This is a genomic window from Luteibacter sp. P1_D3 (genome assembly GCF_056406135.1).
In genome coordinates, this window is the sequence record NZ_JBFUAT010000021.1 from 1 (window position 1) to 57671 (window position 57671).

At 65.8% G+C, this 57671-nt stretch carries 53 protein-coding genes (1 of these 53 running past the window's edge); 33 read left to right on the forward strand and 20 right to left on the reverse strand.

Annotated features, from left to right (window positions below):
- Both AC1DYM_RS14015 and AC1DYM_RS14020 read right to left on the reverse strand, forming a co-directional pair.
- Positions 1 to 181, reverse strand: a 181-nt coding sequence (locus AC1DYM_RS14015) for a hypothetical protein (protein WP_477339286.1), incomplete at its 3' end; no start/stop codon positions are given.
- A gap of 23 nt (positions 182 to 204) precedes the next feature.
- The gene (locus tag AC1DYM_RS14020; RefSeq protein ID WP_477339403.1) at positions 205 to 2829 is read right to left on the reverse strand and encodes a TonB-dependent receptor; all 2625 of its coding nucleotides are present in this window, start codon (positions 2827 to 2829) and stop codon (positions 205 to 207) included.
- A 596-nt stretch (positions 2830 to 3425) separates the two neighbouring features.
- On the opposite strand from AC1DYM_RS14020, the gene AC1DYM_RS14025 reads away from it, so the two are divergent.
- Complete coding sequence (locus AC1DYM_RS14025) at positions 3426 to 5264, forward strand: DUF3300 domain-containing protein (protein ID WP_477339288.1); 1839 nt, start codon at positions 3426 to 3428, stop codon at positions 5262 to 5264.
- Between the two features lie 165 nt (positions 5265 to 5429).
- Here AC1DYM_RS14025 and zwf read toward each other — a convergent pair whose 3' ends face one another.
- The 4 genes from zwf to recQ form a co-directional block, all read right to left on the reverse strand.
- Entirely contained in the window at positions 5430 to 7298 is a 1869-nt protein-coding gene (gene zwf, locus AC1DYM_RS14030; RefSeq protein ID WP_477339290.1) for a glucose-6-phosphate dehydrogenase, read from the reverse strand.
- On the reverse strand, positions 7295 to 9121 hold the full coding sequence (locus AC1DYM_RS14035) for a glycoside hydrolase family 15 protein (protein ID WP_477339292.1): 1827 nt from the start codon (positions 9119 to 9121) through the stop codon (positions 7295 to 7297). The genes zwf and AC1DYM_RS14035 overlap by 4 nt, the downstream gene beginning before the upstream one ends.
- A 65-nt stretch (positions 9122 to 9186) precedes the next feature.
- On the reverse strand, positions 9187 to 10851 hold the full coding sequence (locus tag AC1DYM_RS14040; RefSeq protein ID WP_477339294.1) for a cation:proton antiporter domain-containing protein: 1665 nt from the start codon (positions 10849 to 10851) through the stop codon (positions 9187 to 9189).
- 66 nt (positions 10852 to 10917) lie between these two features.
- Complete coding sequence (recQ, locus tag AC1DYM_RS14045; protein ID WP_046966981.1) at positions 10918 to 12735, reverse strand: DNA helicase RecQ; 1818 nt, start codon at positions 12733 to 12735, stop codon at positions 10918 to 10920.
- A 178-nt stretch (positions 12736 to 12913) separates the two neighbouring features.
- Between recQ and AC1DYM_RS14050 the strand changes: the two genes are divergently transcribed.
- Positions 12914 to 13204 carry a hypothetical protein gene (locus AC1DYM_RS14050; protein WP_477339296.1) on the forward strand — a complete coding sequence of 97 codons (291 nt, stop codon included), beginning with the start codon at positions 12914 to 12916 and terminating at the stop codon, positions 13202 to 13204.
- Positions 13205 to 13231: 27 nt separating this feature from the next.
- Here AC1DYM_RS14050 and AC1DYM_RS14055 read toward each other — a convergent pair whose 3' ends face one another.
- Positions 13232 to 13591: an MGMT family protein gene (locus tag AC1DYM_RS14055; RefSeq protein WP_477339298.1), complete on the reverse strand. Its 360-nt coding sequence runs from the start codon at positions 13589 to 13591 to the stop codon at positions 13232 to 13234.
- Positions 13592 to 13666: 75 nt separating this feature from the next.
- Here AC1DYM_RS14055 and AC1DYM_RS14060 point away from each other — a divergent pair, with 75 nt between their 5' ends.
- Positions 13667 to 14071 carry a hypothetical protein gene (locus tag AC1DYM_RS14060; RefSeq protein ID WP_046966983.1) on the forward strand — a complete coding sequence of 135 codons (405 nt, stop codon included), beginning with the start codon at positions 13667 to 13669 and terminating at the stop codon, positions 14069 to 14071.
- Between the two features lies 1 nt (position 14072).
- Here the strand turns inward: AC1DYM_RS14060 and AC1DYM_RS14065 are convergent, their stop codons facing one another.
- Positions 14073 to 15197 (reverse strand): inorganic phosphate transporter, encoded by a 1125-nt coding sequence (locus AC1DYM_RS14065; protein ID WP_477339300.1) that lies wholly within the window; start codon positions 15195 to 15197, stop codon positions 14073 to 14075.
- A 13-nt stretch (positions 15198 to 15210) separates the two neighbouring features.
- A complete protein-coding gene (locus AC1DYM_RS14070) occupies positions 15211 to 15840 on the reverse strand; it encodes a DUF47 domain-containing protein (protein WP_477339302.1) in 630 nt (209 codons plus the stop codon).
- Positions 15841 to 16017: 177 nt separating this feature from the next.
- On the opposite strand from AC1DYM_RS14070, the gene AC1DYM_RS14075 reads away from it, so the two are divergent.
- Both AC1DYM_RS14075 and AC1DYM_RS14080 read left to right on the forward strand, forming a co-directional pair.
- Positions 16018 to 17343: a hemolysin family protein gene (locus AC1DYM_RS14075; protein ID WP_477339304.1), complete on the forward strand. Its 1326-nt coding sequence runs from the start codon at positions 16018 to 16020 to the stop codon at positions 17341 to 17343.
- Between the two features lie 36 nt (positions 17344 to 17379).
- Entirely contained in the window at positions 17380 to 17991 is a 612-nt protein-coding gene (locus AC1DYM_RS14080) for an exopolysaccharide biosynthesis protein (protein ID WP_477339306.1), read from the forward strand.
- A 25-nt stretch (positions 17992 to 18016) separates the two neighbouring features.
- On the opposite strand, the gene AC1DYM_RS14085 is transcribed toward AC1DYM_RS14080, so the two are convergent.
- Positions 18017 to 18790, reverse strand: coding sequence for an RNA methyltransferase (locus tag AC1DYM_RS14085; RefSeq protein WP_477339308.1), 774 nt, complete (start codon positions 18788 to 18790; stop codon positions 18017 to 18019).
- 134 nt (positions 18791 to 18924) lie between these two features.
- On the opposite strand from AC1DYM_RS14085, the gene AC1DYM_RS14090 reads away from it, so the two are divergent.
- Positions 18925 to 19728, forward strand: a complete 804-nt coding sequence (locus AC1DYM_RS14090; protein ID WP_477339310.1) for an inositol monophosphatase family protein — start codon at positions 18925 to 18927, stop codon at positions 19726 to 19728.
- A 266-nt stretch (positions 19729 to 19994) separates the two neighbouring features.
- Positions 19995 to 21032 (forward strand): metallophosphoesterase, encoded by a 1038-nt coding sequence (locus AC1DYM_RS14095; protein WP_477339312.1) that lies wholly within the window; start codon positions 19995 to 19997, stop codon positions 21030 to 21032.
- 5 nt (positions 21033 to 21037) lie between these two features.
- Here the strand turns inward: AC1DYM_RS14095 and hda are convergent, their stop codons facing one another.
- The 3 genes from hda to AC1DYM_RS14110 are packed head-to-tail and all read right to left on the reverse strand — an operon-like array spanning position 21038 to position 23913.
- Entirely contained in the window at positions 21038 to 21727 is a 690-nt protein-coding gene (hda, locus tag AC1DYM_RS14100; protein ID WP_477339314.1) for a DnaA regulatory inactivator Hda, read from the reverse strand.
- Positions 21724 to 22881: an AI-2E family transporter gene (locus tag AC1DYM_RS14105; RefSeq protein WP_477339316.1), complete on the reverse strand. Its 1158-nt coding sequence runs from the start codon at positions 22879 to 22881 to the stop codon at positions 21724 to 21726. Before AC1DYM_RS14105 ends, hda begins: the two co-directional genes overlap by 4 nt.
- A gap of 45 nt (positions 22882 to 22926) precedes the next feature.
- A complete protein-coding gene (locus AC1DYM_RS14110; RefSeq protein WP_477339318.1) occupies positions 22927 to 23913 on the reverse strand; it encodes a DUF2066 domain-containing protein in 987 nt (328 codons plus the stop codon).
- Positions 23914 to 24017: 104 nt separating this feature from the next.
- Here AC1DYM_RS14110 and purM point away from each other — a divergent pair, with 104 nt between their 5' ends.
- The 3 genes from purM (at position 24018) to AC1DYM_RS14125 (ending at position 26571) form a co-directional block, all read left to right on the forward strand.
- Positions 24018 to 25088: a phosphoribosylformylglycinamidine cyclo-ligase gene (gene purM / locus AC1DYM_RS14115; protein ID WP_477339320.1), complete on the forward strand. Its 1071-nt coding sequence runs from the start codon at positions 24018 to 24020 to the stop codon at positions 25086 to 25088.
- Between the two features lie 9 nt (positions 25089 to 25097).
- A complete protein-coding gene (gene purN, locus AC1DYM_RS14120) occupies positions 25098 to 25739 on the forward strand; it encodes a phosphoribosylglycinamide formyltransferase (RefSeq protein WP_477339322.1) in 642 nt (213 codons plus the stop codon).
- Positions 25740 to 25869: 130 nt separating this feature from the next.
- Positions 25870 to 26571: a DUF3108 domain-containing protein gene (locus tag AC1DYM_RS14125; protein WP_477339324.1), complete on the forward strand. Its 702-nt coding sequence runs from the start codon at positions 25870 to 25872 to the stop codon at positions 26569 to 26571.
- A 153-nt stretch (positions 26572 to 26724) separates the two neighbouring features.
- Here the strand turns inward: AC1DYM_RS14125 and murA are convergent, their stop codons facing one another.
- Positions 26725 to 27984, reverse strand: coding sequence for a UDP-N-acetylglucosamine 1-carboxyvinyltransferase (gene murA, locus AC1DYM_RS14130; RefSeq protein WP_046966996.1), 1260 nt, complete (start codon positions 27982 to 27984; stop codon positions 26725 to 26727).
- 50 nt (positions 27985 to 28034) lie between these two features.
- Positions 28035 to 28274, reverse strand: a complete 240-nt coding sequence (locus tag AC1DYM_RS14135; protein ID WP_477339327.1) for a BolA family protein — start codon at positions 28272 to 28274, stop codon at positions 28035 to 28037.
- Between the two features lie 170 nt (positions 28275 to 28444).
- Between AC1DYM_RS14135 and AC1DYM_RS14140 the strand changes: the two genes are divergently transcribed.
- From AC1DYM_RS14140 to AC1DYM_RS14200, 13 genes are all read left to right on the forward strand, one after another.
- Positions 28445 to 29458, forward strand: a complete 1014-nt coding sequence (locus AC1DYM_RS14140; protein WP_477339329.1) for a KpsF/GutQ family sugar-phosphate isomerase — start codon at positions 28445 to 28447, stop codon at positions 29456 to 29458.
- 20 nt (positions 29459 to 29478) lie between these two features.
- Positions 29479 to 30027, forward strand: a complete 549-nt coding sequence (locus AC1DYM_RS14145; protein ID WP_477339331.1) for a KdsC family phosphatase — start codon at positions 29479 to 29481, stop codon at positions 30025 to 30027.
- Positions 30028 to 30032: 5 nt separating this feature from the next.
- The gene (gene lptC, locus AC1DYM_RS14150) at positions 30033 to 30623 is read left to right on the forward strand and encodes an LPS export ABC transporter periplasmic protein LptC (RefSeq protein WP_477339405.1); all 591 of its coding nucleotides are present in this window, start codon (positions 30033 to 30035) and stop codon (positions 30621 to 30623) included.
- On the forward strand, positions 30586 to 31233 hold the full coding sequence (gene lptA / locus AC1DYM_RS14155; protein ID WP_477339333.1) for a lipopolysaccharide transport periplasmic protein LptA: 648 nt from the start codon (positions 30586 to 30588) through the stop codon (positions 31231 to 31233). The genes lptC and lptA overlap by 38 nt, the downstream gene beginning before the upstream one ends.
- Before the next feature lie 4 nt (positions 31234 to 31237).
- On the forward strand, positions 31238 to 31957 hold the full coding sequence (lptB, locus tag AC1DYM_RS14160) for an LPS export ABC transporter ATP-binding protein (protein WP_477339335.1): 720 nt from the start codon (positions 31238 to 31240) through the stop codon (positions 31955 to 31957).
- Positions 31958 to 32056: 99 nt separating this feature from the next.
- On the forward strand, positions 32057 to 33538 hold the full coding sequence (locus AC1DYM_RS14165; RefSeq protein WP_477339337.1) for an RNA polymerase factor sigma-54: 1482 nt from the start codon (positions 32057 to 32059) through the stop codon (positions 33536 to 33538).
- A 117-nt stretch (positions 33539 to 33655) separates the two neighbouring features.
- Positions 33656 to 34006: a ribosome hibernation-promoting factor, HPF/YfiA family gene (hpf, locus tag AC1DYM_RS14170; RefSeq protein WP_477339339.1), complete on the forward strand. Its 351-nt coding sequence runs from the start codon at positions 33656 to 33658 to the stop codon at positions 34004 to 34006.
- Between the two features lie 77 nt (positions 34007 to 34083).
- Positions 34084 to 35034, forward strand: a complete 951-nt coding sequence (gene hprK, locus AC1DYM_RS14175; RefSeq protein WP_477339341.1) for an HPr(Ser) kinase/phosphatase — start codon at positions 34084 to 34086, stop codon at positions 35032 to 35034.
- A 20-nt stretch (positions 35035 to 35054) separates the two neighbouring features.
- Positions 35055 to 35936: an RNase adapter RapZ gene (rapZ, locus tag AC1DYM_RS14180; RefSeq protein ID WP_477339407.1), complete on the forward strand. Its 882-nt coding sequence runs from the start codon at positions 35055 to 35057 to the stop codon at positions 35934 to 35936.
- A 39-nt stretch (positions 35937 to 35975) separates the two neighbouring features.
- Positions 35976 to 36368: a PTS sugar transporter subunit IIA gene (locus AC1DYM_RS14185; RefSeq protein ID WP_046967004.1), complete on the forward strand. Its 393-nt coding sequence runs from the start codon at positions 35976 to 35978 to the stop codon at positions 36366 to 36368.
- Complete coding sequence (locus AC1DYM_RS14190) at positions 36361 to 36630, forward strand: HPr family phosphocarrier protein (RefSeq protein WP_477339343.1); 270 nt, start codon at positions 36361 to 36363, stop codon at positions 36628 to 36630. Before AC1DYM_RS14185 ends, AC1DYM_RS14190 begins: the two co-directional genes overlap by 8 nt.
- Before the next feature lie 3 nt (positions 36631 to 36633).
- Positions 36634 to 38382, forward strand: a complete 1749-nt coding sequence (gene ptsP / locus AC1DYM_RS14195; RefSeq protein WP_477339345.1) for a phosphoenolpyruvate--protein phosphotransferase — start codon at positions 36634 to 36636, stop codon at positions 38380 to 38382.
- 157 nt (positions 38383 to 38539) lie between these two features.
- The gene (locus AC1DYM_RS14200) at positions 38540 to 40168 is read left to right on the forward strand and encodes a hypothetical protein (protein WP_477339347.1); all 1629 of its coding nucleotides are present in this window, start codon (positions 38540 to 38542) and stop codon (positions 40166 to 40168) included.
- Positions 40169 to 40242: 74 nt separating this feature from the next.
- On the opposite strand, the gene AC1DYM_RS14205 is transcribed toward AC1DYM_RS14200, so the two are convergent.
- The gene (locus AC1DYM_RS14205; RefSeq protein WP_477339349.1) at positions 40243 to 42714 is read right to left on the reverse strand and encodes an acyl-CoA dehydrogenase; all 2472 of its coding nucleotides are present in this window, start codon (positions 42712 to 42714) and stop codon (positions 40243 to 40245) included.
- Positions 42715 to 42719: 5 nt separating this feature from the next.
- The gene (locus AC1DYM_RS14210) at positions 42720 to 43604 is read right to left on the reverse strand and encodes an alpha/beta hydrolase (RefSeq protein WP_477339351.1); all 885 of its coding nucleotides are present in this window, start codon (positions 43602 to 43604) and stop codon (positions 42720 to 42722) included.
- 140 nt (positions 43605 to 43744) lie between these two features.
- Between AC1DYM_RS14210 and AC1DYM_RS14215 the strand changes: the two genes are divergently transcribed.
- The 5 genes from AC1DYM_RS14215 to AC1DYM_RS14235 all read left to right on the forward strand — a co-directional run bounded on the left by AC1DYM_RS14215 (position 43745) and on the right by AC1DYM_RS14235 (position 48320).
- Positions 43745 to 44335, forward strand: a complete 591-nt coding sequence (locus AC1DYM_RS14215) for a TetR/AcrR family transcriptional regulator (RefSeq protein WP_477339409.1) — start codon at positions 43745 to 43747, stop codon at positions 44333 to 44335.
- A 96-nt stretch (positions 44336 to 44431) separates the two neighbouring features.
- On the forward strand, positions 44432 to 46222 hold the full coding sequence (locus AC1DYM_RS14220) for a phosphoenolpyruvate carboxykinase (GTP) (protein ID WP_477339353.1): 1791 nt from the start codon (positions 44432 to 44434) through the stop codon (positions 46220 to 46222).
- Between the two features lie 187 nt (positions 46223 to 46409).
- Positions 46410 to 46964, forward strand: a complete 555-nt coding sequence (locus tag AC1DYM_RS14225) for an RNA polymerase sigma factor (RefSeq protein ID WP_477339411.1) — start codon at positions 46410 to 46412, stop codon at positions 46962 to 46964.
- Positions 46961 to 47386 (forward strand): hypothetical protein, encoded by a 426-nt coding sequence (locus AC1DYM_RS14230; protein ID WP_477339355.1) that lies wholly within the window; start codon positions 46961 to 46963, stop codon positions 47384 to 47386. The genes AC1DYM_RS14225 and AC1DYM_RS14230 overlap by 4 nt, the downstream gene beginning before the upstream one ends.
- A 25-nt stretch (positions 47387 to 47411) precedes the next feature.
- Positions 47412 to 48320 carry a DUF4097 family beta strand repeat-containing protein gene (locus tag AC1DYM_RS14235; RefSeq protein WP_477339357.1) on the forward strand — a complete coding sequence of 303 codons (909 nt, stop codon included), beginning with the start codon at positions 47412 to 47414 and terminating at the stop codon, positions 48318 to 48320.
- Between the two features lie 61 nt (positions 48321 to 48381).
- On the opposite strand, the gene AC1DYM_RS14240 is transcribed toward AC1DYM_RS14235, so the two are convergent.
- Positions 48382 to 49338, reverse strand: a complete 957-nt coding sequence (locus AC1DYM_RS14240; RefSeq protein ID WP_477339359.1) for a hypothetical protein — start codon at positions 49336 to 49338, stop codon at positions 48382 to 48384.
- 259 nt (positions 49339 to 49597) lie between these two features.
- Here AC1DYM_RS14240 and AC1DYM_RS14245 point away from each other — a divergent pair, with 259 nt between their 5' ends.
- Complete coding sequence (locus AC1DYM_RS14245; RefSeq protein WP_477339361.1) at positions 49598 to 52498, forward strand: bifunctional diguanylate cyclase/phosphodiesterase; 2901 nt, start codon at positions 49598 to 49600, stop codon at positions 52496 to 52498.
- Between the two features lie 168 nt (positions 52499 to 52666).
- On the opposite strand, the gene hslO is transcribed toward AC1DYM_RS14245, so the two are convergent.
- A complete protein-coding gene (gene hslO / locus AC1DYM_RS14250) occupies positions 52667 to 53584 on the reverse strand; it encodes an Hsp33 family molecular chaperone HslO (RefSeq protein ID WP_477339363.1) in 918 nt (305 codons plus the stop codon).
- Between the two features lie 106 nt (positions 53585 to 53690).
- Here hslO and mtgA point away from each other — a divergent pair, with 106 nt between their 5' ends.
- From mtgA to AC1DYM_RS14265, 3 genes are all read left to right on the forward strand, one after another.
- A complete protein-coding gene (gene mtgA, locus AC1DYM_RS14255; protein ID WP_477339365.1) occupies positions 53691 to 54431 on the forward strand; it encodes a monofunctional biosynthetic peptidoglycan transglycosylase in 741 nt (246 codons plus the stop codon).
- Positions 54432 to 54440: 9 nt separating this feature from the next.
- The gene (locus AC1DYM_RS14260; RefSeq protein WP_477339367.1) at positions 54441 to 55385 is read left to right on the forward strand and encodes a glycosyltransferase family 2 protein; all 945 of its coding nucleotides are present in this window, start codon (positions 54441 to 54443) and stop codon (positions 55383 to 55385) included.
- An 81-nt stretch (positions 55386 to 55466) separates the two neighbouring features.
- A complete protein-coding gene (locus AC1DYM_RS14265) occupies positions 55467 to 55895 on the forward strand; it encodes a CBS domain-containing protein (protein WP_046967017.1) in 429 nt (142 codons plus the stop codon).
- Here the strand turns inward: AC1DYM_RS14265 and AC1DYM_RS14270 are convergent.
- A complete protein-coding gene (locus tag AC1DYM_RS14270) occupies positions 55892 to 57139 on the reverse strand; it encodes an NTP/NDP exchange transporter (RefSeq protein WP_477339369.1) in 1248 nt (415 codons plus the stop codon). The genes AC1DYM_RS14265 and AC1DYM_RS14270 overlap by 4 nt on opposite strands.
- Before the next feature lie 307 nt (positions 57140 to 57446).
- Here AC1DYM_RS14270 and AC1DYM_RS14275 point away from each other — a divergent pair, with 307 nt between their 5' ends.
- Positions 57447 to 57671 carry the 5' end (the start) of a serine hydrolase domain-containing protein gene (locus AC1DYM_RS14275; protein ID WP_477339371.1) on the forward strand. Its footprint extends 1119 nt past the window's final position, so the window shows 225 of its 1344 coding nt (coding positions 1–225); the start codon lies at positions 57447 to 57449; its stop codon lies beyond the right edge, outside the window.

A 57671-nucleotide genomic window follows, 5' to 3' on the forward strand; every position in this document is an offset into this window, starting at 1 on the left:
GTCCCAGCGCCAGCAGGTCCGTCTGGACGGCACCCGGCACGATGGCCGGCTGCCAGTCCGTCGGGGCCTTTTGCGCGATCGCTGGCGCCGCCCCGGGAGCGAGGCGGAACTGCCAGCCGGTGGAGAGGTCCCTCTCCACCGGCGTGGCTGCCGTGGCGGCGCCGGCAACGAGCCAGGCCACCACCGCCAGCGACGCGCGGCGCATCACAGCTTGAAGCCCAGCGTCAGCGTGTACGTACGGCCGTTCTTGTAAGCATTGAGCGGCTCGGCGGGCGTGTTGTTGTACACGTAGTACGTTTCGTCGAGCAGGTTGGTGCCGTCGAGCGAGATACGCATGTGGTCGTTTACCTGATAGCCGATCGACGCATCCAGTTCACGGAAGATACCGGTGATCTGCGCCGACTCCAACTGGGCGATCTGCGTGAAGTACGCCGAGCGCCAGCTGTAGGTGATCCGCGCATCCCAGGGACCCTTCTCGTAGTACGGGCTGAGGTTGAACGCGTTCTTCGAGTTGTACGGCAGCGGGAAGTCGTTGCTCGTGCTGGCGTCGGAGTACGTGTAATTGGCCAGCATGCCGAAGCCGTACTTGAACACCTGCTGGTAGGTCAGCGAGATGCCCTTGACCTTGGCCACGCCGGCATTCACCGGCACTTCCATGTCGTACACGTCGTCACGCAGGTTGGTCAGGTTGTAATGCGTCTGCTTGACGTTGGTGTTGAGGATGTAACCGGAGATGCGACGGAAGAAAAACTCCGCGGACAGCACGCTGTTCTCCGAGAAGTACCACTCGGCCGAGGCGTCGTAGTTGGTCGACTTGTACGGCTTGAGGTCGGTGTTGCCACCCGAGCCGGTCAGCGTACGGTCGTCCAGCGCGATGTACGGGGTCATCTCCTGGTAGCGCGGGCGGGCCATCGTCTGTGCCGCGGCGAAACGCAGGGTCACGTCTTCGATCGGGTCATAGGCGATGTTGAACGACGGCAGCCAGTCGTGATACGCGCTGCGCTTGTTCACCGGGGCGTACTGATCCGGGCCGATGCTGTTGTAACCGTTGACTGTGTCACGCGTGCGGTAGTAGCGCACGCCGAGGTTGCCGCGGTAGGAATCGCCCGAGAAGTCGCCCTGGATGTAGAAGGCGCGGTTCTGCTCGGCGATGCTGTAGGTGGCCTTCGGATCGAGCGGAACGCTGGTGACGAGGCTGTTGACGTAGTCCTTCAGGCCACCCGCGCTGATCGTGCTCCAGTTGGCCATGCTGCTCGTGCCGTCGAGGCCACCGAGGTAGCCGCTCGGCGTGCCGCCACCCAGGACATCGGACAGCGAGACACCGCTGCCATCCGGCGACGGAATGCGTGCCGCATAGGCGTCCTGGCCGTTGAGGTGGTTGGTCGCCTTGATGCCGACCTCGATCTGGTTCAGCGGACCCCACGACACGTCGTGGCGGAAGTCGGTCTGGAAGTAGCGCTCACGATCGTAGCTCGGTGCGTAGCTGAAACCCGCACCGTGGGCGAGCATTGCCCCCGGATTGTCCGGGCTGTTGAAATTGATCTGCGGGTGCTGGCCGTCGAGGTTCCAGTTGTAGCCACCGAAGCCCTGGAACTGGGCGTTCCAGATGCCTTCCGAACCACCCGTCGAACCGGTGTAGCCGACCTGGCTCGTCGCCGACCAGCCGTCACCGTACCAATCGGCGCGCAGTTGCGCGGTGCCGGTGTTGACCTTGGACTCGCGCTCGTAACCGTCGAGGTAGGTCGACGCGCCCGGGCCGTAGGAGCCGCTGGTGGCGACGCCGTTCTGGAAACCGAGGGCCGTGGCCTGCGGCGCGCTACCCGACCAGTCACCGTAATGGCTCTGGTTGAAGTTATCGAACTTCTCGGTGACGTACAGGCCTGTGAAGTTCAACTCGAACGCGTCGTTCGGCTTCCACTGCAGGTCGGTCGACACGCCGTCACGCTTGCGCTGCTGCTGGAACCACGCGGTGTTGATCGCGGTCGGGTAGACACCCTTGGTGCCCGGCGCGACGACGTTGGGATTGAACTGGTGGTTCGGATCCGTATCGGTCGGATCGTTGGCACGCTGGTAACCGAAGACCTCGGTACCCTGGCGATCGATGATGCGGTCCGAATGCATGACCGAGCCGAGCACGCCGAAGGTGGAGTCGTTGTTCTTCCAGCTGTACAGCATGGAGGCGTTCGGCTTGCCGGTGTCGGCGCGATCGTTATAGCCGTAGCTGACGTTGCCGGTGAGCGTGTTCGCCTTGAGGTCGAGCGGCTTGCGGGTGTTGACGATGACGGTGCCGCCGATGCTGCCCTCGTCGATGTTCGCCTGCGGGGTCTTGTAGACCTGGGCGTTACCGATGATTTCCGAGGTGAGCAGGCTGTAATCGAACGAGCGGCTGTCCGGGTTGTTCGGGTCCGACGTCCAGTTGGTCGACGCCAGGGTCTGGCMGTTCAGGAGCAGGCGGTTGAGCGCCGGGTCGGTACCCAGGATGCTGACCTTGTCGCCTTCGCCGAAGTTGCGGTCGACGCTGATACCCGGCAGGTGCGAGAGCGATTCGGCCACGTTGCGATCCGGGAACTTGCCCACGTCTTCGGCCGAGATGGCTTCGACAATGGAGTCGGAGTTGCGCTTGAGGTCGAGCGATTTCTGCAGGCTGGCGCGGATACCGGTGACGGTCACGCCCTCGAGGTTGGCCGCGTTCTGCGCGTTGGCATCCGTCGCCGGTGCCGGTGCCGGTGCGGGCTCAGCCTTCTTGGCGGTCGTGGCGGGCGGGGGCGTCGCGCCGGCGTCCTGCGCCATGGCGGTACCCGTGGCGAACAGCCCGGCCATGATGGCCATGGAAAGGGCGCTGATCCGGTAATTCACTGCTATCTCCTGGGGATGAGAATGTTTTTTCGGGACGAACGACACCGCGCAAGCTTTCGCCTGCGTTCGTCGTTCGTTCCATTGAATGTGTCGCTTGCCCTGCCGCTGGGGGGACCGCAGCGTGTTGCTGTTGCAACCTTGTTACGCAGCGGATTTTTAGTGTCCGGTGACAACGTTGTCAACCGATTTTTTAACTCGATCTAAAGTCAGACAAATGATCGCAAGTCACTGTAGTAAATGGCTTTAGTGAAATAACGAAAATACTGCAATGCGGAAATTCTCATGGGGCATTTGGATCGATCCATGCGCAGGCAGGACATTCGATGCCATATCGTAAATAGCTGCTTTGGATGATGTTTTCAGATCGTCCATGAGCAGCGTGACGTGAGGCGTCGGTCAGACACCCGCTTTGTTGCGATGCAGCGTAAAAACAACACGAATCCATGCCAACGCGCCGATGAACGACATCGGCAAGTCCTTGCGGAATCGCTTTTCAGACAGCCATCAGTCACCTCGACTCATTGAAGCTGAATGCAACACGGCCTGACGCACGAGCAAAGGAACTCATGGTGAGCAAGCGATTCGCACGGGATATCTCGTTGATGTCCGCTCTGTCCGTATCACTCATCGGCGGCCTTGCCGGCTGCCAGCGGGAGGCACCGGCCGATCCACAGGCGCCGGTAGCCGCAACGACCGCTATCGCACCCGCACCGGCCGCGACCCAGGCACCGGCGTACCAGGCACCGACAGCCGAACAACTCTTCGCCCTGGTGGCACCCATTGCCCTGTTCCCCGACCGCCTTGTCGCACAGACGCTGGCCGCATCGACGCACCCCGACGATGTCGCGGCCGCTCGCGACTTCCTCGAGCAGAACCGCAACCTGACCGGTAGCGCGCTCATCGATGCCGCCGACAGTCAGCCCTGGGACCCCAGCGTGAAGTCGCTGGTCGCCTTTCCGGCCGTACTCGACCAGCTCGCCAACAACACCGAGTGGACCGCTGCGCTGGGCGCCGCCTACACCAGCGAGCCCACGGACGTGATGAATGCGATCCAGGTCATGCGCGGTCGCGCCCGCGCGCACGGCAACTTGCAGAACTCCGCCCAGCAGACCGTACAGATCGATCCGCGCGGGCCCTCCGACGACGAGACCGTCGCCGAGGACGGTGGCATCGTCGCGGCACCCGCGCAGACCATCCTCATCGAGCCCGCCGAGTCCGACGTGGTCTACGTGCCCGACTACGATCCCGATGCGGTGTATGGCGAGCCGATCGTCACCCGCGTGTATTCGCAGGGCTGGTACGAGGCGCCGCCCCGCCGTGACGACCTCATCGCCACCGGGTTGGTCTCGTTCGGCGCGGGCATCCTGGTCGGGGAGCTGTTCGCCTCGCACGGGCATCGCGAACCGCCGCGTTGGGGCTGGAATGCGTGGAACACCTCCTGGGGTGGTGGTCGCCCCGGCGGTCCGCACTACGGTGGTCGTCCGGCCATCGTCTACGACAACCATCCCTATCCGGTGAATCGCACCACGGTGATCAACCGCACGGTCAACATCGATCGCTCGGTGCATGTCGATCGTTCGAACCACATCGACAATCGGCACGACTTCAACAACACCACCAACAACGGCTTCGCCAACCATCCCATCGACCCTCGTCGGCAGGCGGCGCCGATCGCGAACGCCGCACGGCCCTCGCCGCCCGATTACGCGCACATGCAGCGGCCGACATTCACCGCCGGCATGACACATCCCACCGCGCCCAATGCGCGACCGGCCCTGCCACCGCCGCAGGCAGCACGCGCGGAAGGACAGCGTGCCGACGGGCGCGGACCCGAATTCGCCGGGCGTCCGGGCAATCCTGCCGATGTACGCAGCGCCAATGCCGGCCAAGCGTTCCGCCCTGGGCAGAACGCGCCGGCGCAGAACATCGAACGCGGCGAGCCCACGCGCTTCGATCCCCGCCAGCAGGTCGGCGGCCAAGTGGGCCAGGTACCGCGCGTGGATCCTCGCGAGCAGCAGCGTGGCGCCCAGGCCGCGCGGCAGGACGCTCGTCCGCTACCGACTGCCCAGCAGCCTCAACAGCCGCAACGTATCGACCCACGCGCAGACGAAGCGGATCGTTCACGCGCGCAAGCGCAACCGCGGGCCGCCGCCGAAGCGCGACCGCAAGCCATCCCTCAACCGCAGCGTCAGCCTCAGGTCGAGCGCCCCGCCAGTCAGGAACGCCCAACGCAGGCCATGCCGCAACGCGTCGAGCAGCCACGCCCCCAACCGCAGCGTGCGGAACCCCAACGTGAGCCGCAACGGGCCACACCGCAGCAACGTCCGGAACCACAGCACGAAAACCATGCGCCCGCGCCCAGGCCGGCGCCGCAACATCACGACAAAAAAGACGAGCACGGCGGTTGATCAGGTAAATGTAGGAGCCGATTCATCGGCGAAAAGCCAACGGAGCGGTGTAGCCGTACCCTCCCCTCGCCAGCATAGCCCGCTCCCACAGTAAGTCCCACCGCCATCCCAACAAAAAAGGCCCGGCGCAAGCCGGGCCCTTTGCATCGAACGAAGGCGACGCCGTTACTTCTTGCGTGCGCGCTTGGCGACCACCGCTTTCTTCACGGTCACCGGAGCTTTCTTCACCGGCGCAGCCTTGCGAGCTGCCGCGATCTTCTTCACCGGCGTTTTCTTCACTGCGACCTTCCGGGCAGGCGCCTTTTTCGCAGCTGCCTTCTTCGCCGCCACCTTCTTCACCGCCGCCTTGCGTGCCGGTGCGGCCTTCGTCGCAGTGGCACGCGTCGTCTTCCGTGCCGGTGCACGCTTGGTCGTCTTGCTGGCCGCGGCCTTCTTTTCAGCGGAGGCCGAAGCATCCACCTTGGGCTTGGCGGTACGGCGTGCGTTGAGTTCCGCAGCGGAATTCAGCGGGCGCCACGAACGGCCACCCAATGCCAGCAGCGTGTCGGCCGAGGCCGGACCCGCACTGCCCGAGGCGTAGTTCGGGAAATCGGCCGGCGTGCGCTGTGCCCAGTCGTCGAGGATCGGCTGCACGGCGCGCCAGCACGCCTCGACCATGTCGGCACGCTGGAACAGCGTGGCGTCGCCGGTCATGCAATCGTAGAGCAGCGTTTCGTAGCCGACGTTCGGCTCGGCACGGAACCAGTCGGCGTACTTGAAGTCCATGCGTACCGGCGCGAGTTCCACGCGAGGACCAGGACGCTTCACGTCGAACTGCAACGAGATGCCTTCGTCCGGCTGGATCTGCAAGACGAGCCAGTCCGGACCGAACGCGTCCATGCCCGTGCCACGGAACGGGGCGAACGGGGCGGACTTGAAGCGGATGGCGATCTCCGTCGTCCGGCGGCCCATGTGCTTGCCCGTGCGCAGGTAGAACGGCACGCCCGACCAGCGCCAGGTGTCGATCGACAGCTTCAGCGCCACGAAGGTCTCGGTGACCGAATCCGGTGCGACGTTCGGCTCGTCGCGGTACGACGTAGCGAGCTCGTTGTTCACCGCGCCCGGGCCGTACTGGCCGCGTACGGCGTCTTCGGGCTGGATGGGACGGATCGCCTCGATGGTCTCGGCCTTGCGCGTACGCACGGCTTCGGCATCGAACGAGGTGGGCGGCTCCATCGCCACCATCGCCAGCAGCTGGAACAGATGGTTGGGCACCATGTCACGCAGCGCACCGGTCTGCTCGTAGAACGAGCCGCGGCGTTCGACACCCACGGTCTCGGCCACGGTGATCTGCACGTGGTCGATGCGATCGCGATTCCAGATCGGCTCGAACAGGCCGTTGGCAAAGCGGAAGGCCATGATGTTCTGCACCGTTTCCTTACCCAGGAAATGATCGATGCGATAGATCTGGTCTTCGCGCAGCACCTTGAGGATGCGTTCGTTCAGCGCATGCGCCGAGGCGAGATCGTGACCGAACGGCTTCTCGATGATCACGCGGCGCCAGAAACGACCGTCCGCACCGCCATCGTCGACCAGGCCGGCATTCTTCAGCTGCTCGATCACGTCGCCGAAGAAACGCTCCGGCGTCGCCAGGTAAAACAATACGTTGCCCTGGGTGCCGCGGCGGCGCTCGGCATCCTTGAGCTTGGTGGCCAGGCTCTGGAAGGCGCTGAGGTCGTCGAAATCGCCCGCGTGGTAGCTCATCTGGCTGCTCAGCCAGCCCCACGCGTCGTCATCGAGCTTGGCGCCCGCGTTGCTGACGTAACGCTCGAGCGCGGTGTGCAGGCTCTTCTTCCACGCGTTATCGGCCATCTTGCCGTGATTGAAACCGATCACGGAGAAATTGTCGGACAACAGGCCGGTGCGGCGCATGTTGTACAAGGCGGGTACGACGAGGCGGCTGGTGAGGTCACCGGCAGCGCCGAAAATCACGACGGTACACGGGTCGGCCGGGTGAGCGCGCGAGGTGACGCGCTTCGATTGGGCTTGGCTCATGCACGGGCTCCTTGGGGATCGGTGGTATGGGGGGAAGCGTGGCTGTCGGCAGTCGCGCTATAACCATGCGCGAGACTGAAAGCGGCATTAACCAACGCTACGTGGGAAAAGGCTTGTGGGAAATTGCCCAGTAGTCGTTTCGACCGAGGATCGTACTCCTCTGCGAGCAATCCGAGGTCGTTCGACAAGCCGACAAGTCGAGTGAAAAGCGTCCTCGCCTCGTCCAGGCGGCCCAGCAGTACGTAGTTTTCCACCAGCCAGAAGCTGCATGGGAGGAATTCCCCCTCGCCCGGCGGCAACCCGTCGACGCCGCTGCGCGTGTCGTAGCGGCGAACGAAGCCTTCCACGAGGAGATCTTCCTCGATAGCCCGGACCGTGGCGACAATGCGCGGATCGTCCGGGGGGAGAAAATCGGTGAGGGTCACCAGCAGCAGGCTGGCGTCGAGTTCGGTCGATCCATAGGACTGGGTTAAACAACCACGCACCGGATCCACGCCCTTGGCGAGGATGTCGGCCTTGATCTCGTCGGCGACGCCGCGCCAGCGCCGGGTGAAACCCGGGTCGCGGCCGTCACGGTCCTGCTCGGCGGCACGTTGGAACGCCAGCCACGCCATGACCTTGGAATGGACGAAATGACGCGGCTCGCCGCGGATTTCCCAGATACCCTCGTCCGGGTGACGCCAGATGCTCTCGAGGTGCTCGAGGAAGACCGACTGCACGTCATCGGCATCCGGCTGCAAGGCCACCCCGTGACGTAGCGCATGGTCGAACGCGCCGACCAGCTCGCCGAAGATATCGAGCTGGAACTGGGCCGACGCTGCATTGCCGACGCGAACGGGCTTGGCGCCCTCATAGCCCGACAGCCAGGGCAGTTCGAACTCCTCGAGGCGGCGTTCGCCGGCCAGCCCATAGAGCACCTGCAACTGGCCGGGCGACCCGGCGACGGCGCGGCGCACCCACTCGCGCCAGGCACTGGCTTCGTCGTGGTAGCCGGCATTGACCAACGCCGAGAGCACGAAGGTGGCATCGCGGGCCCAGCAGAAGCGATAGTCCCAGTTGCGTTGGCCGCCGAGCTGTTCGGGCAACGAGGTCGTGGGAGCGGCGACAATGCCGCCGGTGGGCAGATAGCTGAGGCCCTTGAGGACGATCAGCGAGCGACGGACGATATCGCTCCATTCGCCAGAGTCGTTGCAGCGACCGGACCAGTTTTCCCAGAAAGCGAGCGAGTCCTTCAGTTCCTGCCGGGCATCCAGCGCCTCGGGCGGCGGCAGGTGCGAGGGGCCCCAGGCCATGACGAAGGGCACCGAGTCGCCCGCACTGACGGCGAAACGAGCGACGCTGTGCATGCCCTCGCCTTCGACCGAGATCGGACTGCGGACCACGAGCAGGTCAGGCCCCGCCACGGCGGTGATCGTCTGCTCGTCGAGGCGACTCACCCAGGGCAAGGCACTGCCGTAATCGAAACGGATGGTGAGGACGCTTTCGAAATCCACGCGCCCTTCGATGCCCTCCACGATCCGGGTCACGCCCACCTGTTCGTCGGCGAAGGGCATGAACTCGATGACACGGGCGCGACCGGTGGCGCATCGCCATTCCGTTTCGAGCACGAGGCTGCCGTCGATGTAATGCCGCTCACAGGTGGCGTCGGGATCGGCCGGGGCGATGCGCCAGCGGCCGTTGCTCTCGTCGCCCACCAGGGCCGCGAAACAGGCGGCCGAATCAAAGCGCGGTACGCATAGCCAATCAATCGAACCATCGCGCGAAACCAGGGCGGCGCTGCGGCAGTTGCCGAGCATTGCGTAGTCTTCGATCCGGGATGCCATGGGGTCCTCGTCGTGGGCGCTATTCCGTTTACGGTAGTCGCCGGGACGTTAGGACCGCGTAGCGATCAGTGACCGGATGTCGCGACCGGCGAGCGATCGCCGCGTGCGGCTTCGAACAGACTGTGCGCAAGTTCCTGCTCCCCGTAAATGACCTCGCTCGCACCGAGCCCGGCAAGGTGATCCATGCACTCCTGCGAATGCGCACGCGCCACGATCGGCAAATCGGCGCGAAGCTGACGCGCGGCACGCACCACCTGTCCAGCCTCGAAGGGGTCCGGCACGGCGACGATCAGCGCACGCGCACTGGAGAGATTGGCCTCGGCCAGGACCAGCGCCGCGGCGGCGTTACCGATCACCACATCCGCCTCGCCCGAGTCGCGCAGGGTCCGCACGGCGTCCTCGTCGGTTTCGATGACGAGCACGCGCGCGCCAGCCTCGCGTAGCTCGGCGAACACGCGGCGCCCCACGCGACCGAAACCGACCAGCACGGTGTGACCACCGACGGCGGCCGGATGCTGGTCGGGCGCGTCCGCATCGTGCTTGGCGATCCAGCGATCCAGCGCCACGAACAGCAGCGGATTGACCAGGATGGAGACGATGGCTGCCGCGAGGATGACATCGCGCGCCTGTGCGCTGATCAGGCCAACCGAGACGCCGAGCGCGGCGAGGATGAAAGAGAACTCGCCGATCTGTGCAAGGCTGGTGGCGATCGTCAGCGCCGTCTTCACCGGCCGGCCGAAGGCCCGCACGATAACGAACGCCGCGGCCGACTTGCCCACGATGATGATCAGGCAGGCAGCGAGTACGACCCACGGATGCTCGACGAGGATGTGCGGATTGAACAGCATGCCGATGGAGACGAAGAAGAGCACGGCGAAGGCGTCGCGCAACGGCAGGGTCTCCTCCGCAGCCTGCTGCGAGAGTTTCGATTCGCCCATCATCATGCCGGCGAAAAAGGCGCCCAGCTCGAACGAGACATCGAACAGATGGGCCGCGCCGAAGGCGACGCCCAGGGCCATCGCCAGCACGGCGAGTCGGAACAGTTCGCGCGATCCCGTGGCCGACACGGCCTGCAGCGTCCAGGGGATGACCCGTTTGCCGACGATGAGCATCAGGGCGACGAAGACCACGACCTTGCCGACTGTCCAGGCCACGGTCTCGAACAGCTCACCCATCGAGGGCGCGGCACCGCCTTTCTCCGACCCGAGGAAGCCGCCGATGGCCGGCAGCAAGACCAGCGCCAGCACCATGGCGAGGTCTTCGACGATCAGCCAGCCGACCGCGATGCGACCGCGATCGCTGTCGAGCAAGCGGCGCTCTTCCATGGCGCGCAACAGGACGACCGTGCTCGCCACCGACAGCGCCAGGCCGAAGACGAAACCCTGCGCGAGCGGCCAACCCAGCCCCCAGCCCAGCAGCATGCCGAGGCCCGTAGCGACGCCCATCTGCACGGCCGCGCCGGGAATGGAGATCGCCTTGACCGAGAGCAGGTCCTTCAACGAGAAATGCAGGCCCACCCCGAACATCAGCAGGATCACGCCGAGATCGGCCAGCTCCTGCGCGATGCCGGCGTCGGCCACGTAGCCGGGAGTGAAAGGGCCAGCGACGACACCGGCGACGAGATAGCCGGCGAGTACCGGCAATCGAAGGCGGTTGGCGATGGCCCCGAAGATGAAAGCGAGGACGAGTCCGCCGACGATGGTGGCGATGAGTGGCGTGGCGTCGTGCATGGCAGCTCCCTGATCAACCCTTCAAGATTGGGGACGACTAGCGGACCATGCAACCTGAGAAGATCCTCAAGCTCCGCTAGCGGTCAGCACCGCGAGAAAATCCTTGCCGTACCGCTTGAGCTTGTTCTCGCCCACGCCACTGATCGAACCCAGTTCGTCTTCGTTGGCCGGCAGCGCACGCAGCATCGCCAGCAAGGTGGCGTCGTGGAAGATGACATAGGCCGGCACGCCGTGCTGCTTGGCCAGTTCCGAGCGCACGCGGCGCAGTTCGCTCCATAGCGGCTGCTCGATCTCCTCGATGCCCAGCGAGCCGCCCGTGGTGGCCGGCGACGGCCGCGAGGTGCGGCGGCCCTTGGCCGGACGCGCATCCTCGCGCAGCCATACCTTGCGTTCGCTCTTCAGCACGGGGCCGCTCGTCGGCGACAGCCGCAGCGTGCCGTACCCCTCGGGATCGGCCTCGATCAGACCGGCCGCGAGCAACTGGCGGAACACCGACCGCCACTGCGTGGCGTCCATGTCGGCGCCGACGCCGAACACAGTGAGCTGGTCGTGGCGAAGATCGCGGACGCGCTCGCCCGCTTCGCCACGCAGAATCTCGATGAGATGCCCGGCGCCGTAGCGCTGGCCGCTGCGATAAATGCAGGACATGGCCTTCTGCGCGGCAAGCGTCGCGTCCCATGTCGTCGGCGGCACCAGGCAGTTGTCGCAGTTTCCACAGGGCTGCGGATAGACCTCGGCGAAAGCTTCGAGCAACAACTGGCGACGGCAGCGCGTCGCTTCGGCAAAGCCGAGCAGGGAATCGAGCTTGAGACGCTCGATGCGCTTGCGATCGTCGCCGGCCTCGGACTGCGAAATCATCTGGCTCATGGTGACGACATCGCCCAGGCCATAGACCATCCAGGCTTCCGCCGGCAGGCCATCGCGACCGGCACGACCGGTCTCCTGGTAGTACCCCTCCATGCTGCGCGGAAGGTCCAGGTGGGCGACGAAGCGCACGTCCGGCTTGTCGATACCCATGCCGAAGGCGACGGTGGCCACCATGACGACCGCGTCCTCACGAAGGAAGCGCTGCTGGTGACGCGTACGCGTGTCGCCGTCGAGGCCGGCGTGGTACGGCAAGGCCTCGACGCCAGCCTCGACCAGCCAGGCCGCCGTCTCGTCCACCTTGCGGCGGCTCAGGCAATACACGATGCCGGCTTCGCCGCGATGCGCGTCGAGGAAGTCCAGCAGCTGTCGCCGTGCGTTCTGCCGTGGCGCCACGCGGTAGCGGATATTGGGCCGATCGAAACTGGAGACGAAGCGACGCGCCGCGTGTAGGCCGAGCCTTTCAACGATTTCTTCGCGCGTGCGATCGTCCGCCGTGGCGGTGAGGGCAATGCGCGGCACTTCCGGGAACCGCTCGTGGAGGATCGCCAGTTCACGGTATTCGGGACGGAAGTCGTGGCCCCACTGCGAGACGCAGTGAGCTTCATCGATGGCGAACAAAGCGATGGGGATGCGATCGAGCAGGCCGAGAAACCGCCCGGTGAGCAGCCGCTCCGGCGCAACGTAGAGCATGTCGAGGTCACCGGCGAGCAGGAGCTCCTCGACCTCGCGCTGGGTCGCCGAGTCCAGGCTCGAATTGAGGTAACGGGCACGAACACCGGCCTCGGTCAGCGCGTCGACCTGATCCTGCATGAGGGCGATGAGTGGCGAGACGACAATGCCCGTACCGTGGCGCATCAGGGCGGGAATCTGGAAACACAGCGACTTGCCGCCGCCGGTGGGCATCAGGACGAGAGCGTCGCCGCCGTTAGCAACCTCCTCGACGATGGCCTGTTGCTGGCCGCGGAACTCGGGGTAACCGAAAACGGAGTGAAGGAGGTCGTGGGCCTGGGACTGCATCCCGCCATGCTAACAAACCGGGCCCTTCATCCGTCATCTGCTGACAGCTGAACGGGCTGTAGGCCTACGCCGATTTGGGATGAAAGCGATGTTCTTTCGAGGCCTTCGAGCAGCTAATGGAGCCGAGCCCGACCTCGGTGGCTCGTCGGCTGTTCGTGTCCTTCGAAGGGGAAGGAAGATGAAGACTCCGTGCCTTACCGCTGCATGCCTCGCTTGCGCCTTCGCGACGGGCGCCCCACCCCTCTATGCCGAAGACGGTCGCATCGTCTTCACCGGCGATATCGTCGAGCCCGTCTGCCCTTTGCGGGACGGCGCACTCGATTGTCCGCCAGGGCGGCAGGCCTTCGCCGCCGTCCGTCCCCTCGATATCGCGTCCGCCAGGCAGCAGATTCGCGCCGAGCTCTTCGACTACGCGTTGCAGCGCGACCGCACCGCCGCCTGGCAGGTGGTCGACATCACCTATCGATGACCCCGCCTGACGATACCGCGCACGGCGTCATCCCCAGATGGCCCGGTCGAGGTCGTGATCGAGTCCGAAGGCGCTCATCGGCACGCGTCCATCCTTCACGGTGACGCCCTCGGCCTTGAGCCGCCGGCACTGTTCGCGAAACCCCTGGGTGCCGGCCGGAATGCCGATCCGGCCGTCGGCGCGGAGCACCCGATGCCAGGGAAGGTCGAGTCGGTTGGGCGCGTCGCCGAGCACGCGGCCGATCAGGCGGGCGCGCCCCGGATAGCCGGCCCGCGCGGCGATCGCGCCATAACTGGCCACGCGCCCACGAGGGATCGCAGCCACCGCGTCGATGATCCGTGTCGCGCGTAGCGCGCGGGCTTCGTCGTCGTCGAGTTCATCTGTCATGGTCGTTTCGTGCATGCCTGGAAACGGCAGGGAGCGTACCATCGACCCTCCCCAGTGACGGAACTTCCCACGGCGATGCGACACTTCGAGGCCATCCGCTCCCATGTCGGCGGCGTTCACAAGCTCCGCCAGAACGAGCCCTACCTCATCAGCTTCGACCTGGAGCTTCCGGACGGACGCCACCAGGGCATCTACCTGGCCGAGCTGGAAGATTCCGAAGGCCTGCGATTCCTGCGCCTGTCGACCCCGATCGGTCCGTTGGCCGGCGTGGATGCGCGGCGTTGCCTGCGCTTCAACTGGGAGCAGCGCACGGGCTACCTCGCCGAGGCGGACCTGGACGGCTCGCCGTATCTACACCTGTGCGAGAACCGGCCCTACGACTACCTCGACGAGCGCGAACTCGCACGCCTGATCGAAGAACTGGGCGCCACCGGCGACCAGCTCGAACAAGTCGTCAACGGCGAGGCCGACGCCCTCTGAGTCAGAAGAACAGACGGCTGAGCTTGACCAGGCCGTAGCCGATACCTGCCGTGATCGGCAGGGTGAGGATCCAGGCCCAGACCATCCGCTCGACGACCGACCAGCGGATGGCGTTCCAGCGCTTAGCGGCGCCGACACCCATGATCGACGCCGACACGTTGTGCGTGGTCGACACCGGCACGCCGAGGATGGAGGCGGTGAGGATCACCGCCGCCGAGCTGCCCTCGGCCGCGAAGCCATTGATCGGATGCAGCTTGACCATCTTGTGGCCCAGCGTCTTGATGATGCGCCAGCCGCCGCCCGCGGTACCTGCCGCCATGGTCAGCGCGCAGACGACCTTGACCCAGACCGGGATCGGGAAGCCACCGGGCGCCGCCGGGTCGTGCGGAATGCGCAGGAAATGCAGGATCGTGGGCAGGTGGTCGAAGTGACCCGCCGCGGTGGCGCCGGCCAGGGCGAGCGCGATGATGCCCATGCTCTTCTGCGCGTCGTTCATGCCGTGGGACAGACCCATCGCGCTGGCCGAGACGATCTGCGCCTTGCCGAAAAAGCTGTTGACGAACGGGGTGCGACCGAAGCGGCGCAACGGACCCTTGCGGCTCGAGAAGAAGCCGAGCAGCGCGTACAGGCCGCCCATCAACGCATAGCCGATGACGAAACCGAGGAAGGGCGAGACCATCATCGGCAGGATGACCTTGGGCATGACGCCCTTGCCCAGCCACCAGTGGGCCCCGCCCTGCCACCAGATGATCGAGTGCAGGTTGCCGTCGGACGCGGCCAGGGCCGCACCGCACAGGCCACCGACCAGGGCGTGGCTGGAGCTGGATGGCAGGCCCATCCACCAGGTGATGAGGTTCCAGATCGTCGCGCCGAGCAGCGCGCTGATCAGCAGCTGCGAGCCGACATCCACCACGCCGGTATCGATCAGGCCCGAGGCGATCGTCGCCGCGACGGCGGTACCCCAGAGGGCACCCGCCAGGTTGGTGACCGCCGCCAGGAGCACGGCCTGGCCCGGCGTGAGGACCTTGGTCGCGACCACGGTGGCGATGGAGTTCGCCGTGTCGTGGAAGCCGTTGATATAGGTGAACGCGAGGGCGATCAGGACGACCGCGATGACCATGCTCATGGGACGGCCGCCCTCAGGAGTTCTTGAGCACGATGGCGTAGACGACGTTGCCGACGTCGCGGCACTTGTCGACCGCCTTTTCCACCAGTTCGAAGAGATCCTTGGCCAGAATGGCTTTCAAGGGGTCGGAGCCTTCGGCGTAGAGCGTACGGTAGGGGTCGAGCAGGAGACGGTCGGCCTCGGACTCCAGTGCCTGCAACTGATCGCGCAGCTTCTTCACCGGGTCGATCTTCAGGCCGTTGCGCAACTGGCCGATCATGGCTACGACCACCTCGGCCGACCGCTCGAGCAGGGCCGCGCGCTGGCTGAAGTCGATGCCCTGGAGCCGCTCGGCGACGATCACGTAGYGCTCGGCGAACTTCTCGATGGTCTTGGGGATCTTGTACAGCGCGGAGTTCAGCGCCTCGATGTCTTCGCGGTCCAGCGCAGTGACGAAGGTGTTGACCAGTTCCTCGCCGATCTGTCCATGCAAGGCCTTCTCGCGGGCGCGGGCCGTGCTGAAGGCCGCCATGACCGGGGTCCGGTCGGTCTGGGTGACCAGCTCGTGCATCGCCTTGGCGCTTTCGCGAGCCGCCTCGGCGCTCGCCTCGAGCAGGCCATAGAACTTGTCGCCCTTACCGAACATCGTCTGGAGTGAAAACATGGGGTCGCCTGGGGGAACCTGGGGGGATTTATGACGCCAATGTTACCGGAAGAGAGCCGATTCATCGGAAGTCAGTACATGTAGGAGCCGATTCATCGGGGAAAAGCCAACAAAGCAAAGAAGCCACACCCCCCAACACCACGACCACCCACCCCCCGGTCTGATATATATCCCCCAATGCTCTCCGACATCCTGCTCGTCCTCTTCCTTTCCCTCGGCAACGCGTTTTTCGCGCTGTCCGAGATGTCCGTCGTGGCCTCCCGCAAGAGCCGCCTGAAGCAGATGGCGCGCACCAGCCGGCGGTCCGCGGCGGCGTTGCGCCTTGCCGAGTCGCCGGAGCGCTTCCTGTCGACCGTCCAGGTCGGCATGACCCTGATCATCCTGGTCACCGGTGCCGTGGCCGGCGATACCCTGGGCGAACAGTTCACCGCCCTCATCCATGGCGGCGAGCCCGCCTGGCTGGAGCCCTACGCGAAGATCGTCGGCTGGCTGCTCGGCTTCCTGCTGATGTCCCTGGTGCAGATCGTCATCGGCGAGTTGGTGCCCAAGCGCGCCGCGCTGACCGCGCCCGAGCGGATCGCCTCGCAGATCGCCATGCCCATGCTGGTGATCTCCCGGATCACCCTGCCCATGGTCTGGCTTCTCAACCACCTGTCCAGCGGCATCCTGCACGTCCTTCGCCTGCGCCGTGGCGACGCCTCGGCGGCCACCGAAGAGGAGATTCGCCTGCTCGTCGCCGAGAGCGCCGAGCAAGGCATCCTCGACCTCGACGAGCGCAACATGGTCAACCGCGTCCTTCGCCTCGGCGACCGGACCGTCGGTTCGGTCATGACCCCGCGGATGAAGATCGCCTGGCTCGATACCAACGCGTCACAGGAAGACAATCTCGAAGTGCTGCGCGAGACACCGTTCTCGCGCTACCCGGTCTACCGCCGCGACGAAAGCGAGGTCGTCGGTACGGTCGAGGTGAAATCGCTCTTCAGCACCTTGCAGCGCGGTGAGGTGGACCTGTTCAAACACGTCTCGCGCCCCCTCTTCGTCCCCGCGACCGCGCGTGCCCTGGACCTGCTCGAGTCCTTCCGCGACGCCGACACCCAACTGGCCCTGGCCGTCGACGAATACGGCGACATCGAAGGCCTGGTCACCCTCAACGACTTGCTGTCGGCCGTGGTCGGCGCCACTGCGCCGTCTACCGACGACACGACCCACGATGGCCCGATCGTTCGCCGCGAGGACGGCAGCTGGCTGGTCGATGGCGCCCTGCCGGCCGACGACCTGCGCGAACTATTGCAGCTCGACCGCCTGCCGAACGAAGAGGAACACGAATTCCGCACGGCGGCCGGCATGGTCACGACGAATTTCGGCCACATCCCGCGCGCGGGTGAATCCTTCGTGTGGCAGGGGATCCGTTTCGAGGTGATGGATATGGACGGCGCCCGCATCGACAAGCTGCTGGTCAGCATGGCGGGCGAGAGTGAGGCCGTCGCCGAAGACGGCGCGTAAAGCCGGCGTTCAAGCGCCGCCCGTGATCGTCCCCGCATGACCGCCTCCCCCGAGCCTCGTGAGGATAAAACCACCGCCCTCCTTCGCAGGGCGTTGCTCGACGCGCCCGAGGACCGTATCGACGTCGCGTCACTGCTCGAACCCCTGAAGCGTCGCGCTTTCGGTTTCCTGCTGCTCCTTCTCGCCATCCCCAACTTCATCCCGGTGCCGCTGGGCATCGGGGGAATCATGGGCGTGATGGTGATCGCGCTGGGCGTGGAGATGCTGATCGGCCTCGAGCATCCCTGGATTCCGGGATTTCTCAGGCGACGCACGCTGTCCCGCGAGGGCCTGTTGCGTTTCCTCGACCGCGCGGAGCCGATCACCCGACGCCTCGAAACGGTGTGCAGACCCCGCCTGCAACGGCTGACGCGCCGCCCGTTCACCCTGCTTTCCGGCGGGATCATGATCCTCATCGGCGTCCTGCTCGCCCTGCCGATCCCGTTCACCAACTACCTGTTCGGCGGCATGCTGATCGCCTTCGCCTTTGCGCTGGTGGAGCGCGATGGCGCGCTGCTGATCGGCGTATGGACGGCGACCCTGGCCATCGTCATCGCCTCGGCGACGTTCAGCCGCGCGCTGGCGGGGCTGGTGAGCGACCTGTTCTAAGCCCCAGAAACGTCCGGCGACCCGGTCAATCCTTCTTGTGAGCGAGCTCCGCCATCCGCTGGGCGTCGGCAAGGATGCCGTGGAGGATACGAAGTTCGCGCAGTTCGGGGCGGGCCCGCAGGAACAGCTTGCGCAGCTTCAGCATGATCGTTACCGGCGAGCGGCCCTTGTGGAACTCGATGTCGTCGAGCATCTGACCCAGATGGGTGAAGAACCGCTCGAGCTGCTCGGCGTCGGCCGGGACTTCATCGGGATCGGGGACCACTTCCGGGGCCTTCGTGTCGGTCGCCTCGTCCGCCAGCAGGGCCGAACGAAGCTCGTAGGCCACCACCTGCACCGCCTGCGAAAGATTCAGCGAACTGAAGTCGTCCACGCTGGGGATGCGGATCATCGCGTGGCAGCGCGACAGTTCGTCATTCTCCAGGCCGGTGCGCTCGTTGCCGAAGACCAGGGCGACCTGTTCGCCCCGGCGGGCGGCGGCGATGGCCTGGGCCACGCCCTCACGGGGATCCAGCTCGGGAATGTTCACCCCGCGACGGCGCGCCGAGAGGCCAAGGGCGAAGGTCGTGCCTGCCAGGCCAGCGACCACGTCCTCCTGGATGGAAGCCTTGGCGAGCACATCGTCCGCGCCGGCGGCCAGGGCGGTCGCCTCCGGATCGGGGAAACGCTGCGGGGCGACCAGGGTCAGCCGGTCGAAGCCCATGGTGCGCATGGCGCGGGCCGCGGAGCCGATGTTGCCCGAATGCGAGGTGCGTACAAGGACGAAACGGAGGCGGTCGTTGAGCTCGGAAAGGGCCATGGCGTCGAGGGGCTGAACGGTAGGACCGGAAAGTCTACAACGGCAATGACTTGGGTGAGCCGCAAGGCAGTGTTAAACTGCCCGACCGACGCGGCTCGACCGCGCTCACCTGTTCTTTTACCAAGTCGATCCCCATGCCCAGACCCGCCGTCAACGTTGCGGCGCGCGCCGCGCGCTCCGCAGGAAACATCATCCTGCGCTACATGAATCGCCTCGAGGGCCTCGCGGTCGTCGAGAAGCAGCGTATGGACTTCGCTTCCGAAGTCGATCGCCTCGCCGAAGCCGAGATCGTGAAGGAACTTCGTCGCGCCTACCCGACCCACGCCATTCTTGGCGAAGAGTTGGGGCAGATCGGCAAGGGGCCGCTGACCTGGGTCATCGATCCGCTCGACGGCACGCACAATTACCTGCGTGGCATCCCCCACTTCTGCGTCTCCATCGCCCTGGTCGAAAAGGGCGAGCCGGTGTACGGCGTGGTTTTCGACCCACTGCGCGATGAGCTTTTCACCGCCAGCAAGGGCGATGGCGCCTACCTCAACGACCGCCGCATCCGCGTGGGCAAGCGCGAAGGCCTGTCGGGTGCGCTGATCGCCACCGGCTATCCGTATCGCGCCCGCAACCACCTGGAACCGCAGCTGGCAATGACGGCCGCCCTCCTCGCCGAAGCCGAAGACATCCGGCGTATGGGTTCGGCGGCACTGGACCTGGCCTACGTGGCATCCGGTCGCGTCGACGGCTTCTTCGAGCCGGCACTGAACATCTGGGACATCGCCGCGGGCGCCCTGCTGGTCCGCGAGGCCGGTGGTGTCTACAACGACTTCGGCGGCCGCGAAGGCCTGCCCGAGAGCGGCAACATCATCGCCGGCAATCACAAGGTCGCCGCCGCGATGACCGACGTGATCAAGGCCAACGCCACGGCCCGCTTGCTCGGGGTTTGAGCCGACACGTGATGTAGGCGAAGTGCCTGGCAACACCTGGGGCTACTTCCCCGCAATCGCCTCGCAAAGCGCGCGCCCCTGACAGGGCGCGCGCTTTGCGTTTGGATCACAGGACATGCAACCCAGGTCGACGCCACGAGCCGATGTCGTCCTAGACCTAAGACACCCGCGGTGCCCGCCTACAGGCGCTGGCGCGCCGTCCGTCTACTCTGTCGCTGCGAACCGGACGTTCGCATGCATCCGCACCGACACAAGGAAGATAGGCCGTGCCAAGAAAAACCGTCACCCGCCCTGCCCTGACCCTGGCGATCGCCTTCGCCAGCCTCGGCTTCGGCGCAAATGCAGTCGCTCGCATCCAGACGATGATCGTGACCTCCGATCCTCAATACCCCTGGACGGACGTGACCGACCGTGGAGCCCAGGAGAGCGACAGTGAACGCGACCGTCGTTCCGAAGCCCTGATCACCGAACAGTACCGAAGCATCGCCGCGTATCGCGCGGCACGCCCCGGCGAAGACATCCCGGTGTTCGTCAACGGCGACCTGACCGCGTACGGTCACGGCAACCAGCGCAGCGTCATGGCGCGACTCCTGCCGATACTCGGCGACAACGTGCACCTGGGCCTGGGCAACCACGATTACGACAACAACATTCGCAAGGAAAATGGCTCGGGCTGCTACAACAACGGCTGCGCGCGGGACAGCATCGGCGATCTCGTCAGGCACGTCACCGCCAAAGCCGGCAAGGTCGCCTTCGACTACTCCGTGACACCCGGCGCGTTTACGACGCTCTATCGGGGCAGTCTTGCCTATGCCGTCCACGCGCGCGGACTCGATCGCGTGTTGAGCATCCAGCTCAACAACTATCCGGATTACCGGGTGACTTTCGAGACCACCGAGGGCATCACCAAGGGACGCTACGAGATCGACTCATCGCTGGCGTGGCTGGCCAACCTGATCCAGAACAGGCTCGATAAACCCGCCTTCGGCGACTGGACGGACCGCAAGTACGACTTCGGCATCATCCACATGCACGACCCGACGATGTTCGACGGCGATTTCGCAAGACGGGTCATGAATGCCGACATCGCCGCCATTTTTGCGGGACACCTGCATCGGACCATGGGCCGCTATGGCAGCCTCGGCAACGTTCCCGTCTTCCTCAGTGGCTCGGCCTCGCAGCGCACCTACCTGATCGTCGAGCACGATACGGATGCCGAGGTGCTGAAAGTGTACGGCGTGCGCGAGAACAACCCCGAGCAGAAGAAGCTGATCGACACCGTGCCCGTCCATCACAACCGCTGAAGGTCTTATTTGAGCAGGTTGCGCAGGAAGGGCACGGTGACGCGTCGCTGGGCGGCGAGCGATGCGCGGTCGAGCGTATCGAGCAGGTCGAGCAAGGCACCGAGATCGCGTGCGTGGTGTGCGAACAGCCAGTCGAGCACGGTGTCGTCGAGCTCGATGCCACGACCGGCCGCGTGGTCGCGCAGAACCTGGCGACGTTCGACGTCGGCCAACGGCTTCAACAGCGCCTGCGTGAGCGAGCCCAGCCGCGAACGAAGATCGGGCAATACGATCTCCAGCGACACCGGCGCCGCCACGGAGGCGAACAGCAAGGTGCAGCCATCGGCGCGATAGCGGTTGAAGGTGTCGAACAGCGCATGTTCGGCGTCGGCCTCGCCGGCAATTGAATCGACATCGTCGATCGCCAGCACATCGCTGCCGGCCATGCCACGAATGGCAGCCGCACGCGAACCGCGCAGCCCTGCCAAAGGCAGGTATTGCGCCGTGCGTCCTGCATCGATCGCCGCCTGGCAGGCAGCGATAAGCAAATGCGTGCGTCCGCTACCGACGGGCCCGGCAACGAACACCCAGGGCGCCACGGGGTCGACCGCCGCGGCGCGAACCGCTTCGACCGCTACCGCGTTTTCACCGGCATGAAAGTGCTCGAATCGCTGGCGGCGCGGCCAGCGCAGCGCGAGGGGAAGCTGGGTCGTCATGGACCGCCGTCATCCGGGATGGTGGGACGGACGGGCTTTACGCTGACATCCACGTCGACATCCACATCGATGCGTTCCGGCTCGGCCACGACGGCAGGCTCTGTGTAGAGGTCGCTCTCGCGGTAACGCGCAAAGACGTAACGCATGAGCACCACCACCACCGACGCGGCCGGCAGCGCGAGCAGCACGCCGAGAAAACCGAACAGATGGCCGCCGGCGAGCACGGCGAAGATCACCGCCACCGGATGCAGGCCGATCTTGCCGCCGACCAGGCGCGGCACCAGCACGTAGCCTTCGAGCAACTGGCCGATGGTGAACACGACAGCCACCAGGATCACGTGGGTCCAGTCGCCGTACTGCACGAGGGCGGCAATCATCGCGGCGACGAAGCCGATCATGAAACCAAGGTAAGGCACGAAGCTGAGCAAGCCGGCGACCATGCCGATCAACGGACCGATCGAGATGCCGCACAGCGTCAGCCCGAGGCCGTAGAACACGCCGAGCGCGAGCATCACCAGCAGCTGGCCGCGGACGAAGGCGCCAAGCACCTGGTCCGACTCACGCGACAGGCGCACGACGGTCGGTTCGATCGAACGCGGCAGCAGGCGCTGGATGTGCGCGATCATCGTGTCCCAGTCGCGTAGCAGGTAGAACGCGACCACCGGGATCAGGACGAGGTTGGTCAGCCACATGACGATGCCCATGCCGGACTGCGACACCTTGGCCACCGCCGTCGCCAGCACGCTGCTGACCGAGCCGATGTGCTCCTTGATCGTCGCGATCAGGCGATCGCTGTCGAAGACGTCGGCATCCAGATGCAGGCGTTGCTGGATCCACGGCAGGGCCGTGCTCTTGGCCCATTCGACGTAACGCGGCAGGTTCTCGGCGAGGTTCTCGAACTGGTGCTGGATCAGCGGGACCAGAAGGAGCAACGCGCCGATGAAGACCAACGCGATGACGGTGAAGACGATACTGACCGCCCACGTGCGTCCCATGCCCAGCCGCTGCAGGCGATCCGCCAGCGGGTCACCGAGGTAGGCGAGCATCGCGGCGACCGCGAAGGGCATGAGCACCGGCGCCAGCAGCCAGATCACGAAGATGATGACGGCGGCGATCGCAAGCATCTGCCAGCGGCGCGAAGTGTCGTGAGTCATGCGATTCCAGTTTCGACATAAAAAGGTCGCCGCCATTGTCGTGGATCAAGGGATCCAGCGAACGGCCAGGTCGGCGCCGTCGTGGGCGTCGGCGGCAAGGACATGTCCGGCCGAGGCGTAGCCAGCGATCAGGCGGGCCAGCGGCGCGGTGGCACTCACGTTGAACAGCACGCCGTCGGCGGTGGCACCGACCGGGGCGACCGACTTCACCGCCGGGTCATTCTGGAAGGTCGACAACAGACCGGCGTAGTCGCTGGCCGAGCGCAGGCCCGACACCCATACCTTGCCGCTGGAGCTGCCGCCCTGGGTCGCCGCGAACTGGCGATCCAGCTTGTCCGCCATGGCGTTGGCGCCATTGGTAAGCAACGCCGCGCGCGCCTCGCCACTGTCTTTCCAGTTGCTCGTGCGACCAGCCGAGACCAGGGTCCAGTCCGTCTGGTCGCCGCCGACCTTGCCGACGAGGATCACGGCGGTGTTGTACTGGCGCGCCACCGTCGCGATCGCGGCGGGGTCGCCACCGGCGATGGCATTGGCGTCCAGGGTGGCATCCGGCTTGGGCAGGACCGTCCGGTAGCCCCGGGTGTCGGCCATCTGCGACAACGGGAGCAGGTCCTGCTGGCCGAGCAGCTTGCCACTCGCGTCGCGGGCGATGACCAGCACCGGCGCCTTCGGGGCCGCCGCGGCGGCGTCGCCGACGGCCAGCACGCGGCGGATCGCACCGGGGTCGAAGACGATGTCGAGGCTCAGCGGCGCGCCGTTGGCACCACCTGTGCGGGCGTATTGATACTGCTGGACAAGGCCACCGGGCTGCTTGATCGCGTCGGCATAGCCCGGCTTGGCGCGAGGATCCGCGCCGTTGGATGCCCGGGCGAGCACCTGGGTCAGGCCGTTGGCAAACGCCTGATCGCGCACCGCGGCGCTGGTGTCGGCCACCGGCACCGTCACCGTATAGATCGCGGTCTGCGCCGCCGCCGTGCCGACGAAGGACAGCAGGAAGAGCATCAGGAAGGCGAGGAAACGGGCTGGGCGCATGGTTGTGGCGTCGCTCTGTGAAGACGGGGAGTCTGCCCAAACCTTGCCATGCCGTCCATCCAGACGGCGTGCAGGGCAAGGCCGCGGGGTCGCTTGCTGCTATCATGCACGGTTTCCAATACGCGCCGGTATCGCTTATGTCCTCCGACCAGGGCTCCCTCACCTATCGCGATGCAGGCGTCGATATCGATGCCGGCAACGCCCTCGTCGAACGCATCAAGCCGATGGTCAAGCGGACCTTCCGTCCTGAAGTCATGGGCGGACTCGGTGGCTTCGGTGGCCTGTTCGACCTCTCAGGTCGTTACAGGGAGCCGGTCCTGGTCTCGGGTACCGATGGCGTGGGTACCAAGCTCAAGCTGGCCCAGCACCTGGGTCGTCACGACACCATCGGCATCGACCTGGTGGGCATGTGCGTCAACGACGTGCTGGTCCAGGGTGCCGAGCCGCTGTTCTTCCTCGACTATTTCGCCACCGGCAAACTCGACGTCGACACCGCCGCTTCGGTCATCAGCGGCATCGCCCGTGGCTGCGAGCTGGCCGGTTGCGCCCTGATYGGCGGCGAAACCGCCGAGATGCCTGACATGTACCCGCCGGGCGAGTACGACCTCGCCGGCTTCACCGTGGGCGCGGTCGAAAAATCCGCCATGAACGATGGCTCGACGATCGTCGCCGGTGACGTCATCCTCGGCGTGGCCGCCTCCGGCCCGCATTCCAACGGTTACTCGCTGATCCGCAAGATCCTCGAGCGCGCCGGCTCACCGCTCGACCTGGACATCGGTGGCGTGACGCTGGGCGACGCCCTGATGGCGCCGACGACGATCTACGTGAAGCCGATCCTCGACCTGCTGACCAAGGTCGATGTGCACGGCATGGCCCATGTCACGGGCGGCGGCCTCAAGGAAAACATCATCCGCGTCGTGCCCGACGGCCTCGGCCTGAGCATCGATGCGTCGTCGTGGGAGCTGCCGCCGGTGTTCCAGTGGCTGCAGCGCGAAGGCAACGTCGCCCGCGAGGAAATGTGGCGCACGTTCAACTGCGGCATCGGCTTCACCGTGCTGCTGGCCCAGGACCAGGTCGACGCCGCCAAGGCCGCGTTGGCCGCCCACGGTCTCGCCTCCTGGGCGATCGGCTCGGTCGTTGCCGCGAGCGGCGACGAGCGCGTCCACATCGCCTGATCCGCTCCCGTGGATCGACCCCTGCGTGTCGCCGCGCTCGCCTCCGGGCGCGGCAGCAATCTGGCCGCGCTGATCGCCGCGCGGCTGCCGGTCGAGTTCGTACTCGTCGGCAGCGATAAAGCGTCGGCTGGCGCCCTGACCGTGGCTGCAGGGGCCGGCATTCCTACGGTTTCCCTCAATCCACGTGACTACCCTACGCGTAGCGATTTCGATCGCGCGCTGTTCGGCCGCGTCGCCGACGCCGGCGCGGACCTGCTGGTCCTGGCCGGCTTCATGCGGATCATCGACGCCGACGTGGTCGCCGACTGGGAAGGCCGGGCAATCAACGTGCATCCGTCCCTGCTGCCGAAGTATCGCGGCCTGCATACGCATCGCCGGTGTCTCGAAGCCGGCGATGCCGAACACGGTGCCAGCGTCCACTTCGTCACCGCCGAACTGGATGGCGGCCCGGTGGTCGCGCAGGCCCGTATCGCCGTGCACGCCGACGACACCGAGGCCTCGCTGGCCTCGCGGCTGCTGGTCGAAGAACACCGCCTGTTGCCCGTCGTTGTCGCCGCCATCGCCAGCGGCCGGCTGCGCTGGGATGGCCAGGCCATCTTCGATGGCGTGCCGCTCGCCTCTCCGCTGGATATCGCGACGCTCCTTCCGTAGGAGCCGATTCAGCGGCGATTGGGTGCTCGCGGCAACCCGGCCCGCTGCCGCGGGATCGCCGATGAATCGGCTCCTACCAACAGCGGCGGCCCTTGCCCACCATTCAGGCGCCGCCGCTAGACTTGGCGTCATGAAGACCACTCCCCTGCTCCGCGCCGGCCTTGCGCTGGCCCTCGCCCTGCCCGTCGCCGCTTTCGCCGCGGACGTACCGCAGTCCTTCACCGCGACGTATCACGTGCTGCAGGGCGGCGACCCGCTCGGCGACGCGACCATCACCCTCAAGTCCGTCGGCGGTGGCCAGTACGAATACAGCAACCAGACCAAGGGCACCGGTGGCCTTGCGGCGGCCGTGGGTGCCAACGTGATCGAGACCTCGCGTTTCGCCTGGTCCGGCAAGGTGCCGGCTGCGATCAGCTACCACTACCAGCTGGACTCGTCGTTCAAGAGCAAGACGCGTGACCTGACCATCCAGGGCAACACCGTCCAGGTGCAGGACACCAAGAAGAGCTACAGCTACACCGCCGTGCCGAACATGGTCGAGCGCAATACGCTCCCGCTGGCGCTTGGCGTCGCATTGGCAGCGGGGCAGCAGCAGGTCACCTTCCCCGTCGCCGTGAAGCAGGCCGTGGAGAACCAGTCGTTCAAGGTCTCGGGCAAGGAGAAGGTCACCGTTCCCGCCGGCTCGTTCGATGCCCAGCGCGTGGACCGTTCGGATCAGGCGGCCACCTTCAGTGCGTGGTACGTGCCGACGAAGTACCCGGTGCCGGTGAAGCTGGCGCAGAAGGATGGCGGCGACCTGACACTGGAGCTGGTGAGCTTCAAGGGCAACTAAAACCGCGGCTGTTGTAGGGGCCGATTCATCGGCGATTGGGTGCTCGCGCCACCCCGACCCGCTGTCGCGGGATCGCCGATGAATCGGCTCCTACCGGGCAACAAAAAAAGGCCGGTGAAAGCCGGCCTTTTTCTGGTCCCGCAAGCGGATCGATCAGCCCGGCAGGCGGCGAATCGTCGCGCCGAGAACGCCCAGCTTTTCCTCGATGTTCTCGTAGCCGCGATCGATGTGGTACACGCGGTCGACCGTCGTGTCGCCCTCGGCGACCAGGCCGGCGAGGACCAGACAGGCCGAGGCGCGCAGGTCGGTGGCCATGATCGGCGCGCCACTCATCTTCGGCACGCCGGTGATGATCGCCGTGTTGCCTTCGAGACGGATATCCGCACCGAGGCGCTGCAGCTCCAGCGCGTGCATGAAGCGGTTCTCGAACACCGTCTCGGTGATCACACCCACGCCTTCCGCGACGCAGTTCAGCGCGGTGAACTGAGCCTGCATATCGGTCGGGAACGCCGGGTACGGCGCGGTGACGAGGTTGACGGCCTTCGGGCGGCGGCCGCCCATGTCGAGCTCGATCCAGTCCTTGCCCGTGCTGATATGCGCGCCGGATTCCTCGAGCTTCTGCAGCACGGCGTCCAGGGTGTCGGGACGCGCGCCGCGCGCACGTACCTTGCCGCCGGTCATCGCGGCACCGACGAGGAAGGTGCCGGTTTCGATGCGGTCGGGCAGCACTTCATAGTGAGCGCCGTGCAGGCGCTCGACACCTTCGACGATGAGCGTGGAGGTACCGACGCCGTCGATCTTCGCGCCCATCGCCATCAGGCAATGCGCGAGGTCGACCACCTCGGGCTCCTGCGCGGCGTTCTCGATGATCGTCGTGCCCGAGGCCAGGGTGGCGGCCATCAGGATGTTCTCGGTACCGGTGACGGTGACCATGTCCATGACGATGCGGGCGCCCTTCAGGCGGCCTGCCTTCGCCTTGATGAAGCCATTTTCCACCGTGATCTCGGCGCCCAGCGCCTGCAGGCCACGGATGTGCTGGTCCACCGGACGCGAGCCGATCGCGCAACCACCGGGAAGCGAGACCTCGGCCTTGCCGAAACGGGCGACCAGCGGGCCGAGCACGAGGATCGACGCACGCATGGTGCGGACCAGTTCGTACGGTGCCACGCAGGAATTCTCGGGACGCGGGTCGATATGCATCTTCATGCGATCGTCCAGCACCACGCGCACGCCCATGCGGCCGAGCAGTTCGATGAAGGTGGTGACGTCGTGCAGGTGGGGCACGTTGCCGATGCTTACCGGTTCGTCGGCGAGCAGGCAGGAAGCGAGGATGGGCAAAACGGCGTTCTTCGCGCCGGAAATGCTTACATCGCCCACAAGCGGATTACCGCCGGTGATAAGGATCTTGGCCATGTTGTCGAATACCTAGAGAGGGGATCGTGCGAAGGGCGTCGCGGCGCGCGTCAGCGGCGGCCGGCGGCCTCGTCGGGAGTGAGGGTCTTCAGGCCCAGGGCGTGGATGGCACCGCCCATAAGGTCGCCGAGGGTGGCGTAGACAAGGCGGTGACGGGCCAGCGGAAGCTTGCCGGCGAACTGATCCGAGATCACGTCAGCCTCGAAGTGCACGCCGTCGTCGCCGCGAACGTTCACCAGGGCACCGGGCAGGCCGGCTTCGATCAATGCCTGGATGCGTGCAGCGTCCATGGATTCTCCGTTGGAAGGGGGTCGCCAGGCCGAAGGGTTCCGAAACGGACCCTGAACCACCGTTCGATGGCGGCGACGATAAAATGAGAATATGTAATGGTAATGGAAATCCGGTGTCGCAGAAATGGACATCCCGGGTCAAACGCCCCAACCCGGACCCCCGAGGCCGCATGAATGCCCGCACCGCACCGCCTCTCGATCACCCGCTCGTGAACGCCGATATCGTCGTCCGTAGTGCGCGTACCGTGATCGTCACCGAGGCAGCGGCCATCCGCGCCCTGGAAGAGAAGGTCGACGCCTCCTTCGTGGCGGCCTGCCGGATGATCCTGGCCTGCAAGGGCCGCGTGGTCGTCTCCGGCATGGGCAAGAGCGGCCATATCGCGCGCAAGATCGCCGCCACGCTGGCGTCAACGGGTACGCCGTCGTTCTTCGTCCACCCGGGCGAGGCCAGCCATGGCGATCTCGGCATGATCCAGCCGGACGATATCCTGCTCGGAATCTCCTACTCCGGCGAGACTGACGAACTGCTCTTCATCCTTCCCGCGATCAAGCGCCAGGGCATTCGGCTGATCGCGATCACGGGCAACCCGACGTCGTCACTGGCCCGGCAGGCCGACGTCAATATCGATGGCAGCGTGAGCTCCGAGGCCTGCCCGCACGGCCTGGCCCCTACCGCCAGCACCACGGCGGCCCTGGTCATGGGCGATGCGCTCGCCGTCGCCCTGCTCGAGGCCCGTGGCTTCACCTCCGACGACTTCGCGCGCTCGCATCCGGCCGGCAGTCTTGGCCGCCGCCTGCTCCTGCACATCGCCGATGTCATGCATGCCGGGGACGATGTTCCTCGCGTCCGCCGCGATGCCACGCTCAGCGAAGCGCTCGTCGAGATGAGCCGCAAGCACCTGGGCATGACCGCCGTGGTCGATGACGATGGCGTCCTGCTGGGCGTCTTCACCGACGGTGACCTTCGCCGCTGTCTCGACGACCACGGCATCGACCTGCGCAGCGCGACCGTCGCCCAGCTGATGACCCGGGGGCCGAAGACCATCGGCTCGGACAAGCTTGCCGTGGAAGCGGCGCAGCTGATGGAAAAACACCAGATCAACGCGCTGCTGGTCACCGATGCCGACGGGCGTGTGGTCGGCGCACTGAATATCCACGACCTGCTCCGCGCCCGCGTCGTCTGACGCCCAGCCACCAGAAGCCCATGCCCTACACGCATTACACCGAGATTCCCGCCGATGTCGCCGAGCGCGCCGCCCGAGTACGCGTGGTCGTTTTCGACGTGGACGGGACGCTCACCGACGGCCGCCTGTGGTACGCCGAAGACGGCCGCGAGACCAAGGTTTTCCACGTCCACGACGGCCTGGGCCTGAAGCGCCTGCAGGAAAACGGCATCAAGGTCGCCATCATCACCGCCCGCATCAGTCATCCGGTGTCGTTGCGCGCGGAGGAACTGGGTATCCAACACGTTTACCAGGGCCAGAAAGACAAGCGGGCCTGCCTCACCGAGCTGCTGGACGCCCTGCGCCTGACGCCCGAGCAATCCGCCTTCGTCGGCGACGACCTGCCCGATCTCGCTGCCATGGGCATCGCGGGACTCGCCGTGGCGGTCGCCAACGCCCACCCCTGGGTGGCCGAGCGCGCGCACGTCCGCACCCGCCTGTCCGGTGGCTACGGTGCCGCCCGCGAGGTGGCCGACCTGATCCTCGCCGCCCAGGGCAAGGCCGAAGCCGAGCGGGATCGCTGGTTGTGAACCTGATGCTCCTGTTCAAGGACCGCAGCGCCGCGGGGGTCGCCGGCGTGCTCGCCGCGCTGCTCGGTGCCAGCGTCCTGCTCTATTACTGGGTCGCCCCCGAGAAGAAGGTCGACGACTTCGTCGGACCGCCGCGCTCGGGCTACGTGCTCACCAACTTCAATCTCGATTCCTACAACGACTTCGGCCAGCCAGCCTTCAAGCTGATCGCGCCCCACCTGGAGCGCCGCGAAGACGACGAGTCGCTGTACATCAACGCGCCCGACTTCGTCCTGCCACCGACCAAGGACCTGACGGCGCCGCCCTGGAAAGGGCATTCGGAATACGGCTGGGTGAACAAGGACGGCAGTCTGCTCAAGCTGCAGGGCAAGGTCCATATGGACCGCATCGCCTTCGAGCAGAACCCGCCGGCCAGCATCGATACCTCCGAGGTCACCGCGTGGCCGAAGGAGAACCGTCTGGAGACGGCGGAGGCGGCCCGGATCGTTCAGGGAGCCTCTACAATGGATGGCGTTGGCATGCGCGCCAATCTCGATACCAAGCATTTGGAGCTCCTCGATGCAGTCCACACCGTCTACCCGCCGCGCAAGCGCTAAGGTCCTGCTTGCGGTGCTCGGCGTGGCATTCGCCACGAGCATGCCCGCCGTCGCCAAGCAGTCCGATCGCACACAGCCGACCAACGTCACCTCGAAGTCGTTCGACGGCACCCAGCAGCAGGCGAACAGCACCCAGCCGGGCAAGGTGATCTGGACCGGCAACGTACTGCTGACCCAGGGCACGCTGAAGATCACCGGCGACAAGGCGACCGGCTATCTCGACGCCGACAACCAGATCATCCGCGTCATCATCGACGGCAACCCGGCAACGGTGCAGCAGCTGGACGACCAGGACCTGCTGATGCGGGGGCACGCCAGCAACATCGACTACAAGCCGGAGGACCCGTCCAACAGCGGCAACGGCATCGCCGTGCTCACCGGCAACGCGCATGTCGACAAGCAGACGGATGGCGCCGACAAGAGCAAGCTCAACCAGAGCGACGGCGACAAGATCACCTACAACACGACCAACAGCACGATGACGGGCGAGAGCAACGGCCCGCAGCCCGTGCACATGGTCTTCCAGCCGAAGAACCCGCCTCCGGGCGCGGCTCCCGCCACACCCGCCACACCGACGGCCGCCAAGCCGCCCCAGCCGAAGAAGCCCTGACCCGATGCTTTCAGCCCAAGGCCTGCAGAAGCGCTTTCGCGCGCGCCAGGTAGTCCGCGATTTCGCCTTCTCCATCCGGGAAGGCGAAGTGGTCGGCCTGCTCGGCCCCAACGGCGCCGGCAAGACCACCTGTTTCTACATGGTGGTCGGCCTGATCCAGGCCGATGCCGGCTCGATCAAGCTCGATCAACAGGACATCACCGGCCTGCCCATGCACGCCCGCGCCAAGCTCGGCATCGGCTACCTGCCCCAGGAAGCCTCGGTGTTCCGACGCCTCAGCGTGTCCGACAACATCATGGCCGTGCTCGAACTGCGCGACAACATGACCACCCGGCAGCGTGAAGAAGAGCTGGAAAGCCTGCTCGACGAGCTGAAAATCGCCCATATCGCCGAACAGAAGGGCATCAGCCTGTCCGGCGGCGAGCGTCGCCGCGTGGAAATCGCCCGCGCACTGGCCGCACGGCCGCGCTACATGCTGCTGGACGAACCTTTTGCCGGCGTCGATCCGATTTCGGTCGGCGAGATCCAGCGCATCGTCCGCCACCTGAAGGAACGCGGCATCGGCGTGCTGATCACCGATCACAACGTCCGTGAGACGCTCGGCATCTGCGACCGCGCGTATATCCTCAATGACGGCGAAGTCCTGTCCCGGGGTACGCCCCAGCACATCCTCGCCGACGAGAAGGTGCGTGAGGTATACCTGGGCCGTGAATTCCGTATCTGATACATAGTCTATTCGGCCGGTGGGCCTGACTCACCGGAATGCTGGTTTGGAAAGGTCGCAAGGGGTTACGATGGATTCGACACCTCACGCATCCAAGGCATGAAACCCGGACTTCAGTTTCGCCTGCATCAGCAGCTCACGCTGACGCCCCAGCTGCAGCAGGCCATCCGCCTGCTTCAGTTGTCGCAGCTGGAGCTCGAGGCCGAGCTCCGCCAGATCGCGGAAAGCAATCCCCTGCTCGAGTTCGCCGAGGATGCCGAGGCCGAGGCCGAGTTGCCCGAGGATGGCGACTACGACGGTCCCGACTTCCCGTCACGCGATGAACTGCCCGCCAAGACCTCCAAGGCCGAGGAAGAATCGACTGCGACACCCTCGGAAGAGCTCGCTCCCGAGTGGGACGACGATCGCTTCCATGGCGAAGCCGGGGACTACGCCGGTGCGCCTTCGCGCTCAGGCAGCGGTGATGAGGACGGCTTCGAGCCGCAGAACGCCGCGCCGGAGAGCCTCCAGCAGCATCTCGAGTGGCAGCTCAACCTGTCCCAGTTCTCGCCGCGTGACCACGCGATCGCTACCGCGATCATCCACGCGCTCGATGAAGATGGTTACCTCCGTGACGGCGTCGAGGCAGTCGAAGCCGCCCTGCCCGCCGAGCTGCTTGCCAGCGCCGAGGAGATCGAGCGCGTGCGCCAACGCGTGCAACGCTTCGACCCCACCGGCATCGCCAGCCTGGACCTCCGTGACTGCCTGCTCTGCCAGCTGTCGCAGTTCGCCCTGGATACGCCGCATCGCGACCTGGCCATCCGCGTTGTCACCGATGAGCTCGAGCTCCTGGCGCGCAACGACGCAGCCAAGATCGCCCGCAAGCTCAAGGCCGCCGAGGACGACGTCGCCGCCGCGGCCACCCTGATCCGCAGCCTGGATCCACGCCCCGGCTCCGCCCTGGACGCCACGCCCGTGGAATACGTCGCCCCCGACGTCTACGCGCGCCGCGAAAACGGCCGCTGGCAGGTGAGCCTCAACCCCGACGCCCAGCCCCGGCTGGGCCTCAACCAGCATTACTGCAACCTCATCGCCCGCGCGCGGGGCGACGACGCCACCTGGATGAAGGGCCAGCTCCAGGAAGCCCGCTGGCTGCTGAAGAGCCTGCAGTCGCGCGCCGAGACGCTGACCAAGGTGGCCGACGTGATCGTGCGCCGGCAGAGCGCCTTCCTCGACTACGGCCCGGAGGCCATGCATCCGCTGGTGCTGCGCGAGGTGGCCGAGGAAGTCGGCATGCACGAATCGACCATTTCCCGGGTCACGACGCGCAAGTACATGCACACGCCGCGCGGTACCTTCGAACTGAAGCACTTCTTCTCCAGTGGCGTGGCCACGGAGGACGGTGGCAGCGCCTCGGCCACCGCGATCCAGGCCATGCTCCGCAAGCTCATCACGGGCGAGGACGCGCGGCGCCCGCTGTCCGACCAGGCCCTGGCCGAGGAACTCCATCGACGCGGAATTCAGGTAGCCCGCCGTACGGTAGCCAAGTACCGGGAAGCCCTGCGCATCCCCAGTTCCAGCGAACGTGTCCGCGCCAGTTGAGGCGCGGGGAACCCTCACGGAGGTCCACGGTCACATCATTTCAGGCTTGAGGAACGGCACTCCGTCGTTCCGCACTCGTCGCCACCAAGGCGGCACCCTCAGCAAGAAGGAGGCGTCATGCAAATCCAGATCAGCGGCCAGCACATCCATCCCACCCCCGCCCTGCGCGAGCGCGTGGAGCAGCAAATCGGCCGCTTCGAACGCCTTTTCGACAACATCACTGCGCTCGACGTGGTCCTCTCCGTCGACAAGAACGAGCACAAGGCCGGCGGCACCCTCCATTGCGCCGGCGTCCGCCTTCACGCCGACGGCGTGGCGCGTCTCGAGGACGAAAAGAAGCCGGACGCCCTCTACAAAGCCATCGACGCCATGATCGCCAAGCTTGCCGACCAGCTGAAAAAGCACAAGGAAAAGCTCAAGGATCACCACAACACCGAGGGCCGCGACGCGCGCGTCGCCACGCCCTGAACCCCCGTCCACGCTTGATGGCACAATAGCCCCAGCCGGCGCCCTCGCGCCGGCTTCGCCATTTCAAGGGATCCAGCGTGGACCGGCTGACCGCCAGACAACTCTTCGACGGAGTACACGAGCGCATGGCGCTGCGTTGGGCCGCCGGCATGCGCGGCGAATCGCGCGTGCTCGAACCCAACACCAAGCAGAGTCGCCGCCCGTCCCTGGTCGGTTACCTGAACGTGATCTACCCGAACAAGGTGCAGATCATCGGCACCGAGGAACTCAACTTCCTCGACGGCCTGGAGCCGCGCCAGCGCTGGGAGGCGATCCACAAGATCGCCGCCTACCAGCCGGCTGCGCTCATCGTCACCAAGGACCAGGCGATCCCCTCGGATCTGCGCGAAGTCGCCGAGGAAACCGATACCCCGCTGTGGCAGAGCACCCGCCGCGGCCACGAGTTGCTCACCTACCTGCAATACCACCTGGCGCGCACGCTCGCGCCGAGAGTCACCCTGCACGGGGTGTTCCTCGAGGTGTTTTCGATCGGCGTGCTGATCACCGGTGAGCCCGGCTCGGGCAAGAGCGAGTTGGCGCTGGAGCTGGTCAGCCGTGGTCATCGCCTGGTCGCCGACGACGCCACCGAGTTCACCCTGATCGCGCCCGACGTGATCGACGGCGCCTGCCCCGACCTGCTCCAGGATCTGCTCGAGGTACGTGGTCTGGGCGTACTGAATATCCGCGAGATGTTCGGCCATACCGCGGTGAAGCCCTCGAAGTATCTCCGCCTGGTCATCCATCTCAAGCCGATGCTGGTCGGCGAAGAGACCGATGCGATGACCCGCCTCACCGGCGACGTCAGTCGGCGTAACGTGCTCGACGTGGACGTCCCCAAGATCACCATTCCCGTCGCGCCGGGTCGCAACCTCGCTGTTCTCGTCGAGGCCGCCGTGCGCAGTCATGTACTCAAGAGCAAGGGCATCGACCCGGCACAGACCTTCATCGATCGCCAGGCGCACCAGATGCGCCGGCTGCCACCGTGGTGACCCCCGTGACCGATGAAGTGATGAGCCCGATCGTCGAGCCCGACGCCATCCACCTGATCGTCCTCACCGGCATGTCCGGTGGCGGCAAGACCGTCGCGTTGCGCGCCCTCGAGGATCTCGAGTTSTATTGCGTGGACAACATGCCCGCCGAGCTCATCCCTCAGCTGGTCGCGGCCGTGAGCCAGGGCGAGCATGGCCCGCGCCGGCGTATCGCCGTGGGCGTGGACGTGCGCAACCGCCGTGTCGACCTCTCGCGCATGCCGCACGTCCTCTCCGAGCTGTCGATGGCCGGTGTGCACGTGCACCTGATCTTCCTTGACAGCCGGGACGACGTGCTGATCAAGCGCTACTCGGAAACCCGCCGTCGTCATCCGCTGGCCGCCGAGAAGCTTTCCCTGGCCGATTCGATCGCCCAGGAGCGCAAGCTGCTCCGGCCGCTGATCGCGATCGCCGAGAAGGTCATCGACTCCAGCGATCTCAACGTCCACCAGCTGCGCCGCCTGTTCGCCACCGGCTACGCGGCCGCCTCGGACGGCACCACCCTGCTGTTCGAGTCGTTCGCCTACCGCCGGGGCCTGCCCTCGGACGCCGATTTCGTCTTCGACGCCCGCTGCCTGCCCAACCCGCACTGGGATCCGCGTCTGCGCCCGTTCTCGGGCAAGGACCAGCCGGTCAGGGAATTCCTCGACGCGAACCCCCTGGTAGGCGAATACTATGCCGACGTGACTCGCTGGCTGGAAACGTGGTTGCCACGCTTCGAGGGCGAGGATCGCAGCTACGTCACCGTTTCGATCGGCTGCACGGGCGGGCGTCATCGCTCGGTCTACGTCGTCGAGAAGCTGGCCCAGCATTTCCGCTCGGAACGCGGCAACGTACTGACTTTCCATCGTGAGCTCGAATAACGCCATGACCCAGCCCCAGAAACACCGAGCGTCCGGGCCATGAGCGTCGGCGTCCTCCTCATGACCCACGAAGCGGTCGGCAAGGCGCTGATCTCCGCGGCGCGCCATGTCATGCCCAGGCTGCCGATGGACGTGGATGCCGTGGAAGTGCCGCCGAGCGCCGACCCCGATGTCATGCGCACGCTCACCGCCAAGCATGCGCGCGACCTCGATCATGGCGACGGCGTCCTCGTCCTCGCCGATCTTTACGGCGCGACGCCGTGCAATATCGGTCTTTCCCTGAGCGAACTGGGCGTGCACCTGCGCTGCGTTTCGGGACTCAACCTGCCGATGCTGCTGCGCGTGCTTAACTACTCGGACAAATCGCTGACCGAACTGACCGAGATCGCGGCCAGTGGCGGTCGCGGAGGGATCTTCATCGACCATGCTTGAACGGGACATCGTGGTATCCAACCGGCTGGGCCTGCACGCACGCGCCTCGGCCAAACTCGTCCAGCTGGTTTCCAGCTTCAAATCGACCGTCTGGATCATCAGCAAGGGTCGTGAGGTCAATGCCCAGAGCATCATGGGCGTGATGATGCTGGCCGCCGGCATGGGCACCGCGCTGAGCGTGCGCGCCGACGGTGAGGACGAAGAAGCCGCGCTGACCGCCGTGGTCGAGTTGTTCGACCGCAAGTTCGACGAGGGTGCCTGACCGATGAGAGTCGTGCTGACCGGCACGCAAGCCGCCCGGGGCATGGCCCTCGGTCGCGCACGTCTGGTCCAGCCGAGTATCTTTGCGGTCGACACGCGCATGCTCGAGGACGCGGAGATCGCGCCCGAGATCGACCGCCTGCACAAGGCCATCGACAGTGCACGCACCGAGCTGCGTGAATTGCGCGGCAAGTTGCACGGCGCGCTGGCGAGGGAAGTCGGCGACTTCATCGACGCCCACAGCCTGCTCCTCGACGACGAAGAACTGCTCCGCGGTCTCGACGAACTGGTTTCCGTCGGCCACTACACCGCGAGCGCCGCGTTGAAGATGCAGCGCGACCGCCTCGCCGCGGTGTTCGATGCCATGAACGACCCCTACCTCAAGAGTCGCGGCGAAGACATCGACCAGGTGATCGGCCGTGTCATGTCCGCCCTGCTTCAGCAATCCAGCCGCGAAGAACGCAAGCTCGCCGCGCGCGTCGGCGAGATCGTGGTCAGTGATACCGTCGCGCCCGCCGACATGGCCAGCATGGCGGGCCAGGGCATGCTCGGCGTCATCGCCAGCGCCGGCAGCATCTACTCGCACAGCGCCATCCTCGCGCGCAGCTTCAACCTGCCGATGCTGGTCGGAACGAAGGACGCCCTCGCCACGATCAACGACGACGACCTCGTCCTGATCGACGCCGAGCGCGGCGAAGTCATCGTGCACCCCACCGCACAGGACCTCGCCCGCTATCGCCAATGGCAGCGTCAAGCCGCCGCGGAAGGCCGTCGTCTGGCGGCGCTGGCATCGGCACCGACGCTGACGAAAGACGGCGCCCACGTGCGCCTCTACGCCAACGCCGAACTGATCGGCGATATCACGCTGGCCCGCGCCCGCGGTGCCGACGGTGTCGGCCTGTATCGCTCCGAATTCCTGTTCCTTCGCCAACGCGGCCTGCCCTCCGAAGAAGAGCAGTTCATCGCCTACCGTGATGTCGTCCTCGGCATGGGCGGCCTGCCTGTCACCATTCGCACACTCGACCTCGGTGCCGACAAGGCCGACGCCGCGGGCCTGGCCATCCGTGGAGAAGACAATCCCGCACTGGGCGTTCGGGGTGTTCGCCTGTCACTGCGCTATCCCGACATCTTCAGCGTCCAGCTGCGCGCGATCCTGCGCGCCGCCTGTTACGGCCCGGTGCGCATTCTCGTCCCCATGATCACTCACCTGGGTGAGATGACCGATGTGCGCCGCCTGATCAAGAAGGCGCGCGAGGACCTTGCGCGCGCGGGGCAGGAGTTGCCGGAGCGACTCGACGTCGGCGCGATGATCGAAGTCCCGGCCGCTGCGATCGGCGTCACGTCGATTCTCGAGAAGGCCGACTTCCTCGCCATCGGCACGAACGATCTCGCGCAGTACGTGCTCGCAGCGGACCGCAACAACGATGCGCTCGAAGGCATCTACGACCCGTTGCAGCCGGCGTTCCTGCGTTTGATCGCGCACGTGATCGCCAGCGCGCGTCGGGCGAAGAAGCCGGTGAGCCTGTGCGGCGAGATTGCCGGCGATACGCAGTTCACCGCGCTACTCCTGGCCATGGGCCTGGAAGAATTCAGCATGCACCCGGGGCAACTGCTCCAGGTGCGCGATCGCCTCACCACGCTGGACTGCAAGGCGCTGCGCCGTGCGGCGCCGCGGTTGTTCCGTGCGCACTCGCGGGATGAGGTAGAAGCGCGGTTGCTCGAGGTGGTGGCCCGGCAGGACGGCTGCGCTTAGGCCCAGGCGTCCTTTGTGAGGCCGCTGTGGGAACTTGCAGGCCCGCCCGGTAACATTCAGCCCTTCTCGTAACCACCGCCTGGCGCTCCCTCATGGATGACCCGTCACTCCGCGTCGCCGTACCGATCTCATGCTCCCATGTGTCCGAGGGCTACCGGTGTTGAAGACCCGACTGTTCGATCGCATCGCCCGAAGCCCCTTCCTGCTTCCCGCGCTACTGCTTCTTGGCGCCGTGATCTCCGTCGCCCGCGGTCAGGATGCGGCGTGGGACCTGAAGAACTATCACCTTTACAACGCCTGGGCTTTCCTCAACGACCGACTGCCGGTCGATACGGCGGCGGTCGGCCTGCAGGGGTATTTCGCCCCCCTGCTGGACATCCCCTACTTCTGGCTCGGGACGGGTTTGCTGAAGAATGCGCCTCGCCTGTTGGCCGCATTCCAGGGTCTCTGGTACGGCGCCCTCGTTTTCGTGCTCAGCCGTATCGTGCTTCGCTACACCCTTCAGCGAGGCATGCCGTTCGACTGGAAGGCCGCCGCTGCCGTCATCGTCGGAGCGACGGGAACGATGACGCTCACGCAGGCGGGCATGTCGACCAATGAGTTGCCGCTTGCGCTGCTGGTGTTACTCGGCTTCTACCTCGTCATGCCATTGTTCGCTAGTGACGAGTCCGCTGCGCCGCTCCGCCGTGTCGCATGGGCGGGCTTGCTCTGCGGTCTGGCCGCCGGACTCAAACCCACGGCCATCGTCTACGCACCAGCACTCGCCCTTGCCGTCTGGGCCGCCTACGAGTGGCGAGTCGCCGGCCTCAAGCTGGCCGTCGTCATCGGACTGTCCAGCTTTGCAGCCTTTGTGCTGACCTACAGCGCGTGGGGATGGCAGCTGTGGCAGCTAACCGGGAATCCGATTTTCCCCATGTTCAACCAGTTCTTCCATTCGCCATGGATGCCGGCGATTGCCAGCACGGACCGTTCGCTCATGCCCAAGTCCGTGGCCCAGGCACTGTTCTACCCGTTCTGGTGGTTGCACAGGAATCGCACGCAGGCGGGAAACCAGTTCGCCGATCCACGCTATGCCCTGGCCATGGTGGCCTTACTCGCCTTCGCGGCCTACCATTTCTACGGTCGCCTCACGCGAACGACAGCGCCATCGAGCAGGACGAACCGCCTGCTCTTCGTCTTCGTCGCCACCAGTTACGTCCTCTGGCTCGCCCTGTATTCGATCCTTCGCTATGCCGTGCCCATCGAGGCACTGACCGGCCTGGTCCTCCTCGCCGGCGTATCGGAGATTTCCGGCGCGACAAGTGGCATGGCCGCAAAGTGGCGGACCTATCTCCCGACGGCCGTCATGGTGGCATGCCTCCTGCCGATCGTGATCATGACCCGCTACACGGATTGGGGCCACGCGCCGTTCGGCCGCCAGGCCTTCGACATCCATCCCGGCGAGATCGAACCTCGCAGCCTGGTCGTCGTGCTCTCGCAGCCGAACGCCTACCTCGCGCCCTTCCTCGAAAACGCGGAAGGCAGCCATGTCGTCGGCATCACCTGGCTCAACGACCTCGGCGCCGGCTTTGAACTTCAGCGTCGCGTGCGCGAGGACATCGTCAGCCACAAGGGCCCGATGTACGCCCTGCTCCGCGATGACAGTACCGCCGCCGCGGCGACGCTTGCCGGCTACCTGCCAGGCATGAGGTTCGACGCCTGCCATCCGGTCATCAGCCAGATCGAACAGACGAAGCGGCGCCGGGACATCTCTGAAGGACTTCGTCTGTGCAAGGTCGTTCGCTGAGCTAACGACTTCAAGCGCAAAAACAGAAAGCCGCGATGGATCGCGGCTTTCTGTTTCACCCATTGCGACGCTACTTAGGCAGCGCGCACCTTGTTGATCGCTTCCGCTTTGCGCTGTACGCCGGCCTGCAGTTCTTCGCTGTCGAAGTCGTCGACAGAAATGAACTCGGCGACACCGTCACGCACACGCTGGAGCAGGTCGCGCTCGGCGGCGGTGATGGCACCCAGCTTTTCGGCTTCGACGAGCTGCTCGTTGTATGTATGCGACTTCAGCTGGCCACCCTTGAACGCCTTGAGGAACTTGCGCTCCACCGGCTCGGCAGCGATCACGTCGGGCAGGAGCGCATTCATGCGACCCACCGTGTTGTTCGCCGTCGGGGTGAGGTACGTCCAGGTGGTCAGGCGATCGCGGGCTTCGCTGGGCGCCGTGATCAGCGCGGCGACGCGACGACCGAGACGATCCGACGGCGGCACTTCGCGACGACCGAACGGGAACACCAGGGCGCGCAGTAGCCAGGCCACCGGGCGCACAGGGAAGTTGCGGATCACCCCATCGAGTGCCATCTGCATGTTCCAGACGCACTGGTGGAAGGCCCAGGCCAGGAGCGGACGATCCGCTTCCGGACGACCGGTGTCTTCGTAGCGCTTGAGCATCGCGCTGGCGATGTACAGGTACGAGAGCACGTCGCCGAGACGGGCCGAGAGCTTCTCCTTGAACTTCAGCTTGCCGCCAAGCACGCCCATGGCCACGTCGGCACACAATGCCAGCGCCGCGGAGTAACGGTTGAGCTTGCGGTAGTAGCGGCGCGTGTACGCGTCGCCGGCGGTGTCGCCGATCTTCGCAGCGGTCAGGCCGAGGACGAAGCTGCGCACGGCGTTGGAGAAGCCGAAGCCGATATGACCGAACAGTGCCCTGTCGAAGGTTTTCAGGCGCTCGCGGTAATCGGCGATGCCCAGGGCCTGCATTTCCTTGAGCACATAAGGATGGCAACGGATCGCGCCCTGACCGAAGATCATCAGGCTGCGCGTCATGATGTTCGCGCCTTCCACCGTGATGGCGATCGGCACGGACTGCCAGCCACGACCCATGTAGTTCTTCGGGCCGAGGATGACGCCCTTGCCACCGTGCACGTCCATCGCGTCCGACGCGATCTGGCGGCACCATTCGGTAGCGTGATACTTGGCAATCGCCGAGGGCACGGCCGGCTTCTCGCCACGATCGACCGCGGCGGCGGTGGCACGCGACAGCGCCTGCATGGCGTAGGTCAGGCCGCCGATGCGGGCGAGCGCTTCCTCGACGCCTTCAAAACGACCGATGGCCAGGCCGAACTGCTTGCGCATGCGCGCATACGAACCCGTGGCCGAGACCGCCATGCGCGACGCGCCCGTGGCGTTCGACGGCAGCGAGATGGCGCGACCGACCGACAGGCACTCGACCAGCATGCGCCAGCCCTGCCCGGCCATGTGCGGGCCACCGATCAGCACGGACAACGGCACGAACATATCCTTCGCGTGCACCGGGCCGTTCTGGAACGGGGTGTTCAGCGGGAAGTGACGACGACCGATTTCCATCCCCGGGGTTTCGCGCGGCAGCAGGGCCAGCGTGATGCCGAGGTCTTCCTTGTCGCCCAGCAACTTGTCCGGGTCGTACATGCGGAACGCGAGGCCGACGATGGTCGCGACCGGCGCCAGCGTGATGTAGCGCTTGTCGAAGGTCAGGCGGATGCCGACGGTTTCTTCGCCGTTCCACAGGCCCTTGGTGACGATGCCGAAATCGGGAATCGAGGTGGCGTCCGAACCGGCGTACGGGCCGGTCAGCGCGAAGCACGGAACTTCACGGCCATCGGCCAGGCGCGGCAGGAAGTGGTTCTTCTGCTCGTCGCTGCCGTAGTGCATGAGCAGCTCGCCCGGTCCGAGCGAGTTCGGCACGGCGACGGTGGAGGCGACCGTCTGCGACATGCTCGAGAGCTTCTGCAGCACGGCGGAATGCGCCAGCGCCGAGAAGCCGAGACCACCGTAGGTCTTCGGAATGATCATGCCGAAGAACTTGTTCTTCTTGATGAATTCCCACACGTTGGGCGGCAGGTCGGCCAGTTCGTGAGTGATCTGCCAGTCGTCGATCATGCTGCAAAGTTCTTCGACGGGGCCGTCGAGGAAGGCCTGCTCTTCCACCGACAGCTCCGGCTTAGGCTGGCGCAGCAGTTCGGACCACTCCGGCTTGCCCGAGAACAGTTGGCCTTCGAAACCGACCGTGCCGGCCTCGAGGGCCGTCTGCTCGGTCTCGGACAGCTTCGGCGTCACCTTGGCGAAGATCGACAGCAGCGGCGCGCTGATCTTCTTCCGGCGGAAGTCGACCATCAGCAGCGGCGCGGCGACGAGCGCCAGCAGGATCAGCAGCACGACGGTGGTCACCGGCGCACGCGCGAGCAGGCCGACGACGAGGATCGTGACCGCCGTGGCGACAGCCCACGTGCGGAGCGACGTGCGGTGGTAGGCGCAGGCACCGGAGGCAATGAGCGCCGCCAGCACAACCAGGATTGCAGACATCGGTGTTACCTCGTCAGGGATTGCATGAACTGGGTGATCTCGCGGGTAAACGCGTCGTTCGCGTCACCGGCCACCATGTGCGTGGCATCGGCGAGGGAGACGTGGCGCGCATGCGGCACGAGACGTAGAAATTCTTCGACCGTCTGGCTGGAGACGACGTCGCTGCGGCTGCCGGAAAGGAGCAGCACCGGTACCTCGACGCGCGCGGCAGCGGCAAACAGGCGCGGCTGATAACGCTCGCTCTCCTGGACCAGGCCGTCGAGCAGGGCGGGATCCCAATGCCAGCGCAGACGACCCAGGCCATCCTGGCGCAGCAGCGGTTTGAGCTGGGCCTCGGATTTGCGCTCACGACGCTGCGGCAGGTACGCCTCGATCGCCGAGGCCGCCTCCTCGTAACTCGCGAAACCGTCAGGGTGCGCGCGCATGAAGCCGAGGATACGTTCGACGCCGGCGGTTTCCCAGCGCGGGGTGATATCGACCAGGATCAACGCGGAGAACGGCGGACGGCCAGGGTCCGCTTCCCCCGCGGCCATCAGGCCGAGCAGGCCGCCCATCGAGGCGCCGACCAGGACCGGCGGCCGGCCGTCTGCGGAGCGAGCCTCGGCCGATACCGCGAGCAGGTCGTGGACGAACTGCTCCATGTGGTATTCACCGCGGGGCACGCGCTCGCTTTCGCCATGGCCACGGGCATCGAAGGTAGTGGCGTCGAAGCCTTGCTCCGCCAACGTCCGCGCCGCGCCGTTCCAGGCATGACGCGTCTGGCCGAAGCCGTGCGCGAACACCAGGGATGGCGACCGCGCCCCGCCCCACCGCTGCGTGGCGAGGACGATGCCATCCAGCGAGACCAGGCTCGCGGTGGTGGACGACGGGGACGTGGGATTAGCAACCATACGGGCGAGTATGTAGCGCTGGAAGGGGTGCGTCAATACGCCAGCGTACGGTCACGCAATGGCAACCAAGTCAAGGTCTTATGCAACACGCCGGACGCCTGCCGGATTGCAAACGGCCGCGTCTCGGCTACCATGCGTCGATGACCGACGGTGCCAAGAACGAACGAGTCCGCCTCTCCGCAGAAGACTGGGAAGACGGCGCCCTAGCCCTTATCGCCGAACAAGGCGTCGGCGCCCTTGCCGTAGAGGCGCTTGCGCGCCGCCTGGGCGTGACCAAAGGCAGCTTCTACTGGCACTTCCGTACACGCGAAGCCCTGCTCCAGGCCTCACTGGAGCGCTGGGAAGAATACGGCGAACGCGAAGTCCTCGGGGAAATCGAGCGCATCGCCGATCCGCGCAAGCGTTTGCCGGAACTGTTTCGTCGCGTCGCCCATGAATTGCAGGCCCATCGTGTCTATGCCGCGCTGCTGAAAGCCCTCGACCACCCCCAGGTCGTGCCGGTCATGGCGCGGGTGTCGCAGCGGCGCATCGAGTTCCTCACCACGATGTACAAGGAAGCCGGGCTCGAGCCGGTGGTCGCCCTGCATCGCGCTCGCCTCACCTACGCGGCGTACGTTGGCTTCCTCCAGCTGAACTTCACGCTGGGCCTGCCGCGACTGAGCCACGACGAGTTCGACGCCTATGTCGAGCACGTGATCTTTACGCTGACGCCGGCCAAACCGAGCGCGTGAGCTGAACGGTGCGGCGCAAATTGCTGCGCCGTGCCTTGCCAATACCAACGCTCGCAAACTACTGTCTCCACAGCGTTTAACTGGAGACCACAACGGATGCGTTCGTACGGAAGTTCCCTGGAAACATTGAATCGATGGGTTGACGACGTCGCCCGACTGACGGAGCCCGGCTCCGTTCGCTGGTGTGACGGATCGGACGCGGAATACGCGGAACTCGTCCAGACGATGCTGGCCAGTGGCGATCTCCTCCCGCTCAACGAGGAGACCAACCCGCGCAGCTACCTGCATCGATCGAATCCGTCGGACGTCGCTCGCGTCGAGCACCTCACCTTCGTCTGCACACCCGAGGAAGAGGAAGCCGGCCCGAACAATCACTGGATGGCACCGGCCGAGGCCCACGCCAAGATCGACGCCCTGTTCGCCGGGGCCATGCGCGGCCGCACCATGTACGTGATCCCTTACTGCATGGGACCGATCGATTCACCGCTCTCGCGCTGTGGCGTCGAGATCACCGACAGCCCCTATGTGGTCGCCAACATGCGGATCATGACGCGCATGGGTGCGCCTGCCCTGGCGCGGATCGAGCGGGAGGGCCAGTTCGTGAAGGGCCTGCACTCGACCGGCGACCTCGACCCCGAGCGTCGTTTCATCATGCATTTCCCCGAGGAACTGTCGATCAAGTCGATCGGCTCCGGTTACGGCGGCAATGCCTTGCTCGGCAAGAAGTGTCATGCGCTGCGCATTGCCAGCCACCAGGCCCGCCGCGAAGGCTGGCTCGCCGAGCACATGCTGATCGTCGGCATCGAGAATCCGCAGGGCGAGAAGCACTACATCGCCGCGGCCTTTCCGTCGGCTTGCGGCAAGACCAACCTGGCCATGCTCATCCCGACCGAGGGGTATCGTAAGGCGGGTTGGAAAGTATGGACGGTCGGCGACGACATCTGCTGGATGACTCCGGGTGAAGACGGCCGCCTCTGGGCGATCAACCCGGAAGCCGGTTACTTCGGCGTCGCCCCGGGAACCGGCGCGAACACCAATCCGACCGCACTGGCCACGCTCGGTCGCGATGCGATCTTCACCAATGTCGCCGTCACCGCGGACGCACAGCCGTGGTGGGAAGGCTTGGGCGAAGGCGAGCCCGTGACCGACTGGCAGGGTCGTCCCTTCGACGCTGCCAACGGCCCCGCTGCCCACCCGAACTCCCGTTTCACCGTCAGTGCAAAGCAGTGCCCGAGCTGGGCACCGGAATCCGAGGACGCCGCCGGCGTGCCGATCTCGGCCATCGTCTTCGGCGGTCGTCGCCCCTCGCTCGTCCCGCTGGTGTTCGAGGCGAAGGACTGGGCGCACGGCGTGCTGGTCGGCGCGGCCATGGGTTCGGAAACCACGGCGGCGGCGACCGGCGCGGTTGGCGTGCTCCGTCGCGATTCGATGGCGATGAAGCCTTTCTGCGGCTACAACTTCGCCGATTAYTTCGCCCACTGGCTGTCCTTCGACAAGCCGGGCGCGAAATTGCCGCGGATCTTCCACGTGAACTGGTTCCGCAAGGATGCCGATGGTCGTTTCATGTGGCCGGGCTATGGCGAGAACCTGCGTGTCCTCGACTGGATGATCCAGCGCGTCGCCGGCAAGGCCGAGGGCGTGGAGACGCCGATCGGCGTGGTCCCGGCCAGGGGCGAGCTCAATGCCGACGGCCTGTCGTTGACGCCGGGCGCCCTTGACGAGCTACTCCACGTAGACGTGGAAGGCTGGACCGAAGAGCTCAACGCCATCGGCCTGTACCTGGATGGGTTTGGGGCGCGCATGCCCGAGCGCCTCAAGACCGAGCGCCTGCGCGTGAGCAAGGCGCTGGAAGTCGCCGTGGAACGTCGGGCCGCCAACGTCGCCTGAGTCCTGGATCGGCTCCTGCCTGGTAGGAGCCGATTGATCGGCGAACGGGTGCTCGCCCCACCCCGGCCCGCTGCCGCGGGATCGCCGATAAATCGGCTCCTACATGTCTTATCTCTTAAACGCTTCTCCCCTTGCCGGCATCCAAGCTGGCAAGATGAATGCCCTATGCCTCGCCGCCACTTCCTTCATGCAGCCTGAGCTGCCTGTCGCCACGTCCGATGACGATGTGGTGCGCGCTGCCATCGGCGGCGACCGGAAGGCGTTCGAGACGCTCTATCGCAAGCATTCGGACCGGGTCTATGGCGCCATCCTTCGTTTGGCCGCCTTCGACCACGCCCGTGCGGAAGACCTGACCCAGGAAGCCTTCATCCGCGCCTGGCAGAAGCTCGACGGCTTCCGCTTCGAGAGCGCGTTCGGCACCTGGGTGTACCGACTGGCGGTGAACGTGGCACTCATGTCCATACGTGCCCGCAACGCCGACCCGGTCAGCATCGTCGACGATGAACATCTGCCCGACATCGCCGACCTCGATAATCCCGTCCGCGCCGTGGAGCGCGACGAACTGGAAAAGGCCATCGCGGCGTTGCCGCCGCGGGCCCGTGCCGTGCTCGTCCTTTACGACGTGGAAGGCTGGAAACACGAGGAAATCGCCATCGAACTCGGGATGGCGGTCGGCTCCTCGAAAGCGCAGTTACACCGTGCACGCGGACTGCTCCGTCGTGCGCTGGGAGATAAGCCATGAACGACCTCGACTACCTGCGCCAGATGCGCTCCCTCAACCGGCCGGTCGCGCCCCGTCGCGATCTCTGGGCCGGCATCGAAGCCCGCCTCGACGAGGCGACGGTTGCCGCCGTCCCGCGCCGCCGACGCGCGCGGCCCTGGCTGATGGCCGCCGCCATCGCCGGTGTCGCGGTCCTCGGTGGCAGCCTCGGCCTCCATCTCGTCGCGCCCACCGGCAGCGACGGCCTCGCCAGTGCGAGTGAAGTCCACTGGAAACCGACCGACCCGCGTCTCTCCGGAGCCGCGGTGGAACTCGACGCCGCGCGCATGGAGCTGACCCAGGCCATGCAGGACTCCCCCGATTCGGCCGCCCTGCAGCGCCTGCTGCTGAAGACCGAACGCCAGCGCGACCGTCTGCGTAACCTCGAAAAGCAAGCCGGCTAACATGCGATCAGCCAGGACCCCACTCATGAAAACGCTCTATCTCACTCCCCTGCTGCTGGCGCTCTCGATCGGACAGGCACTCGCCTCGACCCCGATCAACCTGTCGAAAGACATCCGGCCCAATGCCAAGGTCAGCATCGACAACGTCAAGGGCGAGGTCACCGTGACCGCCTGGGACAAGAACCAGATCCAGGTCTCCGGCACCCTCGGCGACGGCGCCCGGCCGCTCGAGATCGAAGGCAGCGACGGCAACGTCGAGATCCATGTCGACAGCGACTCGAAAGAACATTCCATGTTCAGCTGGGGCAGCGACACCCGCATGCAGCCCACCGTACTCAACGTGCGTGTGCCGAAAGCGGTCTCCGTGGAAATCAACGTGGTCAGCGCACCGGTCAGTATCGACGGCCTCGACGGCGGCAAGATCGAGATCAACTCGGTCAGCGGCCGCATCCGCGGCAACCTGCGTTCGCCCGACCTCAACCTGCAGACCGTCAGCGGCTCGATCGACCTGGCCGGTAGCGCCGACAAGGCCGACCTGCAGACGGTTTCCGGCGACATCACCGCGCCCAGCGTCACCGAGCGGGTCGAAGCACAGACCGTGTCCGGCCGCATGACGATCGGCGGTGGCCCCTGGAAGCAGGCGAACTTCAGCACGGTATCCGGCGATACGCAGATCACCGGCGGCCCGTCGCGTGACGGCAAGATCGACGTCGACTCGATGAGCGGCGACGTCCAGCTCCAGCTCCCGTCGGATGTATCCGCGAAGCTGGAGGCCTCGACCTTCAGCGGCAGCATCCGCAGCGATTTCGGCAGCCCGTCCAGCGGTGAGGACGGCCCCGGCAAGCAGTTGAAGACCACCATCGGCGGCGGCAGTGCTCACATCCATGTGGAGTCGTTCAGCGGCGACGTGAAGCTKCGCGGCCAGGGACGCTGACCGGCCGTTGTGGGAGCCGATTCATCGGCACACAAAAAAGCCGCCTTGAGGCGGCTTTTTTTTACAGGTCCTGGTGATACTGGACGTAGGGGGTTCGAGACTGGTCGGGCTCGGGGCCGGCCGGACTGTTGGGCGCATTGCCCGAGGACCATACATTCTGTGCGCCGACGGAAAGTTCGCCGCGCCAGGGCAGGCGCCAGGTGACGCCGAGGTCGATCGCGCTCCAGCGACGGTCGCCGTTGATCTGATTGATCGCCGTCGCTTCGGGCTGCATCGTGCGGCCGGTGATCAGGCCGGACAGTGGGCCGCGGTCGACACCGAAGCTCAGGGCCTTCTGGTCGACCGAGCCGATACCGAGCAGGTTGCCGGGCGTGAGCCGGATACGACCAATGCTGGCACCCAGATCGATACCGCTGCGGGCACCCAGGTCGACCCGGCCATGTGCATTGAACTCGGTGCTCGRCGACAGGGCCGTAATCGGCAAACCGGAAGCGGTAGCCAAGCCCGGAAGCACGCGAGGCAGGGCGGCGCCGGTGCCCGTGGGACGGCTCGAACCGACGCCGAGACCAAGGCTGTAACCGGTGCCGCGATAGGTGGCGCCAACTTCGCTGCCGACGATGCGCGGCGGCGCGCCTGGTGAATTGCAGAGATCGCCGCGCCCTGCGCCGGAGCTACCGCACGATTCCACGGAATTCATCCAACCCTGGCCGGTGATGTTCGCGTGCGCCTGGACACGAGGACCGAGGTCATACTGCAAGCCACTGGAAAGGAACGGGCCGGCGTCCACCGCATGCAAGGCCAGCGGCTGTGTCGCATCGGACCGATCGTCCGTCTTCAGGGCAAGCATGCGACCGTCCGGGGCGCGCCAGAGCGGCACCGAACCCTGTGCATTCTGGGCGTAGGCGTCGGGTTGCTGGCCAAGCAGCCGCGAGGCCGTGGCGTCCGAACCCACCGGCGCGATCTGCCCTGCCGCAGCGAGCGGCATCAGCAATAGCAAGGTGAGAAAGGATCTGCGCATGGTCATCATATCGGCAGGTGGCTGAAATCCCCGAGGTCCCGCTTCAGCCTCGCGGAAACGCTGCCAGTGTATCGCGTTTTACGTTTTACTAACACCCCGGCGAGCCGCCCTTCAGGAATCGGCAAGGCTGCCGTTTATGACCATGGGGGAAACGATCGCTGCTGGCGCAAGGCCCCTGAGACTGGCGTCCCACGCCCATCGCGCGGCCGCCGTAACGCATATAGACTGCATCCGACCACACCGGAATCCTCGCCAGGCGATGACTATCGCTCCAACCCAAAGCCCGTCCCTCAAGGCGCCCGGTCACGGTGGAAGCACACCGTTGCACGAGGCTGTCGAGCGGTTGCTGCGGGCGGCCGAGGCCGACGTGGTCCTCAGCGAAGGCGAGGCCTTCGCCCGTCACCTGATGCCCGGCGCCCGTTTGGCCTGGCGACCGGCCGGCGAACCCCAATCGACGGGTCACGCCGTCATCGAGCTCGGTGTCGATCCACAGACCGAACACGTCCTCGAGCTGCATACCGACGAGGCCGGGGCCGCCGACTCGGCCGAACTGATCGACTGGCTGGGCCGCCTGGTCTCGGTCCGGCTGCGGCAGCTCGCCGAAACCGCCAACCTTTATGAGGCGATCTCGCGCCTGGCGCTGGCCGAACGGCTGCAGCGCGCGCTGTATGCGATCGCCGAGCAGGCAGGCGCCGAGCACAACATGAAGGACATGATGAGTGCGCTCCACGGCATCGTGGGCAGCCTCATGTATGCCGAGAACTTTTTTATCGTGCTTTTCGACGCACAGAACCGCACGGTGCGCTTCCCCTACTTCGTCGACTCGCTGGACCCGGACATCCCGGACCCCGAGGGCATCCGCCCGATCGACGCCATCGAAAACTCGCTGACCTGGCACGTCCTGCAGGGTGGCAAGTCGTTGATGGGCGCGAGCACGGAGCTGGAGAAGAACCTTCCCGGCCCGCGCGTGTCGATCGGGCCGCCGAGCGACGACTGGCTTGGTGTACCGATGAAGCGCGGCGATGACGTGGTCGGCGCGCTGGTCGTGCAGAGCTATCGGGACGACACCCGCTACACGCAGAACGATCGCGAGCTGCTCACCTACGTTGCCCAGCACGTGCAGACGGCGCTGGAGCGCCGCCAGGCTCACGAAGAACTCGAGCGCCGCGTCACCACCCGTACGGCCGCGCTGCGCGAGGCCAATCGGGTCCTGCGCCAGCAGGTGCTGCAGCGCCAGCGCGGCGAGCGCCTGCAAGCCGCATTGTTCCGCATCGCCGAACTGGCGAACACCTCGGACAGCATCGAGAACTTCTATGCCGCCGTTCACCGGGTGATCGGTGGCTTGCTGTACGCGCGTAACTTCTATATCGCGCTGCTCTCCGAAGACCAGAACAAACTGACCTTCCCCTATTCGGTGGACGAACTCGACGGCTCCCGCGAGCCGCGCGAGCTGGGCCGTGGTCTCACCGAGTACGTGCTGCGCAATGGCAAGGCCCTGCTCGCGGATCGCGAAGAGATCGATCGGCTCAATCGCGACCAGGTGCTTTCCACCAGTGGCGCACGCTCGTTGCACTGGCTCGGCGTGCCGCTGATCTGGAACGAAAAATCCATGGGTGTGCTCGCGGTGCAGAGTTACTCGCCCGAGCACACCTACAGCGCGCGCGACCAGGAACTGCTGACCTTCGTCAGTTACCACATCGCCAATGCACTGCAGCGCAAGTACACCACCGAGTCGCTCAAGCAGGCTTACGCCAGCCTCGAACGCCGGGTCACCGAACGCACGCGCGCATTGGCCCTGGCCAACCGCGACCTGCGCGAGCAGATCGCCGAGCGCGAGCGTGTCGAGCGCCGGCTGAAGTACGAAACCCTGCACGATTCGCTCACAGGCCTGCCCAACCGCACGCTGCTGTTGCAGCGTCTGGAGCAGGCACTGAATCATTACCGCGAGAATCCCGCCGACCTCTTTGCGGTGCTCTTCATCGATCTTGACCGATTCAAGGTCATCAACGATTCGGTCGGCCATCTGGTGGGCGACGATCTCCTGTTCCAGGTCGGCGGTCGCGTACGCGCCTGCCTGAAGACACGCGATGTCGTCGCGCGCCTGGGCGGCGACGAATTCGCGGTGTTGGTCGAGGGCATCACCGATCCACAGGCGGCGACGCATATCGCCGAACGCATCATCGCGCAGCTGCAGACGCCGTTCCGACTGGGGGCGAAGGAGATATTCACCTCCGCGTCGATCGGTATCGCGCTGCCGACGCCGGAATACACACGTCCCGAGGAACTGCTGCGCGACGCGGATTCGGCGATGTACCGCGCCAAGGACGAAGGTCGACACCGTGCGGCGGTGTTCGACGATCGCCTGCGCCGTGAAGCACTGTCACTGCTCGAACTCGAAGGCGACCTTCGTCGTGCGCTCACGCGTAATGAATTCGTGCCGTTCTACCAGCCGATCGTCGATCTCGAGAACAGCCGCGTGGTCGGCTACGAAGCCCTGCTGCGCTGGCGCCATCCGGAGCGCGGCCTGCTGCCGCCGGGCGACTTCCTCTCCGTGGCCGAGGACACCGGTTGCTCGGAGGCCATCGACTGGCAGATCTTCGAGCAGGTGGCACGCCAGGTGCGCGCGCTCACGCGCGACGAAGGCTTTGTCAGCATCAACGTCTCGGGTAGCCACTTCCGCTCACCCGATCTCGACCAGCGCCTGCTCGATCTGTTCGCCGAGCACGGCGTGCCGGCACGTTGCGTGCGCGTGGAAGTGACCGAGCGAGCGCTGCTGGAGAACCCGGCACAGGTCAAGCGCATTCTCGAGAACCTGCGCGATCACGGCGTAGGCATCGCGCTGGACGATTTCGGCACCGGCTATTCGTCGCTGAGCTACCTGCACCAGTACCCGATCGAAACGCTCAAGATCGACCGTTCGTTCGTGATCGAACTTCCCTCCGAAGACACCGAAACCGACGCGCATAGCACGGCGGTGGTTCGCGCCATCCAGGCACTCGCTAATTCGCTGCGCATGCAGGTGATCGCCGAAGGCATCGAGACCGAGTCGCAGATGCGCGCGCTGCGCCGCATCGGCTGCCGCTTCGGCCAGGGCTTCCTGTTCGCCCAGCCGCAGCCGGCAAGCAAGTGGCTGGCTGCGCCGTTGTCCTTGGATGCATAGCCGGCTCTGGTAGGAGCCGATTTATCGGCGATGCCCTTTCTCCTCCGGTGAGCCTGAGACAAGCCACCCCCGAGGAGTGCTGCTGCGCAGCGGGGTATTTATTATTCGCCGATGAATCGGCTCCCACATTTACCTATTTCGCCGATGAATCGGCTCCTACATGTCCTGTTACTGCAGGGTGGACGGTGCTGGCGGGGTTTCGACCTGGGTGAGCAGGCGCTCGGCGTCCACGCGATCGAAGACATAGCGCGTGGCGCAGAACTCGCAGACGACTTCGATTTCGCCGTTGCGGTCGTCCAGGGTGGCTTCCACTTCCGTCCGGCCCAGTGCGCGCAACATGCCCTCTACGCGTTCCTGCGAGCAGGTGCAGCCGAAGGCGAGACCCTTCGCCTCGTAAACGCTCACCGTCTCTTCGTGATACAGCCGGTAGAGCAGTTCCTCCGGCAGGATCGACAACATTTCGGAGCTGCTCAAGGTGTCGGTGAGCATGCCGACGCGCGCCCAGGCGTCGTCGTCATCCTCGGCCGCGCTGTGGCCGCCCTCACCCGCGATCGGCTGCAGCATGAGCCCGACCGCGTGATCGGCGTTCGCCGCGAGCAGGATGCGTGCCGGCAGCTGCTCGGATCGCTCGAAGTAGTTCTCCAGCGCCTTCGCGATCGACGGTTCGTCCAGATCGACGACACCCTGATAGCGACCGCGGTCGACCTGACCGATCGTGATCGCGAGCAGCGCCTTTGGTAGCTCGTTCAGGTGCAGCGCCGGCGGCAGGGTGTCGGCGTCGTAGCGCGCCAGCCCACGCAGGCGTCCCTGATCGGTGCACTCGGCGAAGAGCAGGCGCAGCGCGCCCTCGCTCTTGAACTCCAGCGACAGCGATCCGTCGAACTTGATGTTGCCCGTGAGCAGGGCACTCGCAGCCGCGGCTTCGCCCAGCATGGTGCGAACGTCGGCCGGGTAGTCACCACGCGATACGATTTCGCGCCAGCTGGCGCCCAGACGCACGAGCACGCCACGAACGCCCGCTTTCTCGAGCATGAAGCGGTGAAGCACGTCTTCGGATGGCAGGGTTTCGACGATCGAATCGGTCACGGTGGCCTCCTGGTGATCCGACGAAAGATGGGGCCATGCCGGCGCGCCGACAAGACCGGCACACGCGGGCCCCCTATACTGCGCCATCCCTTGCCACCGCGCTGCCATGAGCCCGACGCCTCGCTCGCTGCCCGTTCGTATCGCCCGCCTCGTCGGCCTGGTCCTGCTGGCCTGGCTCGTCCTGTCGTGGCTGGTCGTGCTGGTACTCCGCTTCGTGCCGCCGTGGACCAGTGCCATGATGATGGAGCGTCGTGTCGAGGCCCTCGTCACTCACGAGCCCGACTTCACGTTTCGCCATCGCTGGGTACCGTGGGATGCCGTGTCGCCCGAGGTGGGCCTGGCGATGGTCGCTGGCGAAGACCAGAAGTTCCCGTTTCACCACGGCTTCGACATCGACGCCATCCAGGACGCGATCGACGCCTCGGATGAGGGCAAGCGCCTTCGCGGCGCCAGCACGATCAGCCAGCAGGTGGCGAAGAACCTCTTCCTGTGGAATGGCCGCAGCTTCGTCCGCAAAGGCCTGGAAGCATATTTCACCGTGCTGATCGAGGCGACCTGGCCAAAACGCCGGATCCTCGAGGTCTACATGAATATCGTCGAGTTGGGTAATGGCATCTACGGCGTCGGCGCGGCAAGCGACGTGTTTTATCGCAGCCCGCCCGATCGTCTTGGCGTGACGCAGGCGGCGCGACTGGCCGCCGTCCTGCCCAATCCACGCCGCTTCCGCGTGGACGCCCCCAGCGCCTACGTGCAGAAGCGCACCGCCTGGATCGCGCAGCAGATGGGCCAACTGGGCGGCCCTGCCTACCTCTCCCGTCCGGCGCCTGTCGCCGGCCGCGTTCGCTAAAGGATCGACATGACGTTCTCACTGGACATCGTGGTCCCCGCCTACAACGAAAGCGATGTCATCGATAGCTTCCATGCCCGGATCGGTGCCGTGCTCGACGGGATCGATGCCATGGCCCGGGTGATCTACGTCGATGACGGCAGCAGCGACGATACCTGGCAGAAGCTGAGTGCGATCGCGAACGTCGATGCGCGCGCCGTCGCCGTGCGGCTTTCGCGCAACTTCGGCAAGGAGGCGGCGATGACGGCGGGACTGGACGCCGCCGACGCCGATGCTGTCGTGGTTATCGACGCCGACCTGCAAGACCCTCCCGAACTGATCCCGCAGCTCATCGCGCGCTGGCGTGAGGGCTTCGACGTGGTCTATGCGACGCGTGGCGAGCGTGACGGCGAAACCCGCCTGAAGAAATTCACCTCGGCCGCGTTTTATCGCGTCATGGAGCGACTTTCCGACACGCCGTTGCCACGCGACACCGGCGACTTTCGCCTGCTCTCGCGGCGCGCCGTCGCCGCTCTGGGGGGCCTGCGCGAGCGCCAGCGATTCATGAAGGGCCTGTTCGCCTGGATCGGCTACCGGCAGACCTCCGTGGTCTACCACCGCGACGCCCGCCACGCCGGCACGACCAAGTGGAACTACTGGCGCCTGGGCAACCTCGCTGTCGAAGGCATCACCTCCTTTTCGGCAGCGCCCCTGCGTGTCGCCACCTGGGTTGGCCTGTCGGCTGCCGTGATCGCCTTCCTCTACGGCATCTGGGTGCTGATCAAGGTGGTGGCCTGGGGCGACCCTGTACGGGGCTACCCCACCCTGATGGTGGTGATCCTGTTCCTGGGCGGCATCCAGCTCCTCGCCCTGGGGGTGATCGGTGAATACGTCGGCCGGACCTATGCGGAAGCCAAACGGCGGCCGCTTTATTACGTGGAATCCCGCCTCGGCGACGCCCCCCCGCGCACCTGATCGCGAGCCCCACCGCCGCCGCGAGCGGCGCTACACTAAGGCCATCGCGGCGCCGCGCCGCCTCCACTCGGAGGGTCGAGCATGCAGCAGGTCAAGCATCTCCTGGAATCGAAGGGCAAGGAGGTCTACGCGGTGGCGCCCGACGCGCCGGTATATGACGCGATCCGCCAGATGGCCGAGAAGAACGTCGGCGCGCTCGTCGTCCTCAAGGGTAGCGAGCTGGTCGGCATCGTTTCCGAGCGGGACTACGCCCGGAAAGTGATCCTTAAGGACCGGTCCTCCCGCGACACGCCGGTAGGCGACATCATGACGCCCACGGTGGTCACTGTGTCGCCCAGTGCCACGGTGGACGAATGCATGCGCCTGTGTACCGACGGCCGCCTGCGCCACCTGCCGGTACGTGACGGCGACCGCGTCGTCGGCGTGATCTCCATCGGCGACCTGGTCAAGGCCGTGATCTCCGAGCAGAAGCAGACGATCAATCAGCTCGAGAGCTACATCACCAGCTAGGTATCCGTGTCGCCCGACTCCGGAAGCAGGTCGGGCGATGTGGCAGCGCGGCGGGCCACGATCGTGGCCACGCCACAGAGGGCCGCGCTGATCAGGCCGAGCCCGGCGATGCCGACGCCCAGTCCGCGCAAGGCGGTGAGGGMGGTCGTGACCAGCAGGTCGCCGAAGCGCCACACCGTGGTCTCGATGAAGTTCTTGCCCTTGTAACGGGCGTCGCGGGGCATACGCGTGTAGAGCGCGTCGGATGCCGGCTTGGTCATGCCGTAGGTCATGCCGCGGGTACCGACCTGCACGATGGTCAGCAACGAGACGACCGAGCCGAAGACGGCAATATCGGCGGGGCCGTAGATACCCAGCAGGGCCAGCAGGACGAAATTGACCACTGTCGGCAACAGCATGGCCCAGAGCGTGCCGAGGCCGCGGAGAATCAGCGGCGTGATGGTGAGCTGCAACAGGGCGCCGAAGCCGTTGATCGCCAGGTCCAGATCGGCGTAGAACGCCGTGCGCTGGGCGATGCCGGGATAGTGCACTTTCGTGTAATCGGCCATCAGCGCGTACGCCAGCGTGGCGATACCGTCGCTGAGCAGCATGAGGATCGCCATGTAGCGCAGGAACGGCTGCGCGAACGCGGCCTTGGCGCCATCCAGCAGCGAGCCACCCACGGGCGCGCCGCCACTCGTGTCGTTGGCCGTCCCGCCCGTCAACACGCCCAGGAGTAGCCCTAGCGCGATCAGCAGTGCGGTCGCCGACACGACGAGTAACGCAGGCACGCCAATGCGTGCGACGAGCACGGAGGTCAGCAGAGGACCCACAAGCGCACCCGCCATGCCACCGAAGGCGATGAACGGAAACATCAGCCGCGCCTGGACGCTGCGATAGATGTCCGCCATGAAGCTCCAGAACAGGGACACGACGAACAGGTTGAACACGCTCACCCAGACGAAGAACACGCGACCGAGCGCGACCGCACCGATGCGATCCTGGGCGATGAACGCCGGGATGAAGCCAACCAGGCAGGCGGCAAAGAAGAGGTAGCTGCCCAGCAGCACGCGCCTGCGCGGAAAACGCGACACCAGCCAGCCGAACACGGGGGTCAGTGCAAGCATCACCACCAGCACGATGGCGTAGAACACGGGCAGTGACGACGACCCCGCCGCGCCGACCAGCTGGTCGCGGACCGGCCGGATCACGTAGTACGAGGTCATCACGCAAAAAAAGGCGATGACCGAGAGGGCCAGGGTCATGCCCTCGCTCATGACGGCGTGTCGACGTGTGTTCACAAGTGGCCGACTTCGGTCCGGTGGGAGCTGGAGAAAGCCTATCACGCCCCATGCTGCGCCGCCGCGAGGCTACACCGATCCCTTGTGGGAGCCGATTCATCGGCGATGCTCTCCTCCCCCCTGGAATCGCCGATGAATCGGCTCCTACATTCGGCAACACCCATGCGTTGTCCCCAGCGCATAAGTAAAAGACAATGAGGCCGATGACGATCAGCGCGCTGACGTCCCCCTCCCCGCGGCGTGTCCCCACGCCTCGACCCGCGAGATAAGCATGTCGTTTCGTTCCGCTTCCCTGCTCGCTTGCGCCATCGCCTGCGCCGTCGCTGCTCCCTTTGCCATGGCCGCACCGCCGCCTCCGCAGAAGCCGCCGGTGGTTCACGTCGATCCCGAATCCGCCAAACTGCCGCCCGAACGCATCAAGCAAACCGTCGAAGACTACAAACGCTGGCTCGATGCCGCCGAAGCGCGCGATGCCGCGCCGGCGCTCGTCACGGCC

Bases quoted from the DNA above. Each gene is read 5' to 3' on its own strand.
- zwf (WP_477339290.1), bottom strand. From the start codon at position 7,298: ATGAGCCAAGCCCAATCGAAGCGCGTCACCTCGCGCGCTCACCCGGCC.
- AC1DYM_RS14035 (WP_477339292.1), bottom strand. From the start codon at position 9,121: ATGGCATCCCGGATCGAAGACTACGCAATGCTCGGCAACTGCCGCAGC.
- AC1DYM_RS14040 (WP_477339294.1), bottom strand. From the start codon at position 10,851: ATGCACGACGCCACGCCACTCATCGCCACCATCGTCGGCGGACTCGTC.
- recQ (WP_046966981.1), bottom strand. From the start codon at position 12,735: ATGCAGTCCCAGGCCCACGACCTCCTTCACTCCGTTTTCGGTTACCCC.
- AC1DYM_RS14050 (WP_477339296.1), top strand. From the start codon at position 12,914: ATGAAGACTCCGTGCCTTACCGCTGCATGCCTCGCTTGCGCCTTCGCG.
- AC1DYM_RS14055 (WP_477339298.1), bottom strand. From the start codon at position 13,591: ATGACAGATGAACTCGACGACGACGAAGCCCGCGCGCTACGCGCGACA.
- AC1DYM_RS14060 (WP_046966983.1), top strand. From the start codon at position 13,667: ATGCGACACTTCGAGGCCATCCGCTCCCATGTCGGCGGCGTTCACAAG.
- AC1DYM_RS14065 (WP_477339300.1), bottom strand. From the start codon at position 15,197: ATGAGCATGGTCATCGCGGTCGTCCTGATCGCCCTCGCGTTCACCTAT.
- AC1DYM_RS14075 (WP_477339304.1), top strand. From the start codon at position 16,018: ATGCTCTCCGACATCCTGCTCGTCCTCTTCCTTTCCCTCGGCAACGCG.
- AC1DYM_RS14080 (WP_477339306.1), top strand. From the start codon at position 17,380: ATGACCGCCTCCCCCGAGCCTCGTGAGGATAAAACCACCGCCCTCCTT.
- AC1DYM_RS14085 (WP_477339308.1), bottom strand. From the start codon at position 18,790: ATGGCCCTTTCCGAGCTCAACGACCGCCTCCGTTTCGTCCTTGTACGC.
- AC1DYM_RS14090 (WP_477339310.1), top strand. From the start codon at position 18,925: ATGCCCAGACCCGCCGTCAACGTTGCGGCGCGCGCCGCGCGCTCCGCA.
- hda (WP_477339314.1), bottom strand. From the start codon at position 21,727: ATGACGACCCAGCTTCCCCTCGCGCTGCGCTGGCCGCGCCGCCAGCGA.
- AC1DYM_RS14105 (WP_477339316.1), bottom strand. From the start codon at position 22,881: ATGACTCACGACACTTCGCGCCGCTGGCAGATGCTTGCGATCGCCGCC.
- AC1DYM_RS14110 (WP_477339318.1), bottom strand. From the start codon at position 23,913: ATGCGCCCAGCCCGTTTCCTCGCCTTCCTGATGCTCTTCCTGCTGTCC.
- AC1DYM_RS14125 (WP_477339324.1), top strand. From the start codon at position 25,870: ATGAAGACCACTCCCCTGCTCCGCGCCGGCCTTGCGCTGGCCCTCGCC.
- murA (WP_046966996.1), bottom strand. From the start codon at position 27,984: ATGGCCAAGATCCTTATCACCGGCGGTAATCCGCTTGTGGGCGATGTA.
- AC1DYM_RS14135 (WP_477339327.1), bottom strand. From the start codon at position 28,274: ATGGACGCTGCACGCATCCAGGCATTGATCGAAGCCGGCCTGCCCGGT.
- AC1DYM_RS14140 (WP_477339329.1), top strand. From the start codon at position 28,445: ATGAATGCCCGCACCGCACCGCCTCTCGATCACCCGCTCGTGAACGCC.
- AC1DYM_RS14145 (WP_477339331.1), top strand. From the start codon at position 29,479: ATGCCCTACACGCATTACACCGAGATTCCCGCCGATGTCGCCGAGCGC.
- lptC (WP_477339405.1), top strand. From the start codon at position 30,033: ATGCTCCTGTTCAAGGACCGCAGCGCCGCGGGGGTCGCCGGCGTGCTC.
- lptA (WP_477339333.1), top strand. From the start codon at position 30,586: ATGCAGTCCACACCGTCTACCCGCCGCGCAAGCGCTAAGGTCCTGCTT.
- lptB (WP_477339335.1), top strand. From the start codon at position 31,238: ATGCTTTCAGCCCAAGGCCTGCAGAAGCGCTTTCGCGCGCGCCAGGTA.
- AC1DYM_RS14165 (WP_477339337.1), top strand. From the start codon at position 32,057: ATGAAACCCGGACTTCAGTTTCGCCTGCATCAGCAGCTCACGCTGACG.
- hpf (WP_477339339.1), top strand. From the start codon at position 33,656: ATGCAAATCCAGATCAGCGGCCAGCACATCCATCCCACCCCCGCCCTG.
- AC1DYM_RS14185 (WP_046967004.1), top strand. From the start codon at position 35,976: ATGAGCGTCGGCGTCCTCCTCATGACCCACGAAGCGGTCGGCAAGGCG.
- AC1DYM_RS14190 (WP_477339343.1), top strand. From the start codon at position 36,361: ATGCTTGAACGGGACATCGTGGTATCCAACCGGCTGGGCCTGCACGCA.
- ptsP (WP_477339345.1), top strand. From the start codon at position 36,634: ATGAGAGTCGTGCTGACCGGCACGCAAGCCGCCCGGGGCATGGCCCTC.
- AC1DYM_RS14205 (WP_477339349.1), bottom strand. From the start codon at position 42,714: ATGTCTGCAATCCTGGTTGTGCTGGCGGCGCTCATTGCCTCCGGTGCC.
- AC1DYM_RS14210 (WP_477339351.1), bottom strand. From the start codon at position 43,604: ATGGTTGCTAATCCCACGTCCCCGTCGTCCACCACCGCGAGCCTGGTC.
- AC1DYM_RS14215 (WP_477339409.1), top strand. From the start codon at position 43,745: ATGACCGACGGTGCCAAGAACGAACGAGTCCGCCTCTCCGCAGAAGAC.
- AC1DYM_RS14225 (WP_477339411.1), top strand. From the start codon at position 46,410: ATGCAGCCTGAGCTGCCTGTCGCCACGTCCGATGACGATGTGGTGCGC.
- AC1DYM_RS14230 (WP_477339355.1), top strand. From the start codon at position 46,961: ATGAACGACCTCGACTACCTGCGCCAGATGCGCTCCCTCAACCGGCCG.
- AC1DYM_RS14245 (WP_477339361.1), top strand. From the start codon at position 49,598: ATGACTATCGCTCCAACCCAAAGCCCGTCCCTCAAGGCGCCCGGTCAC.
- mtgA (WP_477339365.1), top strand. From the start codon at position 53,691: ATGAGCCCGACGCCTCGCTCGCTGCCCGTTCGTATCGCCCGCCTCGTC.
- AC1DYM_RS14260 (WP_477339367.1), top strand. From the start codon at position 54,441: ATGACGTTCTCACTGGACATCGTGGTCCCCGCCTACAACGAAAGCGAT.
- AC1DYM_RS14265 (WP_046967017.1), top strand. From the start codon at position 55,467: ATGCAGCAGGTCAAGCATCTCCTGGAATCGAAGGGCAAGGAGGTCTAC.